Origin of the sequence: Thioflexithrix psekupsensis (assembly GCF_002149925.1) — a bacterium.
Lineage (GTDB): Bacteria > Pseudomonadota > Gammaproteobacteria > Beggiatoales > Beggiatoaceae > Thioflexithrix > Thioflexithrix psekupsensis.
In genome coordinates this window covers 1-57,671 of the sequence record NZ_MSLT01000001.1, presented here as the reverse complement: position 1 = coordinate 57,671, position 57,671 = coordinate 1, and the positions used below count along the sequence as shown (strand labels likewise).

51 protein-coding genes (1 of these 51 running past the window's edge) are annotated in these 57,671 nt (G+C 42.8%); 26 read left to right on the top strand and 25 right to left on the bottom strand.

Going from position 1 to position 57,671, the window contains the following annotated elements; translation table 11 throughout:
* The 4 genes from TPSD3_RS00250 to TPSD3_RS00235 all read left to right on the top strand — a co-directional run.
* On the top strand, window positions 1–2,449 hold the 3' portion of the coding sequence (locus TPSD3_RS00250; protein ID WP_086486595.1) for a hybrid sensor histidine kinase/response regulator. Its footprint begins 1,469 nt before the window's first position; only the last 2,449 of its 3,918 coding nucleotides appear in the window; its start codon lies off the left edge, out of view; it ends in the stop codon at window positions 2,447–2,449.
* A gap of 224 nt (window positions 2,450–2,673) precedes the next feature.
* Window positions 2,674–5,187, top strand: coding sequence for an AAA family ATPase (locus tag TPSD3_RS00245; protein WP_086486594.1), 2,514 nt, complete (start codon window positions 2,674–2,676; stop codon window positions 5,185–5,187).
* Window positions 5,180–5,728 (top strand): hypothetical protein, encoded by a 549-nt coding sequence (locus tag TPSD3_RS00240; RefSeq protein WP_086486593.1) that lies wholly within the window; start codon window positions 5,180–5,182, stop codon window positions 5,726–5,728. Before TPSD3_RS00245 ends, TPSD3_RS00240 begins: the two co-directional genes overlap by 8 nt.
* 182 nt (window positions 5,729–5,910) lie before the next feature.
* Window positions 5,911–6,876: an ABC transporter substrate-binding protein gene (locus tag TPSD3_RS00235; RefSeq protein WP_086486592.1), complete on the top strand. Its 966-nt coding sequence runs from the start codon at window positions 5,911–5,913 to the stop codon at window positions 6,874–6,876.
* A gap of 69 nt (window positions 6,877–6,945) precedes the next feature.
* Here the strand turns inward: TPSD3_RS00235 and tsaE are convergent, their stop codons facing one another.
* A complete protein-coding gene (gene tsaE / locus TPSD3_RS00230; RefSeq protein WP_086486591.1) occupies window positions 6,946–7,437 on the bottom strand; it encodes a tRNA (adenosine(37)-N6)-threonylcarbamoyltransferase complex ATPase subunit type 1 TsaE in 492 nt (163 codons plus the stop codon).
* A gap of 62 nt (window positions 7,438–7,499) precedes the next feature.
* On the opposite strand from tsaE, the gene moaC reads away from it, so the two are divergent.
* Both moaC and hisN read left to right on the top strand, forming a co-directional pair.
* Window positions 7,500–7,976 (top strand): cyclic pyranopterin monophosphate synthase MoaC, encoded by a 477-nt coding sequence (moaC, locus tag TPSD3_RS00225; RefSeq protein ID WP_086486590.1) that lies wholly within the window; start codon window positions 7,500–7,502, stop codon window positions 7,974–7,976.
* A gap of 56 nt (window positions 7,977–8,032) precedes the next feature.
* Complete coding sequence (hisN, locus tag TPSD3_RS00220; RefSeq protein ID WP_086486589.1) at window positions 8,033–8,815, top strand: histidinol-phosphatase; 783 nt, start codon at window positions 8,033–8,035, stop codon at window positions 8,813–8,815.
* Between the two features lie 8 nt (window positions 8,816–8,823).
* Here the strand turns inward: hisN and TPSD3_RS00215 are convergent, their stop codons facing one another.
* Entirely contained in the window at window positions 8,824–9,387 is a 564-nt protein-coding gene (locus TPSD3_RS00215) for a GNAT family N-acetyltransferase (protein ID WP_086486588.1), read from the bottom strand.
* 67 nt (window positions 9,388–9,454) lie between these two features.
* On the bottom strand, window positions 9,455–10,072 hold the full coding sequence (gene cysC, locus TPSD3_RS00210; RefSeq protein ID WP_086486587.1) for an adenylyl-sulfate kinase: 618 nt from the start codon (window positions 10,070–10,072) through the stop codon (window positions 9,455–9,457).
* Window positions 10,073–10,407: 335 nt separating this feature from the next.
* On the opposite strand from cysC, the gene TPSD3_RS00205 reads away from it, so the two are divergent.
* From TPSD3_RS00205 to topA, 5 genes are all read left to right on the top strand, one after another.
* Window positions 10,408–13,098: a response regulator gene (locus TPSD3_RS00205; protein WP_086486586.1), complete on the top strand. Its 2,691-nt coding sequence runs from the start codon at window positions 10,408–10,410 to the stop codon at window positions 13,096–13,098.
* Between the two features lie 272 nt (window positions 13,099–13,370).
* Entirely contained in the window at window positions 13,371–13,751 is a 381-nt protein-coding gene (locus TPSD3_RS00200) for a response regulator (protein WP_086486585.1), read from the top strand.
* A 16-nt stretch (window positions 13,752–13,767) separates the two neighbouring features.
* Window positions 13,768–15,432: an adenylate/guanylate cyclase domain-containing protein gene (locus TPSD3_RS00195; protein ID WP_217884320.1), complete on the top strand. Its 1,665-nt coding sequence runs from the start codon at window positions 13,768–13,770 to the stop codon at window positions 15,430–15,432.
* Between the two features lie 40 nt (window positions 15,433–15,472).
* On the top strand, window positions 15,473–15,949 hold the full coding sequence (locus TPSD3_RS00190; protein ID WP_086486584.1) for a DUF494 family protein: 477 nt from the start codon (window positions 15,473–15,475) through the stop codon (window positions 15,947–15,949).
* A 120-nt stretch (window positions 15,950–16,069) separates the two neighbouring features.
* The gene (topA, locus tag TPSD3_RS00185; protein WP_086486583.1) at window positions 16,070–18,403 is read left to right on the top strand and encodes a type I DNA topoisomerase; all 2,334 of its coding nucleotides are present in this window, start codon (window positions 16,070–16,072) and stop codon (window positions 18,401–18,403) included.
* A gap of 124 nt (window positions 18,404–18,527) precedes the next feature.
* On the opposite strand, the gene rdgB is transcribed toward topA, so the two are convergent.
* From rdgB to TPSD3_RS00160, 5 genes are all read right to left on the bottom strand, one after another.
* Window positions 18,528–19,130 carry an RdgB/HAM1 family non-canonical purine NTP pyrophosphatase gene (gene rdgB, locus TPSD3_RS00180; RefSeq protein ID WP_086486582.1) on the bottom strand — a complete coding sequence of 201 codons (603 nt, stop codon included), beginning with the start codon at window positions 19,128–19,130 and terminating at the stop codon, window positions 18,528–18,530.
* A gap of 32 nt (window positions 19,131–19,162) precedes the next feature.
* Window positions 19,163–19,846: a methyl-accepting chemotaxis protein gene (locus TPSD3_RS00175; RefSeq protein ID WP_086486581.1), complete on the bottom strand. Its 684-nt coding sequence runs from the start codon at window positions 19,844–19,846 to the stop codon at window positions 19,163–19,165.
* A gap of 362 nt (window positions 19,847–20,208) precedes the next feature.
* Complete coding sequence (locus tag TPSD3_RS00170; RefSeq protein WP_086486580.1) at window positions 20,209–21,945, bottom strand: M48 family metalloprotease; 1,737 nt, start codon at window positions 21,943–21,945, stop codon at window positions 20,209–20,211.
* A 1-nt stretch (window position 21,946) separates the two neighbouring features.
* Window positions 21,947–22,954, bottom strand: a complete 1,008-nt coding sequence (locus TPSD3_RS00165; RefSeq protein WP_086486579.1) for a zf-HC2 domain-containing protein — start codon at window positions 22,952–22,954, stop codon at window positions 21,947–21,949.
* Window positions 22,955–22,982: 28 nt separating this feature from the next.
* Window positions 22,983–23,834 (bottom strand): hypothetical protein, encoded by an 852-nt coding sequence (locus TPSD3_RS00160; protein ID WP_086486578.1) that lies wholly within the window; start codon window positions 23,832–23,834, stop codon window positions 22,983–22,985.
* A 223-nt stretch (window positions 23,835–24,057) separates the two neighbouring features.
* Here TPSD3_RS00160 and TPSD3_RS00155 point away from each other — a divergent pair, with 223 nt between their 5' ends.
* The 9 genes from TPSD3_RS00155 (at window position 24,058) to TPSD3_RS00115 (ending at window position 34,768) form a co-directional block, all read left to right on the top strand.
* On the top strand, window positions 24,058–25,311 hold the full coding sequence (locus tag TPSD3_RS00155) for an efflux RND transporter periplasmic adaptor subunit (protein WP_086486577.1): 1,254 nt from the start codon (window positions 24,058–24,060) through the stop codon (window positions 25,309–25,311).
* 28 nt (window positions 25,312–25,339) lie between these two features.
* On the top strand, window positions 25,340–26,569 hold the full coding sequence (locus TPSD3_RS00150; protein WP_086486576.1) for a UbiH/UbiF/VisC/COQ6 family ubiquinone biosynthesis hydroxylase: 1,230 nt from the start codon (window positions 25,340–25,342) through the stop codon (window positions 26,567–26,569).
* Window positions 26,570–26,709: 140 nt separating this feature from the next.
* Window positions 26,710–27,807 (top strand): glycine cleavage system aminomethyltransferase GcvT, encoded by a 1,098-nt coding sequence (gene gcvT / locus TPSD3_RS00145; RefSeq protein WP_086486575.1) that lies wholly within the window; start codon window positions 26,710–26,712, stop codon window positions 27,805–27,807.
* Between the two features lie 67 nt (window positions 27,808–27,874).
* Window positions 27,875–28,267 (top strand): glycine cleavage system protein GcvH, encoded by a 393-nt coding sequence (gene gcvH, locus TPSD3_RS00140; protein ID WP_086486574.1) that lies wholly within the window; start codon window positions 27,875–27,877, stop codon window positions 28,265–28,267.
* A gap of 90 nt (window positions 28,268–28,357) precedes the next feature.
* On the top strand, window positions 28,358–29,755 hold the full coding sequence (gene gcvPA, locus TPSD3_RS00135) for an aminomethyl-transferring glycine dehydrogenase subunit GcvPA (protein WP_086486573.1): 1,398 nt from the start codon (window positions 28,358–28,360) through the stop codon (window positions 29,753–29,755).
* The gene (locus TPSD3_RS00130) at window positions 29,752–30,597 is read left to right on the top strand and encodes a hypothetical protein (protein WP_086486572.1); all 846 of its coding nucleotides are present in this window, start codon (window positions 29,752–29,754) and stop codon (window positions 30,595–30,597) included. Before gcvPA ends, TPSD3_RS00130 begins: the two co-directional genes overlap by 4 nt.
* Before the next feature lie 390 nt (window positions 30,598–30,987).
* Complete coding sequence (locus TPSD3_RS00125) at window positions 30,988–32,886, top strand: FG-GAP repeat protein (protein ID WP_086486571.1); 1,899 nt, start codon at window positions 30,988–30,990, stop codon at window positions 32,884–32,886.
* Window positions 32,887–33,021: 135 nt separating this feature from the next.
* Window positions 33,022–33,765, top strand: coding sequence for a hypothetical protein (locus TPSD3_RS00120; RefSeq protein ID WP_086486570.1), 744 nt, complete (start codon window positions 33,022–33,024; stop codon window positions 33,763–33,765).
* A gap of 70 nt (window positions 33,766–33,835) precedes the next feature.
* On the top strand, window positions 33,836–34,768 hold the full coding sequence (locus TPSD3_RS00115; RefSeq protein ID WP_086486569.1) for a sulfurtransferase: 933 nt from the start codon (window positions 33,836–33,838) through the stop codon (window positions 34,766–34,768).
* A 69-nt stretch (window positions 34,769–34,837) separates the two neighbouring features.
* On the opposite strand, the gene gspG is transcribed toward TPSD3_RS00115, so the two are convergent.
* The 3 genes from gspG to TPSD3_RS00100 are packed head-to-tail and all read right to left on the bottom strand — an operon-like array spanning window position 34,838 to window position 37,899.
* Window positions 34,838–35,248, bottom strand: coding sequence for a type II secretion system major pseudopilin GspG (gspG, locus tag TPSD3_RS00110; protein WP_086486568.1), 411 nt, complete (start codon window positions 35,246–35,248; stop codon window positions 34,838–34,840).
* 46 nt (window positions 35,249–35,294) lie between these two features.
* Window positions 35,295–37,079, bottom strand: a complete 1,785-nt coding sequence (locus TPSD3_RS00105) for a tetratricopeptide repeat protein (protein WP_086486567.1) — start codon at window positions 37,077–37,079, stop codon at window positions 35,295–35,297.
* A 1-nt stretch (window position 37,080) separates the two neighbouring features.
* Entirely contained in the window at window positions 37,081–37,899 is an 819-nt protein-coding gene (locus TPSD3_RS00100) for an ABC transporter permease (RefSeq protein ID WP_086486566.1), read from the bottom strand.
* A 198-nt stretch (window positions 37,900–38,097) separates the two neighbouring features.
* Here TPSD3_RS00100 and TPSD3_RS00095 point away from each other — a divergent pair, with 198 nt between their 5' ends.
* The 4 genes from TPSD3_RS00095 (at window position 38,098) to TPSD3_RS00080 (ending at window position 41,098) form a co-directional block, all read left to right on the top strand.
* Entirely contained in the window at window positions 38,098–39,150 is a 1,053-nt protein-coding gene (locus TPSD3_RS00095; protein WP_086486565.1) for a succinylglutamate desuccinylase/aspartoacylase family protein, read from the top strand.
* A 51-nt stretch (window positions 39,151–39,201) separates the two neighbouring features.
* Window positions 39,202–39,717 carry a type II secretion system protein GspM gene (gene gspM / locus TPSD3_RS00090; RefSeq protein ID WP_086486564.1) on the top strand — a complete coding sequence of 172 codons (516 nt, stop codon included), beginning with the start codon at window positions 39,202–39,204 and terminating at the stop codon, window positions 39,715–39,717.
* Window positions 39,718–39,846: 129 nt separating this feature from the next.
* Window positions 39,847–40,422 carry a TerD family protein gene (locus tag TPSD3_RS00085; RefSeq protein ID WP_086486563.1) on the top strand — a complete coding sequence of 192 codons (576 nt, stop codon included), beginning with the start codon at window positions 39,847–39,849 and terminating at the stop codon, window positions 40,420–40,422.
* A 76-nt stretch (window positions 40,423–40,498) separates the two neighbouring features.
* Entirely contained in the window at window positions 40,499–41,098 is a 600-nt protein-coding gene (locus TPSD3_RS00080; RefSeq protein WP_086486562.1) for a TerD family protein, read from the top strand.
* Between the two features lie 21 nt (window positions 41,099–41,119).
* On the opposite strand, the gene TPSD3_RS00075 is transcribed toward TPSD3_RS00080, so the two are convergent.
* The 3 genes from TPSD3_RS00075 to TPSD3_RS00065 are packed head-to-tail and all read right to left on the bottom strand — an operon-like array spanning window position 41,120 to window position 43,625.
* Complete coding sequence (locus TPSD3_RS00075) at window positions 41,120–41,821, bottom strand: RDD family protein (protein ID WP_086486561.1); 702 nt, start codon at window positions 41,819–41,821, stop codon at window positions 41,120–41,122.
* Entirely contained in the window at window positions 41,818–43,104 is a 1,287-nt protein-coding gene (locus TPSD3_RS00070; RefSeq protein ID WP_086486560.1) for a nucleotide sugar dehydrogenase, read from the bottom strand. The genes TPSD3_RS00075 and TPSD3_RS00070 overlap by 4 nt, the downstream gene beginning before the upstream one ends.
* A 41-nt stretch (window positions 43,105–43,145) precedes the next feature.
* On the bottom strand, window positions 43,146–43,625 hold the full coding sequence (locus tag TPSD3_RS00065; protein ID WP_086486559.1) for a chemotaxis protein CheW: 480 nt from the start codon (window positions 43,623–43,625) through the stop codon (window positions 43,146–43,148).
* 122 nt (window positions 43,626–43,747) lie between these two features.
* Between TPSD3_RS00065 and TPSD3_RS00060 the strand changes: the two genes are divergently transcribed.
* Together TPSD3_RS00060 and TPSD3_RS00055 are read left to right on the top strand one after the other, a co-directional pair.
* The gene (locus TPSD3_RS00060) at window positions 43,748–44,593 is read left to right on the top strand and encodes a DUF3592 domain-containing protein (protein WP_086486558.1); all 846 of its coding nucleotides are present in this window, start codon (window positions 43,748–43,750) and stop codon (window positions 44,591–44,593) included.
* Window positions 44,535–44,981, top strand: a complete 447-nt coding sequence (locus TPSD3_RS00055) for a hypothetical protein (protein ID WP_140048441.1) — start codon at window positions 44,535–44,537, stop codon at window positions 44,979–44,981. Before TPSD3_RS00060 ends, TPSD3_RS00055 begins: the two co-directional genes overlap by 59 nt.
* Window positions 44,982–45,091: 110 nt before the next feature.
* Here TPSD3_RS00055 and TPSD3_RS00050 read toward each other — a convergent pair whose 3' ends face one another.
* The 11 genes from TPSD3_RS00050 to TPSD3_RS00005 all read right to left on the bottom strand — a co-directional run.
* Complete coding sequence (locus TPSD3_RS00050) at window positions 45,092–45,559, bottom strand: rhodanese-like domain-containing protein (RefSeq protein ID WP_245391493.1); 468 nt, start codon at window positions 45,557–45,559, stop codon at window positions 45,092–45,094.
* Window positions 45,560–45,583: 24 nt separating this feature from the next.
* Window positions 45,584–46,540: an AAA family ATPase gene (locus TPSD3_RS00045; RefSeq protein WP_086486556.1), complete on the bottom strand. Its 957-nt coding sequence runs from the start codon at window positions 46,538–46,540 to the stop codon at window positions 45,584–45,586.
* Between the two features lie 125 nt (window positions 46,541–46,665).
* Window positions 46,666–50,781 carry a FimV/HubP family polar landmark protein gene (locus tag TPSD3_RS00040; RefSeq protein ID WP_086486555.1) on the bottom strand — a complete coding sequence of 1,372 codons (4,116 nt, stop codon included), beginning with the start codon at window positions 50,779–50,781 and terminating at the stop codon, window positions 46,666–46,668.
* Between the two features lie 273 nt (window positions 50,782–51,054).
* Window positions 51,055–52,077, bottom strand: a complete 1,023-nt coding sequence (locus TPSD3_RS00035; RefSeq protein WP_086486554.1) for an aspartate-semialdehyde dehydrogenase — start codon at window positions 52,075–52,077, stop codon at window positions 51,055–51,057.
* 177 nt (window positions 52,078–52,254) lie between these two features.
* A complete protein-coding gene (gene leuB / locus TPSD3_RS00030) occupies window positions 52,255–53,346 on the bottom strand; it encodes a 3-isopropylmalate dehydrogenase (protein WP_086486553.1) in 1,092 nt (363 codons plus the stop codon).
* A gap of 30 nt (window positions 53,347–53,376) precedes the next feature.
* Complete coding sequence (gene leuD / locus TPSD3_RS00025) at window positions 53,377–54,015, bottom strand: 3-isopropylmalate dehydratase small subunit (RefSeq protein WP_086486552.1); 639 nt, start codon at window positions 54,013–54,015, stop codon at window positions 53,377–53,379.
* 160 nt (window positions 54,016–54,175) lie between these two features.
* Entirely contained in the window at window positions 54,176–55,186 is a 1,011-nt protein-coding gene (locus TPSD3_RS00020; protein WP_086486551.1) for a rod shape-determining protein, read from the bottom strand.
* A gap of 443 nt (window positions 55,187–55,629) precedes the next feature.
* A complete protein-coding gene (locus TPSD3_RS17190) occupies window positions 55,630–55,791 on the bottom strand; it encodes a heme exporter protein CcmD (protein WP_140048440.1) in 162 nt (53 codons plus the stop codon).
* A 222-nt stretch (window positions 55,792–56,013) separates the two neighbouring features.
* On the bottom strand, window positions 56,014–56,286 hold the full coding sequence (locus TPSD3_RS00015; protein WP_140048439.1) for a hypothetical protein: 273 nt from the start codon (window positions 56,284–56,286) through the stop codon (window positions 56,014–56,016).
* Window positions 56,287–56,309: 23 nt separating this feature from the next.
* Complete coding sequence (locus TPSD3_RS00010; protein WP_140048438.1) at window positions 56,310–56,558, bottom strand: hypothetical protein; 249 nt, start codon at window positions 56,556–56,558, stop codon at window positions 56,310–56,312.
* 102 nt (window positions 56,559–56,660) lie between these two features.
* On the bottom strand, window positions 56,661–57,671 hold a 1,011-nt coding region (locus TPSD3_RS00005; protein ID WP_140048437.1), incomplete at its 5' end, for a DNA cytosine methyltransferase.

Below are 57,671 nucleotides of genomic sequence, written 5' to 3'. Positions count from 1 at the left end.
GCCTGCTGATGTTCCCGATGCCACCGATGAATTTATGTCGATTTTCTTAGATGAAGCCGAAGAAATCTTAGAAAATACGCAATCTTTGTTAGAGCGTTGGCAGTCTTCGCCGCAAAATATGCAGTTGATGAAAGAATTACAACGCGAGCTACACACGCTTAAAGGTGGAGCGCGTATGGTGGGCATCGTGCCAATGGGCGATCTGAGTCATCATCTGGAATCGGTACTCACCAAAATCGTCGAAGGCAACGCACAATCCAATAATCGCTTACAAGAAATTGTTCAAACCAGTGTCGATGAATTAGCGGCAATGTTAGAAGCGGTGCGTTCTGGTGTGCCGCTGGAAATGCCTAATGATTTGATTGCGCAGATTAATACGTCTTTATCGGGGGGGGGAGAGGAAGTGGCCGCGCCAAGCTCCGTTCCTACGCCGCCGCCTGTTGTGGGAACAGCGACTCCGCCGCCGGGTATGTCGCGCCCCGCTCCCGTGAAATCAACCCCCACTAAGCCCACCGCTGAACCAGAACCAGCCTCGCGTACTGAAAAATTGGATGATGATCGAGACAGCGAAGGTTCGGAAGATCGTATTCGTGTGCGCGTTTCTCTCATTGATAAATTAACCAATTTAGCAGGCGAATTGTCCATTTCTCGTGCGCACATGGAACAGCAGCAAGCCGCTGTTAAAAATAACTTGGTAGAAATGGAACAAACGGTGACCCGTTTGCGTGACCAATTACGGCGTTTAGAAATTGAAACCGAAGCGCAAATTATTTCGCATTTCTCCGAAACTTTAGAAGACGGTAATGAGGAATTTGATCCATTAGAATTAGACCGTTTCTCGGTGATGCAACAATTATCACGCAGCTTAATGGAAACGATTAGTGACTTATTAAGCATTCAAGATATTATGAAAACGCTCACTCGTCAAAGTGATGCGTTATTGATTCAACAATCACGAGTGGGGGCTGAATTGCAAGAAGGCATTATGCGCACGCGCATGATTCCTTTTGCTCGAATTTCGCCGCGATTGCAGCGCATTTCTCGCTTAACGGCAAGAGAATTACGCAAACAAGTGGAATTTGTGATTGAAGGTGAAAATATTGAATTTGAGCGGACGGTGTTAAATCGCATTGTTGCGCCATTAGAACATTTATTACGTAACGCCATTGGTCACGGCATTGAAGATGCAGAAACCCGTCAACAAGCGGGAAAACCAACAGTGGCTCAAGTAAAAATTCAATTAGCCAAAGAAGGCTCTGATTTAATTATCAAGTTGAGTGATGATGGCGCGGGATTAAATCTATTGGCCATTCGACGCAAAGCCGAAGAGCGCAATATGATTAAAACCGACACGGTGATTAGCGATCAGGAATTGATGCAATTTATTTTAGAGCCGTCCTTTAGTACCGCACAAAAAATTACTCAAGTCTCAGGGCGCGGTGTGGGTATGGATGTGGTGAACAGTGAAGTGAAACAATTAGGCGGTTCTTTACAAATTCATTCCAAAACCAATGAAGGCACTTTATTCGAGATTCGTTTGCCTTTGTCTTTAACGATCAATCAGGCTTTATTAATTCATATTGGAGAGGAAACATTAGCGATTCCTTTAAACAATGTGGATGCCGTCATGCGTTTACCGCGTACCGATGTGTCTAATACCGCACAAGCTGAAGATGTGCGGTACTATCGTTATATGGATAATGATTATCGTGTGCTGCATTTGGGAGAGTTATTAGGTTTAGGGAAAAGTTCTATTGACATGCCTTTAATTCCCACTTTATTGGTGCGTGCTGGAGATAGACGGATGGCGTTTTTAGTTGACGGGATTGAAGGCAGTAAGGAAGTGGTGGTAAAAACGGTGGGGCCGCAAATTGGGGCGATTCGCTGGATTGCGGGGGCAACGATTTTAGGCGATGGGCGTGTGGTGTTGATTTTGGACGTTCCCACGCTCACTCGTACCGAAGCCACGCTTTCTCACTACGAAATGGCACGCGCCGCCGAAGAAGTGGTGGAAGAAAAAGCTCCCGTTAAAACCATCATGGTGGTGGACGATTCGATTACGGTGCGTAAAGTGACGGCGCGCTTGTTAAAACGTCAAGGCATGGAAGTGTTGACCGCTAAAGACGGTGTGGATGCCGTCGCTCAATTGCAAGAACATATTCCCGATCTCATGTTATTAGACGTAGAAATGCCGCGCATGGATGGTTATGAATTAGCGACGCAAGTAAGAAATACTCCAGAATTGAAACATATTCCCATTATCATGATCACGTCGCGCACCGGTGCAAAACACCGGGATAAAGCGGAGAAAATCGGCATTAATCGTTATTTAGGCAAACCGTTTAATGAAACAGAATTACTAGATAATATTAACGCCCTTTTAGCCGAAAGTGTTAGCAGTAAACGCCCCGCCAGCAACGGTAAACAAAGCGATGTCCGGCCGGGATAGAAAAGGCTAAATATTGCCCCTGCCAATAAATTCGTAACAAAATTAAGTCATTCGTAAAATTTTTCTGTCAGAATCAGAAGTAACGGAATTTCAGAATTTAAAAAATAAAAATTGGCTGAAAATAAGCGATTGGCAAAAATCGCTGTTGAAAATTCTGATTCTGACAAAATAAACACGTTATGAATCACATCATTATGCTGTATCTTAACCTTTAGAGAGAACTCATGGCTTATTTTTTTGAAATTCAAGACCTTTTAGAAAGTCAGCAACCGCTTCCCAAAAATGTGGTGCGGGTTTATGTTCTTGGAAAAACAGGTTCAGGAAAAACCACTTTTATTAGAGAAATCATGGGAACAGAACAAGATAATTTTCCTGTTACTGGTAAAAGCAGAACAACTACTGTTCCTACGGAATATATTCTGCACGAAGGGGCTGAATATAAAGCCACTGTAGTATTTAAAGAAAAAGAGGAAATACTAGATGCCATTCATGATGTTTTAGTAGAAGTCACCACGGAATTGCCTACAACAGAAAATGGTGCGATTTCTGAAATAGAATCTGAAGAAAAAATTAAGAAAATTGTGGAACTAATTTCTGAAACTCCTTGCCAAACAACGCGATTTAGCTATATTTTAAGCCACCAGCAACTACAAGAGATGGCGAAAGAAATTTATGCAGAAATGTTAATTCCTAATTCTGATGTAAAGGTACTTATCAAGTCTAAGAAAGAAAAAATGTATGATTGGATAAATGAATCTGTTAAGCAGATATGTCATTGTGACTTATCTATGGGTTTTTATTCTTATCAAAGGGATAATAAAGCTGATTTTATTGAAATCAGCAAAAAATTATTGTCTAACCAAGAAAATAGTCTCATTCCACTTTTATCATATATCAGAATAGAAGGGAAATTACTGGCTGGTCCATTTCTTCAGAAGAATGAGTCCATTATTTTAATAGATAGTGAAGGTATTGGGCATAATTTGAATGCGCTATCCAATAAACACTTTGATTTTTTGAATGTTGCAGATTATGTTTTTCTTATCGAAGAAGCTGATCAGCCATTTATATCGACAAGTTCAGCATTAAAGGAGATATTCGAGAAAGGTTATCTTGATAAATTTAAATTCATTTTTAATAAAGCCAATGCTGATGCTGAATCAAAAAAACAGGTAGAAAAAGCAATCCGTAATTTTAGTGTCAAAGATAGAAAAAAAATCACAGCAGCCTCCTTTTTTTTATCTGATAAAGCGATTCCAGATGCTAATTTAGCATCTGAAATCGCGGAATTGTTAGAACAAATTCCACTAGAAGTTGGAAAATTTATTAATACTTATTGCGACTGTAGTAATATTGATAAAATATTTTCCGATGCTTCATTTTCTCTCAATCTTTTACAAGAGTTCTTAAATAAAGTTAAGGATAGTCATTGGAAAAAAGTAGATGCGTTAAATCGCCGTATTGTTAATAAACAAGAGCAATATGGAGAATTAAAACCTGTTTACGAATTTTGCAATAGTATATTTAACTTATTTGATTTTGATGCGATTATAAAATTTAATCAACATGTGACTAAAGAAGAAAAAGAAAAGCGCATTAATAAAATGAAACAAGATTTTTTTCAACAGCTCTCAACTTATGGTCGTTGGCTACTCTTAGAACAGCAAAGAGAAAGTTGGCAGGCTGCATTAGAAATTTCAGGATCAGACACTAAGACTAAGCGAGAAGAGGCTATTGGAAAAATAAGCGATGCGATTACTGAACATGTTAAAAGTCGAGAGTTTAAAATGCGCGTTACACATAGTTTTAACGCCATTTGTGCCGCTGATCCAAGAATTAAAATCAGTGCCGCTGGTGCTGTTATAAAGCTAGAAATAAAGCAGTATAAGATAATTAAACAAGCCGAAGTAGAATTAGCGGGTTTAAGCGTTATTGCCGGAGAAAACGATACGGGAAAAAGTACGATTAGTAAAATATTTTATAATGAAATCACCAGTGCAGTTTCAAGAGCAAACGGCTTGACAAGGCTGAGACCAAAAGAACAGGAGTTGTATCAAGACCATTTTTATCCCATTTTCATAGGCAATCCTGATTTATTGGATAAGTTTTCTTATATCAAAAATACCTTTCTTTTAGCCGAACAATATGGGTTTAAATATGATTTACCTAAAACGGTGATAGACTTAATTTTACGCCTTGCTTCTAAAGAGACTAAACAGACTTCTTTCTCATCTGAATTATCAAATGATATTCAGCACATTATTAGAGGAAAACTCTCTTATAAAGAAATAGCAGATAATATTGTCTATGAAAAGGATTTGATCAATGAACCAATTTCCATGTTTGATACGGCCTCTGGGATTAAAATGTTTGGTGTCTTGCAGATTCTAATTCAAAATCAAAGTCTCAAGCAGGGTAGCATTCTTATTTTAGATGAACCAGAAATTCATGTTCATCCTAATTGGCAGTTAAAATATGCCGAGTTGATGATTGCACTGGTAAAGCAAGAGGTTCGAGTTTTATTGACTACACACAGCCATTATATGGTAGAAGCACTCATTCGCTATGCGTGGAAAGAAAAAATTGCGGATAAAATAAGACTTTATCTAACTGAAAAAGAAGAGCAGCAATCTATATTGCGTGATGTGACCAATGATAAGGGTAGAATTTTTGAGCAGCTATCAGAACCGTTTGCAGTATTTGATGCGCTTGACATTGAAGAGGCTTTTCATGGATAAATTATGTTTTGAGTTAAAAAAACAATATAACAGTTGTATTAAAACACTCAAAGAAACCAGTCGTGATACTGAAAATGAGGAGTATCTTTGTGACAGTAGAGTGAATGTTTTTGATTTCGATTGCATCACTAAAATAATGTACCCAATTGATACGCCAAAGTCATTTGACGCATTAATGGTGGTACCTCATGAAAATAAATACTTTTTGCTCATTATAGAATTCAAAAACCAACGTGCTAGTCAAATCAATAATAAAGACATGCAGGATAAATTATTAAAAAGTCAAAAAACTTTAGGAAAAATGTTTGAAATGTTAAGTATTGCTAGGGATGAATACCATTTTATATTTTGCGTCGTCTATTTGAACAGCAACCACTATGAAAAATTTAAATCTCATTTGGGAAAAACACTACATAAATTCGATCTCGAAAATTTTATTGAAGACAAAAAGCGCAGCGAAGTGATAACCCACGAAATTGATGTCTTGTGTAAAGAGTTTTTAAAATTGCAAAGTAACATACAGATTATCTCACCAAAATAGTGTGATTTTTAACGTGTCTATTTTGTCAGGATAAGAATTCACAGAATAAAAAATCTACGGAAAATAAATGATAGGTGTTTTTTATGAATTCATTTTATCATGATCACTTCGCGGGTAAACAAAGCGATGTCCGGCCGGGATAGAAAGTAACCTCATTCCCACCCACCAAAGGAGTTATTTCGATGCCAAAAATTTGGGCAAAAACAATTTTATTCTTAACGTGTTGTTTTCCTATTTTAACCGTGGCTGAATCTCCTTATGCGGGTAAGAAAATTCTTCATATTGCTTCTTATCATGAAGGGTTTCAATGGACAGATGGGATTAATCGCGGCATTGAAAATGGTTTAAAAGACAAAGGCATTGATTATAAAGTGTTTTATATGGACACGAAACGCAATTCCGCCGAAGAATGGAAGCAAACGGAAGCGGCTAATGCTAAAGCCTTTTTAGAAAATTTTAAACCCGATGTGGTGATGACTTCCGACGATGATGCGGCAAAATATTTAATTGTGCCGCATTATAAAAACGCGGATTTACCTTTTGTGTTTTGCGGGATTAACTGGGATGCGTCGCCTTATGGTTTTCCTTATGAAAATGTCACGGGAATGATAGAAGTTGAACTTATTCCTACCATTATTGGACATTTAAAACAACATGCTAAAGGAGAGCGAATTGGTACGCTCACTGTGGAAGGATTGACAGAACGGAAAGTTGTACAGAATTACAGTCGTATTCTTAATATTCCCATTACACAATCTTACTTTGCTAAAACATTTGCAGAATGGCAAGAAAGTTTTTTAAAACTGCAAACCGAAGTGGATATGTTGATCGTGCTTAATTACGTGGGGATTGCCGATTGGGACACCGAAGCGGCGATTAAATTCGTGGAAGAAAACACGCAAATTCCTGCGGGCGCGAGTTTCCCTTGGTTAGTACCGTTTACGCTATTGGGCATCACTAATGTGGCCGAAGAACAAGGTTTATGGGCTGCTCAAGCGGCTTTAAAAATTCTTGATGGCACGAAACCCATTGATATTCCCATTGTGCCGAATAAAGAAGGTAAATTATTTATTAATATGCGCATTGCCGATAAATTAGGCGTACAATTTAACCGTTCTTTATTAAGAACAGCAGAGATTATTCGGTAATTATTTTTTGTTTTGGGAATAGTCGATAGCCTCCCAAGATTTTAGGAATTTTGGGAGGTTATTTTATTGTTAAATCAAATTCACGTTATCATATTCAGACAAGAAACATTGCATTATTTTTTGTCCCTGATCACTGTTGGCCATTAAGGTACAGCGACGTGCTGTCATTTCATGATAAGATAATTGCAGGCAAATATCAGCACGTGGTAAATAAAGCCCTCCCTTTTCTGGCCATTCAATAAGAAAAACAAAAGGCGGATACGCTAAATAATCTCGAATGCCTAAAAAATCTAATTCTTCTGGATCATTCAAACGATATAAATCGAAATGATACACGGAACTTTGAGCCAAAAGATAAGGTTCAACTAAGGTATAAGTGGGACTTTTTACCCGGCCTTGATGTCCCAAAGCCTGAATAAAACCCCGTGCAAAAGTGGTTTTTCCCGCACCAAGCTGACCTTGCAAGTAAAAAATGCCTTGTCCTTGACACGCAAGGGCTACAGCGCGTCCCAGTGATTCGGTGGCTTGATCGTTGGCTAATTGATAAATCCATTCAGTCATGATAATTTTTTCTTTCTCAAAATTTTACCCATTTCATTATTCCAAACCATAGAGAATTAATAATGACACAATTAACCCATTTTAATGCCGCGGGTGATGCACAAATGGTTGACGTTGGTGAGAAAAATAGTAGCCAGCGTGTTGCAGTGGCATGCGGCAAAATAATAATGAATGCCGATACATTGCTTAAAATTCAAGAGGGAACACATAAAAAGGGTGATGTCTTAGCGGTGGCGCGTTTAGCGGGCATTATGGCAGCTAAGAAAACCAGCGATTTTATTCCATTATGCCATCCTTTATTATTAAGCCATGTGGCCGTCGAATTAGAAAGCCGTTTAGAAGAATCGGCCGTCTATTGTCAAGCTACCGTTAAAACCGCGGGACAAACCGGTGTAGAAATGGAGGCTTTAACCGCCGTGCAAATTGCTTTATTAACCGTTTATGATATGTGCAAAGCAGTGGATCGAGGCATGATTATTAGTGATGTAAAATTACTAGAAAAAGCAGGCGGAAAATCAGGACATTGGCAGCGTGATTAAATGATCACCAATTTGCGTTAAATCAGAATTGACAAAATAAAATAAAGGAATCCTCCATGAGACTTGAAACTGTTCCAGAATCATTGTTTCAATTTGCCCATCAATTAGCGGATCAAAGTGGGGATATTGTTCGGCGTTATTTTCGGACAAGCGTAGCCGTGGATGATAAAGCCGATCATTCTCCAGTCACAATCGCTGATCGAGAAATTGAACAGCTTATTCGACAGGAAATAAGCCGCTATTTTCCCACGCATGGTATTTATGGAGAAGAATTTGGCAGTACGCAATTAGAAGCAGAATGGATTTGGGTGATTGATCCTATTGATGGAACGAAATCATTTATTACGGGAAAACCATTATTTGGGACATTAATCGCGCTGTTATATCAACAACGTCCTGTGTTGGGCATTTTAGATCAGGCTTTTTTGCGCGAGCGGTGGTGTGGTGCAGTAGGACAACAAACCACGTTCAACGGCCAAGCCGTGCATACTCGTGTTTGCACCGCATTGGCACACGCCACGTTATATGCCACCAGCCCACTTATCTTTACAGAAACATCTCGCCCTTTATTTGAAAAATTGCAATCACAAGTAAAAATGTCAGTATTTGGTGGAGATTGCTATGCGTATGGTTTATTGGCGAACGGTTTTGTGGATTTGGTGGTGGAAGATACTTTAAAACCTTATGATTATTGCGCATTAATTCCGATTATTGAACAAGCAGGCGGAATCATTTCTGATTGGCAGGGGAATGCGCTTGGTTTACACTCAAAGGGACAAGTGATTGCATCTGGAAATGCCCATTGTTATCAACAGGCATTAACCGTGTTAAATGCTTAAATATGTCGTTATTCCTGCCAATATTTGGGATCACGGATGGCTTCGGCACAGTGGACTTGACCGCGCACCTCTCCAATCACACCCGAACGCAAAGCCTGCACCATCCACGCCCCAGCATTTTTTGGCAAAATCGGATGGGGCGCACTCAATCCTTTTTCGCCCGCCGGAATAAATCCGTATTTTTGATAATAGGCCGGATAACCTAACACGAATACAACATCAACCCCCTGTCGCAACAACAAAGCCAATCCAGTGGTGATGAGTTGTCCTCCGATGCCTTGATTTTGCCGTGCGGGATGCACGGCCAAAGGCGCAAGCAAGGCAGCACGCATCGAAGTCACCGGGACAATGTGAGCCGCAGTAAATAATATATGTCCCACAATATGCTCTTCTTCAACAGCCACTAACGATAACATCGGTTGTGCGGTGATGTCTGGTTGCAATTGGGTGAATAACTGAACTATTTCTTCCCCTTCCGAGGCACCAAAAGCAGATAACATAACCTGACAAATCGCTGCATTATCCAAAGCAGTCGCTTGACGTACGGTGTAGGAAGACCGGTTATCACTCATAAAAGATGACCCCTCAACAGCTAAGGGCAGACCAAGGTGTCTGCCCTAAAAAAATGCACCAATCCCACTAAGCCGCATAAACTCCGCGTGCCACCAAGAAATCTAATACGGTTTGCACCGACTGCTCCAAACTCAACAGGCTGGTATCAATCACCAATTCAGGAGATTCTGGCTCTTCATAAGGCGAAGAAATGCCGGTGAAGGCTTTAATTTCCCCTGCACGGGCGCGTTTATACAACCCTTTGACATCTCGCTCTTCGCACACCGTTAAGGGACATTGACAATAAATTTCGATAAAATCACCCGTATTTAACAAAGCCCGCACCTTATCCCGATCCGCACGGAAAGGCGAAATAAACGCCGTCAACACCAAAACGCCCGCTTCAACAAATAATTTCGACACTTCACCAATACGGCGAATATTCTCCACCCGATCCGCATCGGAAAATCCCAAATCACCACACAAACCATGTCTGACATTATCGCCGTCTAAGACAAAAGTGTGAAAACCTTTTTGGTACAATTCTTCTTCTACCGCATGAGCAATGGTTGACTTGCCCGCGCCCGATAAGCCCGTAAACCATAACACTTTGCTTTGATGGCGATTTAACTCAGCACGACGGGCGCGAGTGACGGTGGCATGATGCCATACAGTATTACTACTTTTATTTGTGGTCTGACTCATTTGACGAGTGACTCCTTAATGTGGTGTGATAAAACGGTTGAATAAAATAACGTGCAACCGAAACATGAAATTCAATAGACTTGCCTTATTCTGCACCAAAATGGGACAATAACAGCCTGATCTGATGGAGACAAATCGCTGGATATTGCGTTGCAGCAATAGGAATATTTTTTGCTGACTGGATGGGCGACTTTCATCGCACCTAAAACAATTAAAAAATGCTCAACGCGTTTATGAGTAAAGTAACGTCAATTTTTTATCGTGCAAGCGATATTTCACGTTGTGCGAAGTAAACGCCACCTCTAAAAATACGTTTAGCTTTGGGGTATTTGCCTGTGTCTTGTTATCCTTGTGCGTTTTACTGGCTCTGTTTTTTTCAAGGGCGGCAACGTGGTGTGCTGTGCCGATTTTTGGCGTTGATGCTGTTGTGTTCGTTCGGTGGGCTAAACAGTGCCAACGCCAATGAAGTACAGGAAATTCGCCTTGTCATTCAACAACATCGCACTTTTATCCCAGAACTCTCTGCCACTTTAGCCTACTTACAAACCCATTTTCCAGATTATCGCTTCACGGTGCAATTCATGACCACCACCGCCTTATTACAAGCAGCAGCGGCCGGACAACTTGAATTGGCACTGACTGATGCCGCGGTTTATCTGCGCTTACAACACAGTTACTACGCCCAACACCTGCTCACTTACCAATCCGCCCATCCCAAAACGCCTTACAGTCAGCAAGCCAGCGTGATTTTTACCCGTGCCGACCAGCATAAGCTAAACAACTTATCCGATTTAAGCAACCGCCGAGTGATGGCAACAACCAATGATGGTTTTAGCAGTTGGTTGCCGGCTTGGGGATTACTGTTGGAAGCTCACGTGTCTACCCGACGCGATTTACGGGCATTGTACTTTGTCAAAGACGACGATGAAGTGATTCCTGCCGTGTTCAATCAAGAAGTAGACGCGGGAGTGATCAGCGCGGGCAGTCTGGAACGCTGGCTTGAACAAGGTAAAATCCAAGCCGATAGCTTTAAAATACTCGCCGCTAAACCTATGGTTGAACACTTCCCTTTTGCGCACAGTACGCCGTTATACCCACACTGGGCTATCTCAGCCATGCCCCATTTACCCAAAACCATCAGCGATGGTTTAACCCAACACCTGCTTGCTTTATCGCCCAATCACCCCGTGGTGCAACAAGATGCTTATGCTGGATGGACAGTCACCGCCAACTATCGCGTGGTACAGCGTTTATTGCAGACTTTACGTCTTCCTCCTTACGAAGAATTTGGTAAAGTCACGCCGACGGCGTTATTAAGCCAATATGGGATTTGGATTTTTCTAACGGGCGTGGGTTTTTTATTGACGATCATTGCCAGTATTCACTTTAAGCACTTATACGACAAACTGCGCACGATGCAGTATGAACTGCACGGCGAACTGAGTGAGCGCAGACGCACCGAATTGGCTTTGCAAGAAGCGATGGCACAAGCCGAAGCCGCTAACGTCTCTAAAAGCCAATTCCTCGCCAATATGAGCCATGAATTGCGCACCCCCATGAATGCCATCATTGGTTACAGCGAAATGTTGCAAGAAGAAATGCAGGAATTGGGACACAGCGAATATTTAACCGATCTCAATAAAATTTATACCGCAGGTAAACATTTACTGGGCTTGATCAATGATATTTTAGATTTATCAAAAATCGAAGCCGGCAAAATGGAATTATTTTTAGAAACATTTCATCTTGAAGAAATGTTACACGATGTCATTACCCTGATTGAACCTTTGGTACAGAAAAAACACAACACGTTAGAGGTGCATTGTATCTACGATTTAGGCACGATGCACGCGGATTTGACCAAAGTCAGACAGAGTTTATTCAACCTGCTCAGTAATGCCAGTAAATTTACCGAAAATGGCGTGATTGCACTCTACGCAACGCGGGAAACCGTCGAAGGTGTGGATTGGGTGATTTTTCGGGTATGCGACAGTGGTATTGGCATGACCGAAGAGCAAATGCAGCGTATTTTTGAACCGTTTACCCAAGCCGACGCATCGACAACGCGACAATACGGCGGCACAGGATTGGGCTTATCGATCACGCGCAAATTTTGCGACATGATGGGCGGCAGCATCACCGTAGAAAGTCGGCCAGGCGATGGCAGTACCTTTATCATTCGCCTGCCAACCACCGTAGCCGCTCGCCATGAAGATGACAGCGAAGAATGGTTAAAACTAACGCCTTTGCTTGCTGTGAATAAAATCTTAGTGATAGACAGCGATACGGCAATCAGAGACCATTTAAAACGCACATTGACGCGAGAAGGGTTTAACGTTTACGTGGCTGATAATGTAGAACATGGTTTACTGTTAGCCCGCGATTTACATCCAACGGCGATTACTTTAGATATACAAATGGCTGAAGCCGATGGGTGGGCGATGTTGGCCACGTTAAAAACCGATACAGAACTGCAACACATACCGGTCATTGTGCTGTCTAATTTACAAAACCCAGAAACCGCTTATGCACAAGGCGCGGCTGAAGTGTTTACCAAACCCGTGGATCAAGGTCTATTAGCTAATACTTTAAAACGCTATCAATTAAACCATCAACCTTGTGCTTTAATCGTGGAAGACGACAAATCAACGCGAGAATTAATGCACAGCTTATTACTCAAATCGGGTTGGCGTGTCGCCCAAGCCGCCGATGGCGAAGTCGCGTTACAACACATGCAACACGATGTGCCTGATCTGATTTTGCTTGATTTATCGATGCCAAAGATGGATGGTTTTACTTTTCTGGATCAACTGCACCGCCACGCATTGTGGCAAGCTATCCCCGTGGTGGTGATTACTGCTCACGATTTGAGCCGCTCAGAACGCTTGCGTTTGGCGGGAAAAATTGAAACTATCTTGTGTAAAGGGGCTTATACCCGCGAAGAACTATTACAAAAAATTAATGGTCTAATTTATGCAGCCGCTAAAATGGAGGCACGAAATAAACCCCAGCCCCTCGAAACGTGATAAATTAGCCCCTCTAACAACCATGAACTCCAAAAACGCGAAAAACGAAGATTGAAAAAATACTTTATAATCAAAAAATTAGTTAAAATATCTCTCCCGCAACAACAAACAGTTGCTTGAATGGGCTGTCGGCTATAATCTTACACCAGTTTTTACCTTTTTTTACGACATAGCCGCCGGTACAATGTAATATAAAAATCCACGTCTTTAAGATGGGTCGTGGTTCTCATCTGTAATCCGACGCACTGTTTTTTCAATAAGGAGATTTTTAAATGCCCAGAATTCTGCTGGTAGAAGACAATGAAATGAATCGTGACATGTTGTCTCGACGCTTAGCGCGTAAGGGCTACGAAGTCGTGATTGCAACGGATGGCGGGCAAGGTGTGGATATGGCACACGAACATTTGCCTGACATTATTTTGATGGACATGAGTTTACCCGTCAAAGATGGCTGGACGGCCACCCGTGAACTCAAAGCCCATGAAAAAACTAAAAAAATTCCAATTATCGCCCTCACTGCCCACGCGATGTCTGGAGATCGAGAACAGGCTTTGGCGGCAGGATGTGATGACTACGATACCAAGCCTATTGAATTACCTCGCCTATTGGGCAAAATAGAAAACCTGCTTAACGCGCCCTCAAGCAACGCCTGATGTGAAGACCGCCGTAATGGACATAGAACACCCGGAATCCGCTGGCGACGGGCAATTAGTGGACATGGGTTATGGCCTGTTAGTACCAGCGACTTCGGTCATTGCCTACACCGACCTTTTGCTGACATACGCCAAAAATGAGCCTGCGGTTGCTTATTTAATCGAAGACCTCGAAAAAATCCTAGAATCCGCCAACAACTTGAAAAAACTCATTGGAGAACTGTTTGCCGATAACGGCAGCGATGTCTCTAATGAATTGATGGCGGGAGTGGTGAGCAGTCGAGTACGTCACGACTTACGCACACCGATCAACGCCATCATTGGCTACAGTGAAATGATCATTGAAGACTTATCCGATGCCGGTGAGGAAGAGGATATGTGCGCTGATCTGGATAAAATCTTAGGATTGGCGCGCCGCTTACTCAATTTAATCAATGATTTAAGCGTTGATAATAAAGAAAGCAACGACAATAAGATCAAAGCCAACGGCAGCAGCCCCCCTTCAGAGGCGGCGCGGCTCACTGCGTTTGCGCCGGCTTCGGCCGATACGTCGCGTAACAGTCAGCAACGTCTGGTAGATGAAGCCGTTAAAACGGTTCGCCGCAGCAATGAACAAATCGAATTGGTGGTGAAAGATGCGCGGCTTTTGGTGGTGGATGATAAGGAAAGTAACCGCGATTTATTGTCTCGTCGTCTGGAAAAACAAGGATTTCGGGTTGAAGTGGCGACTCACGGCGTACAAGCATTGGAGATGATTCGTCATAACAGTTACGATCTGGTTTTATTGGATATAATCATGCCGGAGATGGATGGTTACGAGGTGTTGGCCACGTTAAAATCTGAAGAAGATTTTCGCCATTTACCCGTGATCATGATTTCTGCTTTGGACGAAATCGACAGTGTCGTGCGTTGTATTGAAATGGGTGCGGAAGATTATTTGCAAAAACCATTTAACCAAGTGATTTTACAAGCAAAAATTTTTGCAAGCTTAGAACGGAAACGCCTACGCGACCGAGAACATGCCTTTTTACAAAAATTACAAGAAGAACAAGAAAAATCAGAAAAACTATTACTTAACATTCTCCCCAAACCCATCGCCGACCGTCTAAAAAGCGGAGAACATACGATTGCCGACAGCTTCCCTGAAGTCACTGTGATGTTTTCTGACTTAGTCAAATTTACTGAATTATCCGCCGGCATTTCCCCAACCCAATTGGTAGAAAAATTAAACGAAATTTTTTTAGCCTTCGATCTATTAGCGGATAAACATGGTTTGGAAAAAATTAAAACCATCGGTGATTCTTACATGCTGGTTGGGGGTTTACCGACTCCGCGGGCGGATCATGCGCAAGCGGTGGCGGCAATGGCATTAGATATGTTTACCGCTATTGAAGAGCTAAATCATAAAAACCGCTCGAATTTTAAAATTCGCGTTGGCATTCACACAGGCCCCGTCGTTGCAGGCGTAATTGGTAAAAATAAGTTTAATTATGATTTATGGGGAGATGCGGTGAATATCGCCAGTCGCATGGAGTCGCACGGCATCCCCGGCCAAATCCAAATTTCTGAAAGCACTTATCAGCGCGTTAAAAATCATTTTATCTTAGAAAAACGCGGCATTATCGAAGTGAAAGGAAAAGGAGAAATGGTGACTTATTTGTTGCTGGGTCACAAAAATTAATGCGCTAAACGCATGAGCAGAAAAGTAAACAGGATTTCCCGTGAAAGAAAATATCCTAGATGTCTTAATGTATCTATTTGAAAATTACATGGATGATGATGAACCCGTGAGTTTTGATCAAGAATCCTTGAAACAAGAACTGCTTAATGCCGGGTTTCCTCTTCATGAAATCAGCAAGGCTTTTGATTGGTTAGAGAGTTTAGCCCGCTATCCAAGCCTCGCCGAATCCACCGCAACCAGCCACAGTTCTACCCGTGTCTATCTGAAAGAAGAATGTGAAAAATTGGACATTGAATGTCGCGGTTTTCTGCTGTTTTTAGAACAAACGGGCGTTTTAGAAACCCAGAGCCGAGAGTTGGTCATTGACCGTATTATGGCATTAGACATTGACGAATTCAATCTGGAGCAACTGAAATGGGTGATTTTAATGGTGCTGTTTAATCAACCCGGACAAGAAGCGGCTTTTACTTGGATGGAAGATTTGATCTACGATGAAACAGTCAGTCTCTTGCATTAACTGGCCTGTCGATTAAACTAAGCACAGTGATTAAATTCTACTTGACGACTTCTTGTCGTCTGCGAGGCGTTGTTGGGAAAACAACTGCCGTGTCGTCCACTTTAACGCAAGCTATCTGTCGTGAGTAAAAATCTCGTTGTTGTTGAATCGCCTGCAAAGGCCAAAACCATTAAAAAATATCTGGGCAAAGACTTTGAAGTGTTAGCTTCTTATGGTCACGTGCGCGATTTGCTGCCCAAGGCGGGGGCGGTGGTGCCGGAAGCTGATTTTGCCATGAATTACCAATTGATTGAAAAAAATCAAAAACATGTCGAAACCATCAGCAAAGCCATGTCACACGCCGATGCGTTATATCTGGCCACTGACCCTGATCGGGAAGGAGAAGCCATTTCTTGGCATTTGTACGAATTGCTGCGCGAACGAGGTTTGCTCAACAACAAAGCGATTTATCGCGTCGCTTTCCACGAAATCACGCAGCGCGCCATTCAAGAGGCCATTCAGCATCCCCGTGAATTATCGATGGATTTGGTCAATGCCCAACAAGCGCGACGGGCTTTAGATTATCTGGTGGGGTTTAATCTTTCGCCGTTGCTGTGGCGCAAAATCCGTACAGGACTGTCAGCAGGACGGGTACAAAGTCCGGCCTTGCGCTTGATTGTGGAGCGGGAACAGGAAATTGAGCAGTTTAAGCCTCAAGAATATTGGACGATTGAAGCGGATAATAAAAAACAACGACAAAATTTTGTTTCAAGATTACAATTATTTCAAGGCGAAAAAATCGCCCAATTCAGTTTTACCGAAGAAGCCACTGCCACCGCCGCACGAGAAGCCCTATTGACGCTTGCACAAGGTCAATTGCGGGTGGTCAAAGTAGAGCGAAAACAACGCAAACGCCAGCCTGCGCCTCCCTTCACCACGTCCACCTTGCAGCAGGAAGCCTCGCGTAAACTGGGTTTTCCTACCCGTAAAACGATGCAAGTGGCACAACAACTCTACGAAGGGATTGATATTGGCAATGGTGCAGTGGGTTTAATTACGTATATGCGTACTGATTCGGTGAATTTGGCCGAAGATGCCATTAGTGAAATGCGAGAAGTGATTACGGCGCGTTATGGCGAAGACGCTTTACCCGATAAACCCGCAACTTACAAAACCAAGTCGAAAAACGCCCAAGAAGCCCATGAAGCCATTCGTCCAACAGCCGCAGCGCGTTATCCCGAAGACATCAGCAGCCATTTGACCGCCGATCAAAATAAACTGTATACACTGATTTGGAAGCGAGCGATTGCCTGCCAAATGACCCATGCCACACTGAATACAGTAGCGGTGGATTTAGCCTGTGGAGATGAGAAAAATCTCTTTCGTGCCACGGGTTCTACTTTAGCCAAACCGGGTTTTATGGCGGTTTATCAAGAAGATGTCGATGATCGCGCCACTGAAGATGAGGAGGGTAATAAAATGTTACCCGATATGGAAGTGGGTGAACTGATTGATTTAAAAGGTATTCGTGCTGAACAGCATTTTACCGAGCCGCCCCCACGTTTTACAGAAGCCAGTCTGGTAAAGAGTTTGGAAGAATTTGGGATTGGTCGTCCTTCGACTTATGCCACGATTATTTCTACGCTGCAACAACGCGAATACGTTATTTTAGAGAAAAAACGCTTTAAACCCACCGATATTGGTCGGGTGGTGAATCGTCTATTGACTGAGCATTTTACCCGTTATGTTGATTACGATTTTACGGCGCGATTGGAAGACGATTTAGATGCAGTGTCTCGTGGGGAAGAGCCGTGGATTCCGTTATTGCATCGTTTTTGGGGAGAATTTAAAACCCTGATCGACATCAAAGCCGAAACCGTACAACGTAAAGATTTGGTACAAGAAGCCCTAGACGAATCTTGTCCTAAATGTGGTCATTCTTTGGTGAAGCGATTGGGACGGAATGGTTCATTTGTCGGCTGTTCCAATTATCCCCAATGCGATTACACGCGCAATGTAGACGACGATGGCAGCGAACCTCGTCCCGAAGCCGCGCCTGCGGTGGTGGTGGAAGGGCGGAGTTGTCCGGCGTGTGGTGCGCCGTTGCACGTTAAAAAAGCGCGCTCGGGCAGTCAATTTATCGGTTGCAGTGCCTATCCCAAGTGTAAACACACGGAATCAATGCCGGAAGATAACACAGGAGTCACTTGTCCTTCTTGCCAGCAGGGTGTTTTGACCCGTAAAAAATCGCGTTTTGGGACTTTTTTCTACGCCTGTTCCAACTATCCCACTTGCACCTACGCCGTTTCCAATCCGCCGATTGTCGAAACATGTCCTCAATGCCAGTGGCCGATTTTGACGGTAAAAACCACCAAGCGACGCGGCACAGAAAAAGTTTGTCCCCAAAAAACCTGCACTTACAGCGCACCCGCGCCTGAATTAGCCCCGCCGCCAGAGGAAACAACAGCGGGTTAAAACAGATTCAGCAAACTCCCATCCCAACGATTCACGTTGGGATGCCGCGATGTACGAATTAACAAGGGCTTATTTTTCACTTTCTCGAGGCATTTGGGAGTGAGGTTAAAGCTATTATTTGTGACTATCCCACCCGCCCCCACTGTCCCTGCAATGCCCGCAGGGCTTGAGCGCGGTGGCTTAATTGATTTTTTACGACTGCGGGCAATTCAGCGGCACTGCATTGATGCGTGGGAACGTAAAACACAGGATCGTAACCAAATCCCCCTTGACCCCGTGGTTCAAACAATACGCGCCCTTCCCATGTACCACAACACACCAACGGCATTGGATCATGCGCATGACGCAACAACACAATCGCACACTGAAAACGCGCTGTTCGCTGCGATTCTGGCACTTCTCTTAACGCATTTAACAACTTCTGCACATTTTCCGTATCACTCGCCCCTTGCCCTGCGTAGCGTGCCGAATAAATACCGGGCGCACCTTGTAACGCATCCACCTCTAAACCTGAATCATCCGCTATCGCCGCGAATCCCGTGCATTGTGCGGCATGACGGGCTTTTAAAATCGCATTTTCAATAAAACTGAGTCCCGTTTCTTCGGCATCTTGCACTTGATACTGGCTTTGGGGAACAACGACACAGTTGTATTCGGCTAAGATTTCGGTAAATTCTCTGACTTTTCCCGCATTAGAACTGGCGAGAACAAGGGTATTGATCGACATGGGGGTTGATTCTCAACTATTCAGTAACAAAACTAAAACGGCATAAAACTATTGAACATCGACGCAGGACGCGCAAAATGACCCATACTATGATTCATCTGCATTAAATGCACTTGCATGTGATGCGTCGTGACCGTCATATTTTGCATAGATTCGCTCATGCTGACCACTGTTTTATCGATAGATTGCATCGAACGCCCCATTTCGGTAATAGAACCGTCTAGCGTCAACACCGACTGATCAATACTGTTTACAGAACGTGACAACTCGCTAATGGCATTTTGCATCGTTTCCATATTGACCAACATCGGCTCTAGCGAATCCAATTTCACCGAAATCACTTGCATCGTGCGGGTCATTTCCTGTATTTGTCCCGTCATAACCTGCACATTATCGGCCAAAGTGGCAATACTGTCCGTCATAGAAGCCATATTATTTGCCATACGCGGATCAATACTGATCGCCATCGTAGACATATCACGGCTCAGATTATAAATGAGAAAAAAACCATAAATCGCCAATAACGCAAACGCAGACAAAGCAGGATACACCACCACTTCCCAACGACGCGCACTTTGTCGAAATGACTCAACAAAGGCTTCCATTTGTCCACGACTGATAGCCGCGCCGCATTCCATTGTGGCAACTTGAGGCAGAGGAGATTCTTTTGACGGAGTCGCAATCGAAACGTCAGGATTTTTATTACTTTGAGTCACTACTTATTACCTCCATTGATGTCGCTCGTCACCGTCCTCTGCTTATGCGCCTTGTTTGACATCCCACCGCTGCACAGGTCGGTTGACTTCTCGCCAAAAATTCGATTTGTTGGGTTGTTACATCGATTTTTCTTTAGCGATTAAGGAGATATTAGCACATTCTAATAGATGGTTTTTAATAGTTTTTTTATGAGGTCAAAAGTGATAATCATTGTGCGCCGCAAAAACGACTACATTAATTCATCCAAAAAGCCACAAATTCACCAATTCTTCACGCAATTGACACTCAATTGCAACGGTTTCTGCTTACACTATGAACGTAGAAGTACCCATCAACTTTTTAGACGGAGTTAAATGCTCCGTCATTTTTTTTGTGTTTCATCATTAACTATCCAAATTTGCTGTACTTTTTGCGCTTGTAACAATGCGCTCCACGTGTCACAGTGCCACAACTGACCTTGTACCACATCAGTTTTTTGTAAGGGAAATGGGCAAGCGGCTTGTAATTGTTCTACTGAAATAGCCAAATCGTGCAACACCACCATTTCCACATACCCAGCCAACACCAGTATTTCTTCTGTGGGCGTTTGATACAGCGTGCCATAAACCGCTTTCTGCCAATCAAAATCAAAACGTGTAAACGGTGTTAAATAGGCTTGTGCTTGTGGATCGCGTCGCAGATAACTGCCTAATTTTACAGGTAATTTAATTAATTCTTCCAGCGATGTTGACGGTTTATTTTTTGCGGATGTGGCGCAGGGAGTTTGGGCGCAAACCATTTGTTTTACAGGAAAAGGCAAAGTGTAAGTCGCCAGCCGCTGCCAATATCCATCAGGTACTGTACGACCTCTTTGGCGTAATAACTGAGCAGTATTATACAGCCACAAAGGACTTACTTCTGGGTCGTCTAATAATTCTTCTAATAAAACAATCGCTTGCGACCAAGTATCCGCACCAAAGCCCTCATCCGCAATGATCAATGCTCGCATTCCTGCCACATGGGTATCATTGGGAGACAAGGCGCGGGCTTTTTCTATGGCAGCACGAGCAACAAAAATATCTTGTTGATAAAACAAGGTAATCGCCAAATTTAACCACGCAGGCGCGTAATGGGCATCCATTTGACTGGCTTGTTCAAAGGCTTGACGGGCTTGGGATAAATAATTATCGGCAACTGAATCATATCCGCGCATTGTGCCTGTTAATAACTGTTCCATTCGGTTATCTATTTCCAACTGAATAGGCAACCAATAAAGCCATCCTTTTTCCCCTAATTCTCGCCGTGCCAATTGCAAATAACATACGCCTAAATTATTAAACACTTCACGCGAAGGAAAATGTTGTTGTAAGGCTTTAAAAAAATAAATCGCATCTTCACAGCGATTAAAATGACTTAAACGCACACCGAAATGAAAATAAATACTTTTTTCTAATAAAAGTTGCAAACGTTCTTTTAATAAACTCATTCGCACCTGACTGTCAGGATGTGTGCGAATGGCAGCCTGCCACGGTTGCTGTTCCCACAATTCAAAAAAACTATTTTTTTGCTCCTTTTCTTCAAGTAAAAGAGAAACGGGATAACCCGCTAATGCCGCATATAAAAATCCTGCATCATCTGCGGCTAATTCTTGTCGTTGTAGCGTATCTTTTTCTAACTGCACAGCGGATGTTAATGCTTGATTATCTGCAAATTGTAAAATTTCCCGATGCCAAAAATCATTATTAGCCAAATGGGCTAATTCATGCCCTAAAATAAACGCCAAACGAGTATCCCCATAAATCTCACTCACTGCATCATAATGAGCGCGAATAGTTGCAGCGGAAATAACAATACTGCCATCGGGTAAAGCCAGCGCAAAATGAGATGGCGCAGTTTGCACCACAATAAGCTGTGGCCAACGTTGTTGCTGTTTATCGGCCACGGCGCGCACGCGCTCAAAAATAGCATAAACCTTTTTAATTTCAGCTAATTGTGGATCAGCCCGCCCATATTTTTCAATATAATAAGCCGCTTGTTCTCGAAATTCTCTGGCGAATAAATGCACAGAGAAACTTGAGAAAATAAGAAATAGAACGACCATTAATTTTATCTTGTACATATTAAACATGTCCTGTTAAAGTGTACATTAAAATTTCCAATTCACGCCCTAATTGTTCATACAATTGTGGTGTATCTGGATTAGGCAATTGATGCAATAACAAAGTAATTTGTTCTAACTGTGCAATCACATTTTCTGCCAATGGATTTTCTTTATTTTCCACCGTAAAATGTTGATAAATTTTTTCAAATAAACCCCGTTGTCTATACCAATATTGATCCGACATGTCATAATTAAATTGAGACACCACCCACAACGCCATTGTCCAGCGTCCTAATTCATAATGATAACGCCAAGGTGTATTTAACCAATGGGTGGTTTCTATGGGAGATTGTAAAATAATGGGTAATAAGGTTCTGTCATTATTGTCCAGTAATTGCTGTCCCACCCATAAACCCGCAGAAAATGCCCGCTGTTGCGTCGATAAATCGGGAGAAGCCGTAAAACCATAATGAGAAATAGGGCGAAATAAAGGATGGGTAAATTCAGCTAAAATCTGTTGAGTCGCCACACTGTGTTTATGGCTCAATTCTGAGTACATTTCATCCAGTTGTTGATGAATCGTTGAACCTGTCATTAGGCGCAACAATAACCAACTCATTAGTAATAAACTTAATACCCCCGTGCCTAATACAAAACGAGGGTAATTAAAAGTAAAATAATGCTGCCATTGATTTTTTAACGTTATCAAAAACAAATGAAAGCGATTTTTTAACCCCTGATCCGAATGAGAAATGACAGTAGATTCTGGCTGTAATGTTTCAGTGATTTCAGGCGCAAAAGTCAAGCAATCGCAAACCATTTGCCATTCTCGATAACAATCAGGACAAATTCTTAAATGCAACAAAAAAGAAGCTCTGTCTTGTTCTGTTAATGTGCCTTGTACAAAAGCGATAAATTGTTGTTCATCGGGACAAGGTTCTAATTTCTCTCCAGAAGGAATTGCTTGTGCGGCCAAAGCGCATAAAACTTGCACTTGTTCAGCGGAATGAAAAGGGAGAGGATTCATTTTTTTACTCCATAATTAAAAAGTGAGATTATTGGATTAATAAACGCAATTCTTCCGCTAAACCCACATCAATAAAAGCCTGTTCTAAACGGGTTAATAAACGTCGATGTCGCCCTGCCACTTGATTGGCATTGAGTTGTAAGCGTCGTCCCGCTTCACTGACAGACAATCCTTCTCGATAAATCAGACTTAATAGTAAATAATCTTCGTTGTTTAAAGTAATTTGCTGTTTTAGCTGATTAAGTCCTTGTATTAACTTAGGATAAGCTGAAAATTTCTCGGCTTGAATTTGAGCATTATCAGCGGGATTTTGTAAAAATTCCAACAGTAAAAATATCAATTCCAAGCGGCGATCATTTTCTAATTCACTCAATTCCTCATCGGGAGACAATTGTGTGGCAGCGACATTTTCAATCTGTTCTGTTTCCCAAGAAACCGCAGTGTAACGCGCAGGTAATGTTTCTTGATGTAAAATAGTTTCAATCACATGAATAATTGCCGCTTTTTCATAGCCTAATGATTGAGACATATTCCATAATTGCTCAATGGCTTCTTGGCGCGTTAATCCTTTATGTAATAATAAAAAGCCTTCTTTCCATAATTGCCCTTGTTGTTGAATCCATGTGGGAATGTAAGGAGTATCGCCAATTTTGCGAGAAAAATCGGTAAATAAACGATTCGCTACCACAGTAATAAAAGCGGTAAAACCTTCGCCACGATATTCTCGAATTTTTTGCCAATCATTGCGTTGTAATTTCTCCAAAAGATAATCAATGGCTTGTTCAGCCAATTGCGGATCGTTAAAAAAACGCTTGCGTGCGATTTCATGTAAATAACGCCAATAATTAAAAACGTATTGTTTGGCTTCCTCTGCGGTCATGATGCTTCCTAGTGAGTACAATAATGTACACCGAATATAGGCTTACTGCGTTATTTCTCGGTGTTTTTTTACATTATTTTCAGTGATAGACGATTCAATTGCGTATAATTGTCAAGTTGAGAATATTGCTTTTTCTAGCGTTCTTGCTTTTGCAAGGGGTAGAACATTCAGCATTCACCACAGATATAAATAACTGCTTATTTTATCAGGATTTTTTTGTATCATGCGTTTTAAAGTATGGCTTCCGTTTTTGATTTTAGCAGTGGGTGGTTTGGGTCTGGTGTGGTTGATTAAAACCCGCCCCCCCGCGCAACCCATTGAAGCAAAAGAACAAGTGTGGACAGTTGATGTCGTCACCGTTCAACCCCAAGCACAACATCCCCAAGTAATGTTATACGGAAGAGTGGAGTCACCGCAGGCCACTACCTTGCGTATTCCACCATTTTCTCAAAATAGCGCGCTGACGGTGACTCAAGTGGTTTATTTGGCAGGAGATAGCGTAAAAAAAGGCGATTTATTGCTGAAATTAGATGATAATGAGGCTAGATTACTGTTGGAACAACGTGAAGCAGAAGTGCAGCAATTAACGGCGCAAATTGATAATGAAAAAATTCAACACGACACCAATATAGCCGCTCTAAAGCAAGATGAAATTTTGTTGAATTTAGCAGAAAATCACGTGAAACGAGTGCGGCAATTAGAACAAAAACAAGCCTCTTCTCAATCCGCTGTGGACGATGCCAATAAAGCATTGGCACAGCAACAGTTAAGTTTATTACAGCGTAAACGTGAAATTCGCAGCCATCCTGCGCGTTTAGCCCAATTACAGGCTAATTTAAAAAAAGCCCAAGCCCAAGCCAGTCAAGCCCGCTTGGAAGTGGAACGTACTGTATTGCGTGCGCCCTTTGATGCCCGCTTGGCGCAGGTGTCTGTTTCCTCAGGGGATCGGGTGCGCGTGGGCGATGTGGCTGTGACTTTATATGATCCGAAAACTTTAGAAGTTCGCTCACAGATTCCTGCGCGTTATCAAGGCATTGTGTTAGAACAAATGCAAAAAAATCAGCTTTTAACCGCTAAAGCCGATTGGCAGGGGCATGAAGTCAATTTACAATTGGCACGGGTGGCCGGAGAAATTCAAGCAAAAACGGGCGGCATTGATGCTCTGTTCACCGTCACCAGTCAGGCAGAATTATTGCGTTTAGGACAGTTCTTAACGCCCATTTTACGCCTGCCCGCAGAAGATAATGTGAGTTTATTGCCTTTTTCGGCTATTTATGGCACAAATCGCTTATATAAATGGGTTGATGGTCGAATGCAAAGTGTGGCTGTCAATATTATCGGAGAGCAAAGTATGCCCGATGGACGCAGTGTCGGGGTGTTGGTGCGCAGTGAAGAATTACACGCAGGCGATCAAGTGATCGTGACTCAATTACCCAACGCTATCAATGGCTTGAGAGTGCAAACACGCATTGAATAAAAGTAAATCTTGGCAATAGGAACATGTGATGCAAACTCCAGATTATGAAGTATTAATCGCAGGCAGCGGAGTCGTTGGTAGCACTTTGGCGTGTGCTTTGCTGTCGGCGGGATTGCGTGTGGGCTTGATTGAAACGCGCCCCGCTGAGATAATTCATCCAAAAATTTTAGATTTACGTGTTTTTGCACTGACACGCGCTTCTGAACGTATTTTTCGCAATTTAGGCGTGTGGGATGATATGGAAGAAATACGTGTGAGTCCTTTTCGGGCGATGGAAGTGTGGGACAACACGGGACAAGGACAGATTTTTTTTGACAGTAAATCGATTACAGAACCCACGTTGGGTTATATTGTTGAACAAAATGTGATTTTAGCGGCGTTAAATCAACGTTTAGCCACTTTTGCCGCGACAGAAGATTTAGTGCGTTTTCAACCCGATGCCGTCACTGGTTTTTCTGTGGATGATCAAGTGATTACGGTGAAATTGGTCACGGGAATGCGTTTAACAGCGCGTTTATTAGTGGCCGCGGAAGGGGCTAATTCTCCCATTCGCACTTTAGCAGGTATTCCTTACCATCTGTTTGATTATGCACAACAAGGTTTAGTGGCTAATGTTCATACCACAAAACCACATGATTGCGTCGCCAGACAACGTTTTTTAGAAAAACAAGGGATTTTAGCCTTTTTACCCTTAAAAGAACCGCATCAAACCTCTATTGTCTGGAGCTGCCCAACACCACAAGCCCAAGCCTTGATGAATTTAACATTAACTCAGTTTCAACAAACGCTCACTGAAGCCTTTGATCATCGTTTAGGCCAAGTGGAAATGTACAGCGAGCGTGCCATGTTTCCCTTAGCGCGCCGTCACGCTGAACGTTATGTGCAGGCGCGTTTGGCTTTAGTAGGGGATGCGGCGCATACCATCCATCCCTTAGCGGGACAAGGGGTTAATTTGGGTTTGTTGGATGTGGCGTGTTTGGCTGAAGTGTTATTAACCGCACGTCAAGCGCAGCGAGATGTGGGAGATTATGCTGTATTGCGTCGTTATGAGCGGTGGCGACGAAGTGATAATGCGTTGGTGCAAAGCGCAATGGATGGCTTTAAAATAGTGTTTGCCCAAACGGCTTCTCCAGTGCGTTGGTTGCGTAATGTGGGTTTAAATTTAACTCATCATAGCCCGTTTATTAAAAATTTAATCATGCAACAAGCGATGGGATTAAAAGGAGATTTGCCTGAATTAGCGCGTTATATGGTTTAATTATTTTCTATACCAAAGAAGATATGGTTCATAGAACTCTTATTTTGTCAGAATCAGAATTTTCAGAATTTAAGAATTAACAAAATTGATTCGTTCTGATTTTTAATTAAAAAACAACAGTGACTTCACCGATAAATACCATGTTTAAAAAAACTCCGCTTCACCAACAACATCTGAATGCCCATGCCAAAATGATCGATTTTCACCATTGGTCAATGCCTTTGCATTACGGATCACAGTTGGAAGAACACCGTGTCGTGAGAGCCAATGCCGGTGTGTTCGATGTTTCGCACATGACCATTATTGATTTAACAGGTAAGCAAGTGCCTGCTTTTCTTCGTTATTTGTTAGCGAATAATATTGATAAATTGCAAACGCCCGGTAAAGCCTTATACAGTTGTATGTTGAACGATCAAGGTGGGGTGATTGATGATTTAATCGCCTATTATCAAACGCCAGAACAATATCGCCTTGTGACCAATGCCGCGACGCGACAACGAGATGTGGCATGGATTCGTCAACATGCGGAGAGTTTTAATGTCAATGTTAATGTGCGTTCCGATTTAGCCATGTTGGCGGTGCAAGGGCCAAAAGCGCGGCAATTGGCACAATCGGCTTTGCCAGCGGGATTGCGCCAAGCGGCGATGGCCTTACCTTCTTTTTCGGCGTGTTGGAATGAACACTGGTTTGTTTCGCGTACAGGTTATACGGGAGAAGACGGTTTTGAAATTCTTCTGCCCGCAACGGAAGCCGCAGACTGTTGGCAACATCTGCTGACTGCGGGGGTGTCGCCCGCGGGATTGGGCGCACGGGATACTTTGCGTATTGAGGCTGGCTTGAGTCTCTACGGTGCGGATATGGATGAAACGGTGACTCCTTTGGCTTCAGGTTTGGCGTGGACGGTGGCTTTTGAACCGATGGCGCGGGATTTTATCGGGCGTGATACTTTAATTCAGCAGCAAACACACGGCAATCATCCCATTTTAATCGGCTTAGTGTTACGCGGTAAGGGAGTTTTGCGGGCGCATCAACCGGTGACTTTATTGGATGGGCGCGAAGGTGTTGTCACTAGCGGTACATTTTCACCTATTCTAAATCGTTCGATTGGTTTTGCGCGTTTACCACAGGGTAATTATGAAGGCATTACCGTCACTATTCGCAATCGGCAATTAGCGGCACAAGTGGTTAAATATCCATTTGTGAAACAGGGCAAAATTTGTGTTCAAATAGACAATTAATCGCACGTTTATTGATTCATTCAATTCGTTTTTCTTCAACCCAAGACTTAATAAAGAGGCATCGTTTATGAGCGAAATTCCCAATACATTAAAATATACCCGTTCTCATGAGTGGGTGCGATTAGAAGACGATGGAAGTGTCACTGTCGGCATTACTGATCATGCACAAACGTTATTGGGCGATTTGGTGTTTGTGGATTTGCCTGATGTGGGACAGGAAGTTTTTGCGAATGAAGATTGTGCTGTGGTAGAGTCGGTGAAAGCGGCTTCTGATGTGTACAGTCCTTTGGATGGGGAAGTGATTGCTATTAACAGTGATTTGGTCGATCATCCTGAATTGGTGAATAGCAGTCCTTATGATAAAGGGTGGTTATTTCAAATTAGACCTGAAAATGCCACCGTATTAGATGAATTATTAGACCCAGAAGATTATGAGGCTTTATTGGCTGAAGAAGATTAAGCCATGGCTGCTCCCTTATTCTTTATTTTTATGAAGAATAGGGGAGATTGATTTATTTTTTTAGACTCCATGAGAGCGTGTTTATTTTTCATGTCTTATATTCCACATACTCCAGATGAAATAAAGCAGATGTTATCTACAATTGGTGTGGATAATATTGAAGATTTATTTGCAGAAATTCCTAAAGAATTACGTTGTGATTTGCATTCGGAAGCATTGACTGCGCTAACGCCACGTTTATCAGAAATGGAAATCGCACAGTTAATGCGTCAGCGCGCAGAACAGAATGGTAAAACTTATTGTTTTATTGGTGCGGGAGCTTATGATCATTATATTCCCGCAGCCGTGTGGGAATTAACGACACGCGGCGAATTTTATTCTGCTTACACGCCTTATCAAGCGGAAGCGAGTCAGGGAACTTTGCAATTATTATACGAATTTCAAAGCATGATCAGTGGCTTAACCGGTATGGAAGCGGCTAATGCGTCGTTGTATGATGGTGCGTCGGCTTTGGCCGAAGCGGTATTGATGGCGGTGCGTTTGCGTAAAAATAAGGCGCAAAAAATTTTAATTCCCAAAACCGTTCATCCAATTTATCGCAGCGTATTGTATAGCTTAACGGCGGCACAAGGAATTGAGTATATTGAACTGAATTATGACGCAACATCGGGTGTGACGGATTTAACTCAATTGCCAAGCACGACAGATGGGGTGGCGGCTTTAATTATTCCGCAACCTAATTTTTTTGGTCAATTGGAATGGGTGGATGATTTGGCGCGTTGGGCGCAGCAACGGGATTTGTTGGTGATTGCGCTGGTGAATCCGCTCAGTTTAGCGGTGTTGAAGCCGCCGGGCGAGTGGGGCGAATCGGGTGCGGATATGGTTTGTGGCGAGGGGCAACCGTTGGGTATTCCCATGTCGGGTGGGGGGCCTTGTTTTGGTTTTATGTCGTGTAAAAAGGCACATGTGCGACAAATGCCCGGGCGAATTGTCGGGCGCACGGTCGATTTAGATGGAAATACAGGATATACCTTAACGTTACAAGCCCGTGAACAGCATATTCGCCGCGCTAAAGCCACGTCTAATATTTGCACGAATCAAGGCTTAATGGTGACAGCGGCCAGTATTTATTTATCGCTATTAGGGCCGGCGGGTTTAGCGGAAACGGCACGCGCTTGTCATCGCAACACGTCTTTATTGTTAGAAGAATTAAGCCATATTAGCGGCATTCGTCCTGTATTTAATCATCCTTATTTTCATGAGGTGGTGGTGCGCATTGAGCATTCTCAATCTGTGGCTGATATTTTGACTTCGTTGGCGAATTTGCATATTTTGGGTGGTTATGATTTAAGCCAAACTTATCCTGAATTGGGGCCATGTTTATTAATTTGCGCCACAGAAATGCGTACAGTCGCTGATATTGAACATTATGCGGCTAATTTACGCTCTATATTAACCCAAAGTTCAACCATAGGTTTACCTTTATGAAAAAGAAATTATTGACTTTTCTTATTGCGCTGTCTTGCTATAGCGGCGTGAGTATGGCTGCTGAAGTTAATTTTTCGAGGGCATATATTATACAGTCCACTCCCGAAGAATTACTGTTAGGCAATGTTGAACATTGGCCGAATTTAAATCCATTTCCTTTTACCACTACCTTAAAATTAGGATTTGATCGGGTTTCGGGTCAATTTTTAATTTTAGAATCGCAGCCTCAAGTGCTAACTGGCGATTTATTACAAGCCCAATTACAAAATACTTTGTGGAAAGGCGAATATAAAACAGTGGGTAACTTTTATATAACGAGTTTAAACTTTTTAAGTGTGAATAAAGGTTTTGTCGGTGCAGAAGTGATTCATGACACGGGATCGCCCAATCGAGACAATTATTTGCGAGCGCATTTAGGCGGGACTATTTTCAGTGAGTATTTGATTAAAAACCAAAAAGATGAAGAAGAATGGTTAAGTCAAGTTGCTTATTTGGAAAATGTGGCGCGTATTGAGGAAGCCAATGCAAAAGCCATTGCAGATTTAATTGAGAAAGAAAAAGACCCCAGTGAAGCCAAATTGGAAGTGATTCCGCCGATCATTGCGATTCGTCACCAAGTGCGGTTAAAACGGGTGCGTGGCTTAGAATTTCGTCATTCTTCGGCCAGTTGGGGCAGTGCCACTGAGTACCGTTTCACGATTGAAAACAATGAGATAAAAGGCATCGTCGGCACGCCCCGCGACAGTTACAGCAGCAACGACGGGACGACAGGAAATGGCAATTTATGGCTGATTCCCGCGGCGATTTACGATGAACGTAATGCACCGCCAGTGTTGGAGTGAGGATGAATCGGATATAGCAAAATGATGTGATTTATCAAGCCCTTATTTTGTCAGAATCAGAATTTACAGACACAAGAATTTTCAAAATTGATTCTTGCCAGTTGTTTATTTTCAGCAGATTTTTTTATTCTTTAATTCTGAAAATCCTGAAATTCTGTAAATTCTGATTCTGACAGAAAAGTTTTATCAATGGCTTCATTTATTAATTAGATAATGCTTTTATTTTATTTTGATTTATAAAAGATATTTTATAAATCGGCTAAAAATTTTGATAGAAATAAATCCACTCGACAAGTAACAATAAATATGCTAAAGAATGTCGTTGAGCAGACTTTAAATTAAGTTTGTGTCCTATTTTTATGACCGCTCTAGCTAAAAGGTTTTAAAACTATGCGTCATTATCATGTAGGTATATTACTTGCGGGTTTGTTGGCAACACATCACACGTGGGCTATCACTGAATTAAATGTGCAAGACCAAGGAGTGGTTGATTTGTTTTTGACAGGAAAATCACCCGCCAATACCTTAATCGTTGATTTTTCTAGCGGATTGACCACGGCTGATTTCAACGGGGACAAGATCGCTGATATTGCAGTGGCTTCTCCATCGGAAACTTCGCTTCGTGGTATTTCTCAAACGGGACGTGTGGCCGTGTTCTTTGGGGGGAATTCTCTAAAAGAATTGGTTTCCCCTGTTGACCCAGAGCATGGAAAAGAAAACTTTCTGATTTCAGGCATTATTCAGGGAGAAAAAATAGGGACTCGTTTGGCAGCGGGCGATTTTGACCAAGATGGTTTGAGTGATTTGGTGATGTACGCGCCTAAAAAAGGTAAAAGTGATGAAGGACCTCGCTTGTATGTTGTATACGGAAAAACTAACTTTTCCGCTAAAATGGAAATGCCTACCCATGCCGATGTCGTTATCACTCACACGCACGCGAATAACGTACCCAACGCCCAAGATTCCCTAGATGTGCTTAATCTGGCGACTGGCGATGTCAACGGAGATCGAGTAGATGATTTGTTAATTCTTGATGACATCAATAACCAAGCTCATGTATTATTTGGAAAAGCAGGGCAAAAATGGGATAAAGCGGTGGATTTGAGTGTGGCTGCGGGTGCGACTTTGCGGGTGCCGGGATACGATGATTTTTATCACGTTGGTTTGGTGGGAGCGACGGGGTCTGGTGGAATGACAAGTGGCTTATTGGTTTCCGATCTGAATGGGGATGGCATTGGTGACATCGCCATCGGACTCCCCGAAGCCAGTGTAGGCAGTCTCGAAAAAGCAGGACAAGTTTATGTGGTTTACGGAAAAACTGGCCTGTCAGGGGCTATTGATTTGGATAATGCCGACATCAAAATTTCGGGTGGCTTGAACCGAGACCAAGTAGGAGGCAGTCTTGCGGCTGGGGACTTGGACGGAAACGGGCAAATGGATTTGATAATTGGTGCGCCGCTGTCTGGCTTGGGACAAATGAGTACAACGGGCATTGGGCGGGTATTGGTACTTAAAAACGTGGTGAACCGTGGCCAGTCGCTGGATTTATTCTTAGATGCTGATGTCACACTAAAACTCAGTGGGGAAAAAGGTAAAATCGGTTTTTACACCGGTTACACCTTGTCAGCTCAGGACGTAAACCACGACGGAATATCAGACCTAACGATCAGTTCTCCCAATGCCTTTAACGGCAGTGGTAAAAATGGCTGGGTACATGTTGTCTATGGCAGCAATGCCCTAAAAAATATGTATGACTTAGATATGGATGCCGATTTAGCCATTTACACGCCTGAACCACCTAAATCTCTATGTTGTGGTGAAATGGGGACTGGTTTAGCGATCAGCGATGTGGATGGAGATGGTAAAGCTGACTTGCTTTTGGGTGCGCCTCGCAGTGGTTTTGGGACATCTTCCAGTGGGGTTTTACATGTGTTATTGAACGTCGCGGCTAAACAAGCTGGAGCAACGTCGCCAAATATGGCTCAGTTAGACAGCGAAACTTTTCAATTGCACCTGCCTTTAGTGACTATCAGCGACAGTCCATTTAAAATTTGGGCAACGATGAATTTAGTCGATCCAACCGCGCTCATTTTTGAATTACCACAGGATAGTTTTGGGCTTGTTGAACAAAGCAGCGCATCAAGCAGCACTTTTGATGGGAATACAGGACGTTTAAGCATTCCCAATTTGCATTTTTCTGGGGTACATTATCAACTGGAATTGGTGGCTGTTTCTTCTGACCCCATTCGTTTTCAAATTGACCTAACGAGTTTGAAAACATTACCATAACCGTTAAATGTTCGGTTAAAGATTGATAACTCTGTTGTCACAATGTACTGATAAAAGACCTGCTGGGATTGATTTAGGCAGGTCTTTGCCTTTAAAACACTTGTCCAGCCCGTCTAGTTTTTCAGGATCAAAACAATGCCAATTTTAATTATCTTGTCTACTCTATTACAAGTTTTTTTTATTGTTCATGTGATTAAAACAGGACGAGAACGTTATTGGATTTTTATTATTTTATTATTTCCATTCTTAGGAAGTGCGGCTTATTTCTTTATTGAATTACTGCCCGAAATTCGTCAAGGGCGAGCGGGACGGGAAATATCGAAAAAGATTTTAACGGCGATTGATCCGCAAAGAGATTTAAAAGAGCGGGTTAAGCAACTTCATTTATCTGACAATGTCCACAATAAAATTGAATTGGCTCAAGAGTGTCGTCGTTTTGGATTATTAGACGATGCCATTAAACTCTATCGGGACAGCTTAACAGGAATTTATGCCCACGATCCCGATATTATGCTGAATTTAGCACAAGTCTTATTTTTAAAAGAAGAATATGCCCAAGTAAAAATTGAATTAGACGCATTAATTCAACATAATCCTGATTTTAAATCCCAAGAAGGGTATTTGCTCTATGCCAGAACTTTAGAAGCCCTAAAAGAAGATGAAGCCGCATTAGCCGAATATCGCGTATTAAACGATTATTATTCGGGTTATGAAGCAAGATGTCGCTATGCTTTATTCCTAAAAAAATTAGGACATACCGAACATGCCAGCCAATTATTTAATGACATTTTACAACGCGCTCAATCCCTCCCTAAAGATCGACGCAAAATTCAACAAGATTGGATTGATATAGCCAAACAACAAATTGAAAATAGTTGATTAATTCTGCCTATTATTTTTCTCTGATTTATCCCTCAAAAACTAACAACCACCATAAGGAGAGTTCTTAATGCTTATCATTAAGTATTGGCTGAAAATCAGCCTAATTTTATGCTTATTACCTTTAAAAGTAGCCATTGCCAATCCAGATTTTCTTGTGGATAGCGACTGGTTATCAGAACATAAAAATGATGAGAAATTAATCATTTTAGAAGTGCGGCATCATCCGCATCGCTATTATACCGTTGGTCACGTTGAAGGCGCGCATCAAGTCCAACGAATCAAGGACTTAGGCGACCCTCATGCGTCTGTTTTAACCCGTTTCCCCGATCACCTGACTTTTCAACAACGTTTGCGTGAATGGGGAGTCAATGATGATTCTCTTATTTTAATTTACGACGATTCTCGCACTGTTTTAGCGGCGCGTTTATATTTTATGTTGGAATTGTACGGCTTTAATGTTTCGCAAGTAAAAATATTAAATGGTGGGCTTTTAGAATGGAGCGTATTTGAAGAATTAAGCCAAACAGCACCCCCATCGCCCGCATTAGGCAATGTCACGTTGCGGCCGGCTAATGCTGATTTATTGGTGGAATGGACAGCCGTTTATGATCAGGTATTGTCACGCCGCGATCCTCAAGTGGTTTTATTAGATTTGCGCTCGCCTGAACAATATCGCGGTGAAGTGATTCAAAATGCACCCCGAGGGGGACATATTCCCGGTGCCATTAATATTGTCAATGTGAATGCGGTGCATCCCGATTCACAAAAATGGCTTAATGATGAGGAAATTGCAGCCCTTTATCGAGACATTCCTAAAGACAAAACCATTTATGTGTATTGTGATGATGGATTCCGTATGGCTTTGGCTTATTTGCAATTAAAACGAGTGGGCTATGCTGATGTGAAACTTTACAATGGTGGCTGGAGACATTGGGGAAGTGAATGGAGCTTGCCAGTGGTCAAAGGAAATCAACCTTTTGATGATGAATTTTCCTTATAATTATCCCCGTCCTGAATCAGAAAGAATGACTTTAAAAATTCTGATTCAGAACAAAGAATAAAACGTTAATTACAAACAAACATCCGCATCATCTCCCTCACCGCCTTCCGAGCTATTCGCACCTAAAGAGCAAATTTGATAAGTTTGCCCTGTCAAACGATAGCGATATTCATTACCCCAAGGGTCTTTCGGTAATTCCGAACTTTTAATGTAAGGGCCACGCCAACGGGGATTATTGGTGGTATTGCGCAATAAACCATCCAAACCATTAGGATACTTGCCCGTGTCCAAACGATGCGTATCCAGAGCCGTTTCAAAGGCTTTTAGCTGATTGCGCGCCGCAGACACTTGCGATTCGCCAAAACGATTCAACACAGTAGGGCCAACAATAGCCGCCAACATGCCCAAAATCGCCATGACAATTAACAACTCAATTAAAGTAAAACCACGAGAAACTCGTGCGTTAAAACGCAACATCATGAATCACTCCAGAAAAAATAAATCAAAAATAACACTCGCTATTATCTTAGCGCAAACTTTTCAAATTATCCAAAATCACTTGATTATTCGGATCAATTTGCAAAATTTCTTCATATAATAAAATCGCCTCATCAATGCGGCCACGTGCCGCTAACGCACTGGCTAAATTAGCGCGGGCAGCAATGCCTTGCGGATAAGCCGCAATGGCTTGACGGTAACTATCTTCGGCTTGCAAATAAGATTTCAAATTATACAAAATATTGCCGCGATTCACCAAAAATTTAGCCCGATCAAAATCGCGCAATTCCGCCCCCAATAAAATTTGCTCAATTAAAGCCAAAGCCTCCTGATAACGTTCTAATTTACGCATTGCCACCACAATATTTAACAAGGCTTCAATGGTAAAACTTTTATGCACTGTGCCATCTTCGGCCGGCACTAATTCCGCAGAACGTTCCAAAGCCTGCAAACCCTCTAAAGGACGATTTGCTTGCACCAAATGTTTGCCTAAAATCACCCAAGCTCGTTTTTTCTCAGGAGCTTTTTGCAAATTATCTTGCCATAACGCAATGGGGTCACGCCACAATTGATTGCGCCATAAGGTTAAGCCTGAGAAAACCAACGTGATAACGGTCAGCAAAATCATCGCCGAACGCCAATTAAACCACGATGCCATTGCCGTCATGACAAACCAAACCAACAATAAAGCTAAACCAAAATTAGGCAAATAAGTACGATGCTCAAAAACCACATCTCGAATCGGCAAAACACTCGATTCAACCGCATGCGCTAAATAATAAAATAAAATGCCAAAAGCCAATAAAGGAAATTGTCTTTTTTTCCATAAAGCAAACGCAATGAACGCCAAATGTCCCAATAAACCTAAAATCACATCAACTTGAAAAAAACCATTGGCAATCGGATAATCATAATCAATATGCAAACCCAATGGCATAAAAAATAAACGAATATACCACCACAATACGGTTATTTGCGTTGCAAGATAATCAATACGGGAAATTTGCGTGGTTTCGCGGGTTAAACTCTGCATGGCTTCTAAAGAAAATGGATTTTGCCCCATGACAGAAATTAATATAACCATCAAACTGCCAATAATCGCTAAAGCAAGCACACTGGTTATCGCAATTTTCTTCATTGAGTCATGAAAGAAAATCACGCCAATTAATACCATCGCAATAGGTAATGTTGCTGTGTTTTGTTTGGTAAAAAATGCCAATGCCATTGCTAATAAACACAATATTGACCATGTCCAAAAAGCGCGTTTATTTTCCGCCAAACGCGCCCAAACAAAACTCGCTAATGCCAATAAATAAAATAACCCCGCCATTGAAGCCAAACGCTGCACCACATAAGTCACAGCCTGCGTTTGCAAAGGATGGGTTAAAAATAATAAAGCCACAAAAAAAGGCAACCAATAATAAAGCCGGTTATCTGTTTCGCAGCTTAAAGCAGGCGTTTTTAACAAGCCACGCACCAATAAAAACACGGTCGCAGCCGCTAAAAAATGCACTAAAATATTAACCAAATGATAGCCTGCTAAAGAAAAATGATGCACTTTATAATTTAGCGCAAAACTCCAATAGCCAACAATACGTGCTGCGGAAAATTGCCATAATTCGGCCAATGTTCCCTGCCAATTATAAATCACAGGATTTTCTTCTATCGAAGAGAAATCATCTAAATAAAATGGCACGTCTAAAGTATGCCCGTAAATCAGCAAGGTAAAAACCAATAAAATTAATAATTGAATCGCCCACAAGTGAGTGGTCAACCACGGCGAAGGGGGCGTTGAAAATTTAATATCAGCCATACTATAACGATTCCCGAATATGTGGCTCGGCACGACGGAATAAAACCCAAGCAGGCCCCAGTAATAATAACCAAATCACCACCAAACGCACTATATTTGACCACTGCCAATCTAATCCCTGAATCATCGCATGTAAAAGAGCCATAATGTCGGCCGCTGGATTAACATATAATAACCACTGCATCGAATCAGGTAATGATTGCGGCATATACATGACAGGCGTAACATATAAAGTAACGCTAATGGCAAAAGGAAAAAATTGCGCAATATCTTTTAAGAACAGCCCAATAATTGCCAAAATATAACAAATCGGTATCAACCAAACTGCCAATGAGAAAATAGACACTAATCCCAATGGTAAAAAAGTCCAATCATACATGATAAATAACATGATCATTAAGACCGAAGCATATAATAAACTGGGCAGCAATAAAGACATTAATGGTAAGATAGCAATAGGAAATACTGTCCGTTGATATAAACCGCCGAATTCTCTTAATACATTTAAACTGCGATTGAGTACTTCAGAAATAAATAACCACGCCAAAATTCCCAATAAAAAATAGTCAAGAAACGGGACATTATTAGGAAATTTAATTTGCAACACCACGTCTAATAAAAACCAAAAACCAATCACTTGCAACGCGGGTTGTAATAATAACCACAAATGCCCTAATACCGTTCCTGAAGTTCGTGTGACAATGTCGCGTTTGACCAGCAAATGCAGCAAATCCCGGTGCCGCCACGCCAGTTGTAAGGGCATTTTTAACCCTGTCCACGTCGCATTGCCGTAACGTTGAATAAAATTATGTATCGCCATTATTTCTATCTTATGCGTTGGAAAAATGCGGTAAGGTTAGCATAATTTGTTTAATTTTGGCACAATCTATGACGCTTGAACGCGAGTTTTGACATCTTTTGCGGCGTTTAGACAGGAAGCGTCGATTTTATTTTATCGCTGTTTTTTTACGACTGTGGAACAATAATAATGTCTTCTAAAATAGAAACGGATAACTCCATGTTCACATCGAATCCAATTATTATTAATAAAAAAGTGATTCGACCGGGTAATCAAGCCATTATCGACATTCCGATTGCCCATTTATACACACATACGCCCATCGAATTGCCGGTGCATGTGATTAATGGTAAGCGGGCGGGGCCTCGTTTATTTGTTAGTGCGGCGATTCATGGCGATGAATTAAACGGGGTGGAAATTATTCGCCGTTTATTAAAGCAAACAGCTTTAAACCATTTACGCGGAACATTAATTGCCATTCCTATTGTTAATGTCTTTGGTTTATTAAATCATTCTCGTTATTTACCAGATCGCCGTGATTTAAACCGTTGTTTCCCCGGTTCAGAAACAGGATCATTAGCAGCACGTTTAGCCCATATTTTTATGACCGAAATTGTGGAACATTGTGATTATGGGATTGATTTACATACGGCGGCTTTTCACCGTGATAATTTGCCACAAATTAGAGCCAATTTAGACGATCCAAAAACAGCACGTTTAGCCCATGCTTTTGGTGTGCCTGTGTTGTTAAATTCTAATTTAAGAGATGGATCATTACGCGAAGCGGCCGCAGAAAAAGGTATTTCTATGCTACTTTATGAGGCGGGCGAAGCCTTGCGTTTTGACGAAGTGGCGATTAATGCGGGGGTACAAGGCATTTTATCGGTCATGCGCGAGCTGGATATGCTCCCACCGCGTCGCCGTCGTAAGAATTGTTGTGAGCCTTTTATTGCCCATACCAGCGATTGGGTGCGTGCGCCACACGGGGGCATTTTACGCACTGAAATAGAATTAGGAAAATGGGTAAAAAAAGGTGATTTATTAGGGATTATTTCCGATCCATTTGGACAAGAAGAAATCGATGTGATTGCCAGTCGTAATGGTATTATTATTGGCTTGACTCGTTTGCCTTTAGTGAATGAAGGCGATGCCTTATTTCATATTGCCAGTTTTAAAGATTCAGAACAAGTCGCTGCACAAGTCGAAGCGTTTCAAGTAGAATATGAAAGCGATAAAATTAAAACTGACGATCCACCACAAATTATGCCTTAATAGGCATTTTTTTAACGATTGATGATTGACTGAATTTACTCTGGTTGCATTATGCGTTTTTTTTCTCCCGTATCATTATGGTTTAATCACTTACAATCCCGTGAACAATGGATGTTGTTATTGGGGGGATTAAGTTTATTATTAATTTTTATTTACTTTTTTTTATGGGAGCCATTCGCGCAACATCGTCAGCAATTAATTCAGCATATTCATGCGCAAGAACAGGATTTACAATGGATGCGTCAAGCGGCATTGCAAATACAACAATTGCGGGTTCAACAAATTCCTCATTCTCCAACCATTGGCACTCATTTATTAACCACTATTGAAAATAGCATTCGCACGGGAGATTTAGCGCAGATTAATAAACGTATCGAGCCGCAAAATGAACAAACGGTGCGCATCAGTTTTGAGCAGGTCGAATTTACCCGTTTAATGCAATGGCTGGCTGTGTTGCACATTCAACATCATATTCAAGCACAAAGTATTACTCTTGAACGCGAAAATCAAGCCAATCAAGTGCGCGCCCGTCTGACTTTAACGCCTTTGTCAGCAGTACAACCATGACAAATCATGGCTTGAAATCGATCTGATTCGTACCCACTCTTTAAATAGCCACATGATTATTTTTTTATTTTAATGTGGTTTTAATGGCTTGTTAATTTGATCATTGATGGTGTATTAGGAGTGTTGATAATGTCTGTGAGTTTAAGTAAAGGTGGTAATGTTTCTTTAAGTAAAGAAGAACCAGGATTAGAAAAAGTATTAGTCGGTTTAGGCTGGAATGCACGCTCTACGGATGGGCAACCCTTTGATTTAGATGCCAGTGTTTTTATGCTTAACAGTGCGGGCAAAGTGCGTAATGACAGCGATTTTATTTTCTATAATAACTTAAAATCCAGCGATGGTTCCGTCGAACATACGGGCGACAATCGCACGGGAGATGCCCAAGGAGATGACGAAGTCATTAAGGTTAATTTAAGCGGTGTTCCTGCGGATGTGGATAAGCTGGCATTTACCGTCACGATTCACGAAGCTGAAGAACGTCGCCAAAATTTCGGCATGGTACAAAATGCGATCATTCGTGTCGTGAATGAAGCCACTAATCGAGAAATTACCCGTTTTGATTTATCCGAAGATATGAGCATCGAAACAGCTATGATTTTTGGTGAAATTTACCGTCATAATGGGGAGTGGAAATTCCGCGCTGTGGCACAAGGTTTTAAAGGTGGATTAGGCCCCTTAGCCAAAAATTATGGTGTGAATGTTTAGTCTTTATTCTTTTAAATGCACTTTATTTTAATATCAATAAAGTGCATTTTTTAACGGATTTTAACGGAGAAAAATAATGGCGATTAGTTTGCAAAAAGGGCAAAAAATTGATTTGTCCAAAGAAGCTCCCGGTTTAAGTCGAGTGATTATGGGCTTAGGTTGGGATGTGCGTAAGAAATCAGGCGGTTTATTTGGCTTATTTGGGGGAGGAGGACAAAATTTTGATTTAGATGCCAGCGTATTAATGCTCAATGAAGCGGGCAAAATAACCAGTAATAGTGATGTGATTTATTATGGAAATTTGAAAAGTAAAGAAGGCAGCGTACAACACACGGGCGACAATTTAACCGGTGAAGGCGCGGGCGATGATGAACAAATTATTGTCGATTTAAATGCGATTCCCGCTAATAAACATCGCTTGGTTTTTGTGGTCAATATTTATCAAGCCGTCGAAAGAAAACAAGATTTTGGACAGGTTGAGAATGCTTTTGTACGGATGATGGACGCAAAAAGCAATAAGGAAATTGCACGCTATGATTTAACCGATAATTATTCTGGAATGTATGCCTTAATAATGGCGGAAATCTATCGCCATAACGGCGTGTGGAAAATGGCCGCGATTGGCGAGGGCAGTAAGGCGGGTTCTTTAACGGATTTAATACGGCAATATACTTGAAATAGCAGAGCGTAAAAACGTCTATTTTCCGCCCACCAAACCATTCGCCAATTGATACAACACTTGCACCCCGGACGGTCCACTGCGCCCCGTCAAAGGCTGCACAATCGCGGCCAATTCTTCGCTGCGTTCGGGAGAAAGTGTCGTCGGCGCACGTTCAGCAAAAGCGATAATTGCCCGCTGCTCCGATAAAGACAAGGGAAACGCCAAAGCCTGCGGCTCAACCAAAGGTAAATTTGGCGCAGGCAATAACGCATTTTGATAAACCACAATTGTCCCCGCAGTCATATCCCCCATGCGCTTAAAATCTCGGTTTAATAACAGGGTCATTAAACCAAAACCGTAAAAAAAAGGTAAAAAATCCACAAAACGCAATAAATTACGCTGCATAGAAGACGACCAATCAATCGGCAATCCATTGTCGCATAAAACCTTAATGCCAAATCTCTTTTTACCCGGTGTTGCGCCGTCGTAATAAACTTCAAAAAAAACAGGGTAAAACCATTCTAAAACAAAGATTAAAATCAGCAGTAAACCAACACCAAAATCACCCAATTCCGACAATACCGTTCCCAAGCCAAGATATAAACCCAAGCGAATGAGAAAATCAATTATCCACGCCAATGCACGCACCATCGGCCCTGCCAAACGCAATTCTAATTCTACGCCTTCAGGAGTTTCGATATGACGCACGGTATCGAGTAATTCCACAGTTGGGATCATAATCGCCACAATTCAACTTGTTTAGGACAGGATTCACGCTCTAAAACACCTTTAACATCAATCACTAATGTCCGCCCACTTTCGCGTAACAAAGATTGTAACCATGTCCAACCGCGTTCTAAATAATAACGATGCGGTACGGCAAGTATGACGCAATGGGCTTTTTGTAAGCGTTCTTCAGTGTGTAACAAAATATCATGTTCTTGACGCGCTTGCTGCACATTCACCAGCGGATCATGCACTTGTACATTGACTCCGGCAGCCACTAAATGGCGCACAATATCCACTACTCGTGTATTTCTTAAATCAGACACGTTTTCCTTAAACGCCAAACCCAAAACCGTCACAATACTTTCTTCGGCTAAACACCCCAAACGGGCAAATTGTTGTAAAACTTGCTGTGCAACAAAAATACCCATATTTTCATTCAGCAGGCGAGCCGCCGGAATAATGGCTGGTTGATAACCGACTTGTTGGGCTTTATGCGCTAAATAATACGGATCAACACCAATACAATGCCCACCCACCAATCCCGGTGTAAAAGGTAAAAAATTCCATTTCGTCCGCGCCGCTGCCAGCACATCATGCGTATCCAGGCCTAAACGCGCAAAAATCATCGCTAATTCGTTAATTAACGCAATATTGACATCCCGCTGAATATTTTCAATCACTTTAGCTGCTTCTGCGACGCGAATACTCGGCGCACGATGCACGCCCGCGCTGATGACCGATCCGTATACAGCGGCAACAACGTCTAAGGTCGCGGCATCTTGCCCAGAAACCACTTTGACCACTTGAGTAAAACCGTGTTGGGTATCGCCCGGATTAATGCGTTCTGGAGAATACCCTACGGTGAAATCAACACCACATTGTAAACCTGATTGTCGTTCTAATACAGGCACACAACGCTCTTCTGTCGCGCCCGGATAAACCGTGGATTCATACACCACAATATCACCGGGTTTTAAATAATTTCCTAATGTTTTTGAAGCCTTTAATACGGGCGACAAATCGGGTTGTTTATCGGCATCCACTGGCGTGGGGACAGCAATAATATGGAAATCCGCTTGACGCAAATATTCGGGTTTATCGGTGAGTAATAAATTAGGATTTTTTAATTGACTGGAATCCGTTTCTCGCGTGACATCAATGCCTTCATTTAATTCAGCAATTCGTCGTGAATTCACATCAAAACCAATCACGCGCCCTTGGGCAGCAAATGCCACCGCCGCAGGCAATCCCACATATCCCAATCCAATCACAGAAACAGTACGAGTGTGCATGGTGATTTATTAACCTAAAGTGGATAGCCATTTCGCTACTTTTACGTTTCTATTAAAAAAATATTTTGCGATTTACGTAATAAATTCTCAAAATAAGTCAAATCGGGCAACCATGTGGATTCATTTGCGGTGAGTTTGACTCGAAAAATAACCCCTTGTTTTTGTTCTTCGGTGGGGTTGCTCAGGGTTTCTGGGGCAATATTGACCGTGCGCGGCACATCACTGGCGTGAAACGCATAAAAAGGCATGGTTTGTGGCGATTCTAATCCGTACAACACGACAGTTCGCGCACCTCTGCTGTCCATTTCAGCCGGCAAACCCAACAATTGGGGTAAATCCAACAACGGCACACGTTGACCGCGCCAACTGATCACCCCCGCCAACCATTCTGGCTGTGTTGTACTGACCGCTTGCGCGGCTTGCCATGGCGCGACCTCAGCCACCACCGCCGTTGGCATGAGCAAATTGCCACCGCCAATCGGTACCAGTAAACTTCGGACAAAAACCGCTTGATTTGCCATAAACACGTTTCCCCAGAAAAATTAAATTTATGAACAGTTATGCTATCATCATTGTCAGAGTGAAGCAACTTAGATAAAGTATATTGGTGCTGGACTTTAAAACCCATTAAGGTGACAATTTCATGATCATGGTGAAAAAAACAAATCATCTTTCTCTTCCCCCAAACCTAAAAATGCGGAAGGGTTGGCTTATTTTTGGTTTAATATTGTGCGCGATTGCGGCGTGGTTATCTTGGTTAGTATTAACGGTTGCTATTGAAGCCTTTAAAGTGAAGCGATGGACGCAAACCCCTGTTTTTATAACAGAAGTTGAATTGGAAACTCGACTAAGAAACAAAAACCTTGATCACAATTTAGTGGTGAGCTACCGTTATGTTTTTGATGGAAAACGTTATGAAAACTCCAGAGTCACGCTGCGTAATGCAGGCGCAAATTTAAGCACTTTTTATAAAAGAGTTTTTAATGAGTTAGAAACGCATCAATATGACGAAAAAGCCTTTCTTGCTTACGTCAATCCGCGTCAGCCCGAACAAGCTGTTTTATATTTTTATATTAAGAAATCGCATCTTTCTCTCTTGTTGATGGCGGCGATGACGCTGTGGACATTTGCTTATTGGAGTGTATTAAACGGCTTGCGTGCGCCCCTGCCCAGTGAAGCGAAGCTCATGATAATGTACCCACGTCAGCCCTGGAAGCATCGGCACGAATGGCAAACGCCCCTAATTAAGTCAGAACAAAAAACCACTCATTCTGGTTTTATGGCGATTGTTCTGCTGTGGAATACTTTTTCTGTGCCGTTATTTTTCTGGATTTGGGAAAAAATCGATGGAGACCCTATGCTTTTGTTGACATCACGGCATTTTGGAGATGTGGTGTTGTTGATTTTTCCGGTGATAGGGATTATTTTTTTTGGGGGGATTTTTACGTTCTTCTTTTCGGAATCATCGCTTTGGCGATGTCACTCTTGAGTTACAAACCTTTCCACTGCAACCCGATCAGCAAGCACAAGGTATTATACATGTGTCAAAAATGGCGGATCTCCCGCCGCTTTTGTTGCGTCTGGAATGCGTTGAGACCTACGTAGAAACAGTGAAGGAAGGTAAAAAAACCCATAGCATCACGCATAGAAATAAATTATGGGATCATGCTCAGTTAAGCGATCCACCATTGCACGACATGAAAAAGAAAACAACCCAGTTTTCTTTTACCATAGACCTGCCTGCGGACGTTCCGCCGACCAAAACCGCCTCTGTAGAATCAGGAAGTAGAACAGTTCTCTGGCAATTAACAGTGACATCTGAGGAAAACTCAATTTTTTATGCCCAGTTTGATGTTCCTGTTTTTCCAGTTTCTTAAAATAGAACGCTTAATTTTGTTTGAATCAGAATTGTCAGCATGAAAGAATTGACGAGTTCAAATATTAATTTTGAACATTCTGATTCAGACAAAAAGACATTGCGATGATCTTACACCTTTCCCAACTGCTCCCGTGTCAATGCTTGATTCAGTATACTATCGACAGTATCGGGATCAACGGGGTTATCTTCTTGATCGTAAAGCGGTTGTTCGTAGTCATTCCAACCGCGTAAACCCGTTTTTAAAGAGCAGACGTTTTGATAACCCATGAGTTGCATCACGTAAGCGGCGAGTACGCTGCGATTGCCTGAACGACAGATGACTACAATCTCCTGTTCTCTGGCTTTGACCAGAGACGGCACCGTTTCTTCATAACCATATTCACAAGCCGTTTCCAAAATCCCACGCGGCACATGCAGCGAATGGGCTATATGAAAGGCAGCAAATTCATTGCCTTCCCGCACGTCTAACAATAACGGTGGCGTAGTCGTTTTAAGGGCTTCAGCCAAATCCCACGGCATGATTTCCCGCACGTGAGGCAAACATTCGGCAATAAAATCTTTATAGCGTTTCATCATTCTTTTTTATCTCAACTGTCCAAATTACGGAATTGCCACCACACCCAATAAACGTTGTATAAATGCGTCGGGAGAAATGTTATCGGCTTCGGCTTCAAAAGACAGCAGCAAGCGATGACGTAAAACATCAGGAGCCATGCGTTGAATATGCTCTGGAGTCACGTAAGCGGATTGCTCTAACCATGCTAAAGCTTTAGCCGTGTAAATCAATGCAATACTGGCACGCGGCGACGCACCAAAACGATGCCATCGATCCAAATCCGCATCGTAGGCTTTTGGTTGGCGTGTGGCGCGGACGAGATCAATAATGTACTCTTTTAAGCGCGGATCAATGTAAACTTCTCGCACCGCTGCCCGTGCCTTGAATATATCGGCTTGTGTGAGACGTTCTAGCGAGGAGGACTCGTCAGGTTTGGGAACTTCTAATAAGTCAAGAATCGCTAATTCTTCACTACGACTGGGATAATCGACCAAAACATGCAATAAAAAACGATCCAATTGGGCTTCGGGTAAAGTGTAAGTGCCTTCGTGTTCGACGGGATTTTGTGTGGCCAATACCATGAACAAATTGGGTAAAGGATAAGTGCGTTGTCCGACAGTAATTTGTCGTTCAGCCATAGATTCCAACAAAGCAGATTGCACTTTAGGCGGGGCGCGATTGATTTCATCGGCCAGCAGAATATTGTGAAATAAAGGCCCCGGACAAAACTCAAACGCGCCTGTATTTTGTTGATAAATATCCGTGCCAACCAGATCGGCAGGTAATAAATCAGGTGTGAATTGGATACGATGAAAATTGCCTTCTATGCCACAGGCAAGACTTTTGATGGCGGTGGTTTTAGCCAGTCCGGGCATTCCTTCGACCAAGAGGTGTCCATCACTGAGTAAACACACCAACATGCTATCAATCAAATGTTGTTGTCCGACGATGTGGGTGGCGAGTTGTTGGCGAAGGGTCTCAAAAAGGCGTGCATCGACCATATAGTTTTACATCCTCTGCATGAAAAAATTAAAGCGGGTTAAATCTTTTGGGGAATGGGCATGGTGGAGATGATGAACAAGGCCTCAGTGCGAATACTGAGGCCTTGTTTTAAGGTGAGTGTGTATTAGCTAATGCTGGACAGAAGGGCTTGTGCGCGTTGTTTCTGTTCGGCGTTTCCTTCGGAAAGGATTTGTGACAGGATGTCGGCGGCTGCATCTCGATCATCAGAATCGATGTACATTTGTGCCAATTCAAATTGGCTGTCAATGTCTTGAGCAAAATCCTCTAAACCGTCCAACCCACCCCCTAAGCCATCCAGATCACCGTCTAAATCGGTGCTGTCGTCACTGCTAAATAGGCTATCCAGATCGTCAGAGCCACCTAATGCGGCATCATCGGCATCACCGGAAAGAAGGCTATCCATATCAAGTTCTGAGCTTTCTCCGAGTTCAATAGCGGCATCATCACCAAAATCACCTAAGTCGCTATCAAAACTGGCCATATCAGCCTCATCAGCCTCAAGCCCACCCAAACCGTCATCATCACCTAAATCCAAGCTGTCATCTGATGAACTGTCTGTAGCTGATAAAGGATCATCATCACCCAAATCCAAACCACCCAAACCGTCATCATCGCCTAAATCTAAGCTGTCATCTGATGAACTGTCTGTAGCCGATAAAGGATCATCATCTCCCAAATCCAAACCACCTAAACCGTCATCATCACCTAAATCCAAGCTATCATCTGATGAACTGTCTGTAGCCGATAAAGGATCATCATCTCCCAAATCCAAACCACCTAAACCGTCATCATCACCTAAATCCAAGCTATCATCTGATGAACTGTCCGTAGCCGATAAAGGATCATCATCTCCCAAATCCAAACCACCCAAACCGTCATCATCACCTAAATCCAAGCTGTCATCTGATGAACTGTCTGTAGCTGATAAAGGATCATCATCTCCCAAATCTAAACCACCCAGACCGTCATCATCACCTAAATCCAAGCTGTCATCTGATGAACTATCCGTAGCCGATAAAGGATCATCATCTCCCAAATCTAAACCACCCAAACCGTCATCATCACCTAAATCCAAGCTGTCATCTGATGAACTGTCTGTAGCCGATAAAGGATCATCATCTCCCAAATCTAAACCACCCAAACCGTCATCATCACCTAAATCCAAGCTGTCATCTGATGAACTGTCTGTAGCCGATAAAGGATCATCATCTCCCAAATCCAAACCACCCAAACCGTCATCATCACCTAAATCCAAGCTGTCATCTGATGAACTGTCCGTAGCCGATAAAGGATCATCATCTCCCAAATCTAAACCACCTAAACCATCATCATCACCTAAATCCAAGCTGTCATCTGATGAACTGTCTGTAGCCGATAAAGGATCATCACCGTCTAAATCTAAACCCAAACCATCATCATCACCTAAATCTAAACCGTGATCCGTATCAAGTTCAGTGGTGTCATGATCATCCAAATCCAAACCACCCAAACCATCATCATCGCCTAAATCTAAACCGTGATCCGTATCAAGTTCAGTGGTGTCATGATCATCCAAATCCAAACCACCCAAACCATCATCATCGCCTAAATCTAAACCGTGATCCGTATCAAGTTCAGTGGTGTCATGATCATCCAAATCTAAATCACCCAGATCAGCACCGGTGTCTAAACCTAAATCATCATCAGTGCCGCCAGCCATGACCTCGTCGCCCAAATCTAAGCCTAAATCGTCACCGCCTAAACCCAGATCGGTATCCATTCCCATATCCATACCGCTATCATCAATCGCAGCGGACGACTCATCATCACCGAACATCGAAGCCGCAGCCGCACCGGCTGCAAGGCCACCCGCCGCGGCCGCAGCCGCTGTGCCTAAACCAATTCCGCCACCACTATCTTTAGGTGAAAATAACGCCCGGCCAGTATCCATTTCTTGCCAGTAACTCTGAGCTTTTTCCCATTTTTCGCCCTGTCCAGAGACGGACGTGTGCAAAATACGGGCTTCGTTTTCAAAATCATCTTCCCGTTTCGCTGAAGCCAACACTTCCAACAATTTCAAGCGATAATCTTGATTATCTGGAGCATCGCTCAAGGCTTTGCGCAACAGAGATTCGGCTTCGCCATACTTCTCATAAACCAAATACAAGTCCACTTCGCCGAGCAATTCCTCATCTGTATCACCTGATTCTGCTTCACGCATTAACTGTGACAACTGCTCATCAAAATTATCTGCGGTTGCTGCATCGGAAGTTTGAGGAGAATCACCGCTGGCTTGTTCTTCCTCATCCAAGCGACGCATTGCTTCTTGGATTTCTTCCTCTTCTTGTTCGCGGCGACGTTTTCTCCACGCGGCAAACCCTAAGCCACCCAATAATAACGCCCCCAAACCACCGCCAACACTCATCCAACCACCCGGCACACTTTCTACCGTACTGTTGACCGTGTCAGTCACCCCTGCCAACAGGCTTGGTTCTTCTACAGTCACCGGCGGAGCGGGTGGCGGTAAATCGGCTGCTTCGTCAGGACCAGCAACAGTAGTAGGTTGTATGGCTGGATCAGTTTCAGCCACTGACTCATCCCCCGTTTCAGCAGCATCTGTCACATTGGTAGATTCTGCTGTTGTCTCTGTAGCCGTTTCAGGTGCGGAAGAATCTGGCGTGCTTGCGGCTTGTTCTGTAGTAGCCGTTTCAGGCGCGGAAGAATCTGGCGTGCTTGCGGCTTGTTCTGTAGTAGCCGTTTCGGGCGCGGAAGAATCTGACGTGCTTGCGGCTTGTTCTGTAGTAGCCGTTTCGGGCGCGGAAGAATCTGGCGTGCTTGCGGCTTGGGTTGCGTCTGTGGTTTCCCCTGTTAAAACCGCCAACTCTTCTTCCGTCAATCCCAACTGACTGGCATCAACCGTGTCTTCCGAAGAATCAACAACGGGCGTGGTAACAGGAGTTGTGGAAGTTTCTGGCGTGCTAGGAGTCGCTGCGGCCGTCGTCGTTTCCGTCACTGGAGGAGTCGCAGGCGCAGTTTCAGAAACGCCATTATCCGCAGCCACAACCGTAGGCGTTGGAGGAGTAACGGGCGTAGTGGCTACAGGCGCGCCATCTGATTCAGATAAGCGTTGTTGTAAACCTGCCAACTGATTATTCTGCACTTCGATCATTTTACGCAATTCATCTAATTGCCGTTTCATGCTGACAATTAAATCATCGGTTTTTTGCAATTGCGCTTTTAACGTCTCATTTTCACTGCGTAACGCAACATTTTCCGCTTCGATTTGGTCTAAGCGTTCTTGTACCTCTCCAGTAGTACCAGAACCAGCACCTGTACCGCCCGTACCAACGCGCAAACGGGCATCGTTGGCATCGGTACTGGTGGCCATGAGCATACCCGCACCACTCGTGGGCGCAGTCGGAGCCTGAGCCGCTAATTCATCACGTGACGCATTAGGCGTAGTGCGTACGGTACTGGCCGCGGCTAAACGACTCACCGTTGCCGTTTGGGGAATACGTAAAACTTGTCCCGTTTTCAGCAAATTCATGTTGCCGTTGATGAATGCTTGGGGATTTTGTTCAAAAATACTGACCATGTGCTGTTGCAAGGTGACACCGCTGGGTTTGGTGTCTCTGGCAATTCGGGACAAGGTGTCATTGCGATTGACGCGATACGTGCCATCGGCAGAGACGGCCGGACGAGGAGCTTGGGTTGTTTTACGGGGGGCGCGAGTGGCGGCCGCGGGAACAACCTCACGCAAAGGCGCAGGCGTGGGTTCGCTGCTCAACACCCGCACCGGCGCAGCCGCCACCGGAGGCGCAACCACAGACGGCGTTAAATTTTCCGCATACAAAGGCGGGTCTAACAGCACCGTATATTCCCGCAAAATACGACCACTCGGCCAATTCACTTCGACGAGAAAATTAAGAAAAGGTTCTCGTACGGGTTGAATGGTGTTGATGGTGATAACGGCTTCGTTTTTGCCGCGTTCTTGCACGCTGAATTTGAGATTCTGAAGCAGCGGAGAGCGATCTAAACCGGCGCGACGAAAGGCATCTGTATTGGCAAGGGTCACTCGAAGGTTGTTGACATCTCCAGTGGGAACGGCCAACACGTTGATATTGGCCTGTAAGGGTTCGTTCAGTTTTGATTTGACGTTAATATTGCTGAGTCCCAGCGCATACGCCTCTGCCACGAGGAAGGTACTCGCCAAAGCCCAAGCGGTTGCCAGTTTACGCATATCACTATTCTCCTAATTTTCACCGGGTGAGCGCGACAATTCCCGTCCGGGGCATCGGCAGTTTTTTTAGTAAGCTAAAGGGGTTTATTAAATTCATTGTCTTTTCCAGAGTCTAACTGCTTTTATTGATCGTATTTTCGACCGTCGCCTCGCGCATCTCTTCTGGTCAATAATCCCTTTGGAGATGCGCCACTTGACGGAAATCTGATTGAACGCTAGGTGGTTTACCTGTAGTCTTCAGAATCTACTTTATAAGGCATGACTAACTGCACATTATATATAGTCTTTTACCAAAATTTCTGCAATTTGTACACTATTTAATGCAGCCCCTTTGCGAATATTATCCGAAACCACCCAAAGATTAAGGCCGTTCGGGTGACTGAGGTCTTCTCGAATACGCCCAACAAACACGGGATCCGTGCCTGCAGCTTCTGTCACTGCGGTGGGATAGCCGCCGGGAGCGCGTTCATCCATGACCACCACACCGGGTGCTTTACTGAGTAATGCTCTGGCTTGTTCGGCGGTAATTTTTTCGCGGGTCTCAATATGCACCGCTTCGGAATGACCATAAAACACCGGAACCCGTACCGCAGTTGGATTCACTAAAATACGGTCATCGCCCATAATTTTTTGCGTTTCCCAGATCATTTTCATTTCTTCTTTGGTGTAGCCGTTGTCCATAAAGACATCAATGTGTGGCAACACGTTAAAAGCAATTTGTTTAGGATAAACGGTGGGTTCGATGGGCTTGGCGTTTAATAACGCGGCGGTTTGTCCGGCCAATTCTTCGATGGCTTCTTTACCGGTGCCAGAAACGGATTGATAAGTGGCCACGTTAATGCGCGTGATTCCTACGGCATCATAAATGGGTTTTAAGGCCACTAACATTTGTATAGTAGAACAATTGGGATTGGCGATAATGTGACGATTTTTATATTGCGCAATCGCCTGCGGATTCACTTCAGGAACGACTAAGGGAATATCTGCGTCTTGGCGAAATTGCGACGTATTATCAATCACCACACAACCCGCTTCTCCAGCTTTGGGCGCGTAAATTTTGGATACCGACGCACCGGGCGAAAATAAGCCAATTTGAACTTTACTAAAATCAAACGTGTCCAAATTTTCCACCACAATCGATTGCCCACGGAATTGTACCCGTTTGCCCGCGGAGCGTTCGCTAGCCAACGCATAAAGACGGCCCACAGGAAATTGTCGTTCTTCTAAAATCGACACCATCACTTGACCTACTGCGCCCGTGACTCCAACCACTGCCACATCAAATACTCGGCTCACCTTATTACTCCTGAAAAAAACAAAATCATAGACCCAAATTTTTTGTCAGAATCAGAATTTACAGCATTTCTGAATTTTCAAGTGACTCTTGCAAGTCGTTTATTTTCAGCAGATTTTTTATTCTTTAAATTCTGAAAATCCTAAAATTCTGTAAATTCTGATTCTGACAGCAAAAAACTATAACGCCGCCCGCAAAACAGCCACCACCGCATCGCCCATTTCTTGGGTGGATACTAAGGTTTGATCGCTGCCTTTGCTGAAAATATCCGCGGTGCGCAAACCATCTTTTAACACTTGTTTCACGGCTTGCTCTACTTTATCGGCTAATTCCATTTGTCCCAAACTGTAACGTAACATCATTGCTACAGATAAAAGGGTGGCTAATGGATTGGCGCGATTTTGTCCTGCAATATCGGGTGCAGAACCGTGAATCGGTTCATATAATCCTTTCCCGTGCGCATCTAAAGAAGCCGATGGCAACATGCCAATTGAACCCGTTAATTGTGAGGCTAAATCAGACAAAATATCACCAAACATATTCGTGGTCACCATGACATCGAATTGTTTTGGCCAACGTACCAATTGCATTGCCGCGTTATCCACATACATGTGGGTGAGCGAGACGTGCGGATAGTCTCGTGCCACTCGTGTGACCACTTCGCGCCATAATTCTGTTGATTCTAAAACATTGGCTTTATCCACAGAACACACGCGCCCTTGTCGTTTTTCGGCACTGCGAAAGGCCACGTGTGCAATGCGTTCAATTTCATGTTCGGCATAAACCAGCGTATTAAAACCTTCTCGCTCCCCATTGTCTAAAGTGCGAATGCCACGCGGTTTGCCAAAGTAAATGCCGCCCGTTAATTCCCGCACAATTAACAAATCTAAATCAGACACCACTTCAGGCTTTAATGTCGAGGCATTAGCCAATTCAGGATACAAGATAGCAGGACGTAAATTAGCAAATAATCCCAATTCGGCACGAATGGCTAATAATCCGCGTTCGGGACGAATATCGCGCTCTAAATTATCCCATTTGGGGCCGCCCACCGCACCGAGTAACACGGCATCAGCGCGTCGGGCTAAATTCAAGGTTTCTGCGGGCAACGGTACACCCGTCACATCAATCGCCGCGCCGCCAATTAAGCCGTCTACCAATTGAACATCTAAACCAAAAGACACTTGCAGCGTTTTTAACACATTCACCGCTTGCGCCACAATCTCAGGCCCGATTCCATCACCTGCCAAAATAGCCACTGTTTTTGTCATCGTTATTTTATCCTGTGCCGTGTGTTTTTTTTAAGAAAAGAGCCAAGGGGCTTGTTCGCGTCTTTTTGCCTCGTAAGCGCGAATATCATCGGCATATTGTAACGTTAAACCGATGTCATCTAAGCCGTTTAATAAGCAATGTTTGCGAAACGCATCCACGGCAAAATCAAAACACTGTCCGCTGGGAGTGCGCACCTGTTGCGCGGCTAAATCAATGGTTAATTGATAGCCTTCTTGCGCATAAACTTCATTAAATAATTGACTCACTGCCGTTTCTGCTAAAATAACGGGCAGAATGCCATTTTTAAAGCAGTTATTAAAGAAAATATCGGCATAACTGGGCGCAATAATCGCCCGAAATCCATAATCTAATAACGCCCAAGGCGCATGTTCTCGACTAGAACCACAACCAAAATTGCTGCGACTCAGTAAAATTTGTGCGGCTTGATAGCGGGCTTGATTTAACACAAAATCGGGATTAAGTGGACGTTGACTGCAATCTTGTCCGGGTTCACCGTGATCAAGATAACGCCATTCATCAAATAAATTCACACCAAAACCCGTGCGATGAATCGATTTTAAAAATTGTTTGGGAATAATGGCATCCGTATCGACATTCACGCGGTCAAGCGGTGCGACAAGAGCGGTTAAAGTAGTAAATGCTTGCATGAGATTCCGTTACTTATTACTTTGGGGAAACAACGGCCAATTATCAGTTATCATTGCCTAATGATCAATTTTTTTACTGCAAATGGATTGACCTCGCTTATTCGTCGCTTCTGTAGCGCATGAATTAGCGAGGTCAATAGGCGCGTCATCCGTCACACATTTACAACTGTTGCCAATAATTTTCAGGCATTTCTAAACACATTTTTAACGCCCCAATGCTGCCACAATATTCTGCATCTTGCACACAAGTGGCTTCGCCGCCGCCGTAGGCTTTCAAACTGTTTTCAATCGCAATATCAATGCCTTTGAGACGAGAACCGCCGCCTGCAATGATCACGTTATGGCGCAAACGCGCTTGAAAATCAGGATCAAAACTGCCCACTAAATTCTGCACGGCTTTGCTGATGGGATCGGTCAGTTGAAGACAACATTCACGCAAAATATCCGTAATTTCGTATTCTTTCGGAATCCCTTGTTCGGTCAAACTCACCACAATCGGATCGCTTTTTTCAGACACATAACCGTATTTTTCTTTAATACGGCGAAGAATTTGCGCGCTTAACTGCACATTGGGATATTTGGCCAACAAGGCTTGGCGTAAGGTGTCGTCTAAGAAATTGCCACCGATATTCAACGTTAATTGATCTTCGGCTTCGGGCATTGCGCCGTGCATTCGGCATAAATCCGTTGTCCCCGCGCCAATATCGACGATCAAACATTCGTCAAAACGATCTATGGAATAAGCCACGCTAAACGGTTCACTGACAATCAGCACTTTATTCACAATATTTTTACTGGCTTCAATAATCGCTTTTTTATTGTTAATACTGGCTTGTGCGGGAACACCGATGGCGGCATAGATTAAATCGCCTTTACGGTATTCGGGCAGTACCGTTTCAATCACATGTTTTAACACCAAATGCGTGGCTTCTAAGGCTTTGGGATTGTCAGAAATTACGCCTTGAGATAAAGGCCAAATTAAGTCCAACGCCAAGCGATTTTCTAAAGCTTCATCGCCCAGTAAATAAGGTTTATTAAAGCGTTTTTGCGCGATTACATCTTTGGGATAACCCACACAAGTCCGACTGGTAAAGCGTTTACCGGTCGAAGTGGTAATTGATGTGCGACTCGTTCCCAAATCAATACCCACATGAAAAGTATTAGGCATCATTTTATCCTGTTAATTAAAATGTTTTCTCAAATTAAGATTGTCTTCCACTAAACGTTTCAACATCGCCAATTTAGAAGGACTGGTTGTAGTTTTTGTGTCGGATGAGAAATGGACAGAAGGCTCTGAGTGGGGGGTTGTGGCTGGGGGGACGCTCACAACCGTCACCGCAGGAGGCGTTAATAACGTTTGCACTTGTTCTTTTAATGCTTCAACTTGTTGTGCAAGAGCGTGTTGTTGGGTGGTGAGGCGGGTGTTTTCTTCTTTAGCAAGATGATGTGATTTATAAAACCTTTATTTTGTCAGAATCAGAATTTACAGAATTAAATAATTTTCAAAATTTATTCTTGCAAGTCATTTATTTTAAACAGATTTTTTATTCTTTAATTCTGAAAATCCTAAAATTCTGTAAATTCTGATTCTGACAGAAAAATTTTATGAATGACTTAATTTTGGTATTGTTCTTGCTGTGCCAATTGGCGAATGGCTTTTTTCGATTGCCACAATTGCCACACCAATACACCACCAATCACCACCAACGACGCAGGCATTAACGCGCCACCTAACCACTTTGCCCCAGCGATATGGGTTAAATTGGGTTCAAGCATTTTTTATTCCTCTCTGCTGTGGAAAATAACCGCCGTTTATTCTAAGTAGGCATTCTAAGCAATGAGTGCTTGGGAAACAACCCAACAAGAAGAGAAAAAAAGTAAGTAATAGATTAAAACCGCATCCCAAAACCCGCATAGGCCGCTCGGCCTGATTTGGCTGGTACGGATGAAAATCAAACTGAAAAAGCCCGACTGGGTGGTCGGGCTTTGAGTGATAAGTTAGGGCGAGTGTTTCTTTTCAATTTCGGAACGAAAATAATACCCTAAAATTAAGCCTAGTGGTCCAGAAAATACCCCTGAAATTGTTAGAATTAACTCTTTTGCTTCAGCAGCTTTTCCTTCTAATGTCATAAACAAACTAATGGTTGCTAGAACTACGGAGCCAAACACAAAAACTGAAAACATGAGCATAAAAATTAAAGCAATTAACCCTCTAACATTAGACTCATCCCTAATGACGGTTAATAATCCTACTTGTGATTTTCTAGGCATATGCAATACTAAAAGTTTAGTTCTTATTTTAATGGTATAACAACTCTTTTTGTTCCAACTTGAAGAAAAACATTTTTTGCATTCTCGTCTTCTTTATAAACTGTATAAAGTAGGCTAACTGCTTTTATAACAACATCTTCCCTGGAGTCACCGAAAATTGTAACCATCTCATCAATTACAGCGACTTCATCTGGAGTAAATGTCATTGTCAGTGATCTATTTCCTCCTCCGGTAAGAGGCTGAATTCTACTTTGGTTTTCGTCCTTAGACATGAGTAATTTTTATTTGGTATTTAACGAAATTTTGCCCTAACGACCAAGCTCTCACCAGCGACAGTGGAGCGCAGCGGAATTGCGGTCTGGTGCAGTGCCTTGTTATGTGTTTTTCAACGCATTTGCCACGCTTACTGCAACATGATAGGCAACAGGAGGGGAAACTGAGTTGCCAATTTGACCAAGAACTTGATACACCGCCCCTGCAAATTTCCATGACTCTGGAAATCCTTGAATTAACCCGACATCTTGAACTGACAGTCTAAAGTGCTTATTTTTAGCGGGAAAGGCTGATGCCTTTTCTCTACTCGACTGAATTCCATTAGGCCATATTTGCATATCTCCCCAAGATTTTTGACCCGCTGTGCTATTTAAAATAGATGTTGTATTTCTTTTTCCTGTGAAGGCACTTCTGATAGTCGGGGCTAAATTATCAAACCCGATGCTGTGTAGCCCCAGACAATCCCTAACCCCTTTTGTTTTTTCAAGTCCCGTATCAAATAACAAACAATTAGGGTAAGAATCATTTTTTCCTAAATGATCCCAAGTATGCGTGGGGGAGGGAGGGGTAAATTTATTCAATCGTGGTTTATTTCTAAAGCCAACAAAGAAAACTCTTTCTCTAATCTGTGGAACCCCATAATCAGCGGTGTGCATCTTAAATGTAGTTATTGAATAATCTGTCAACTCGTTCAATATATACTTTTTTACAAAGTCATTAAACTTTGGATTAAGTATTCCCAGTACATTTTCTGCTATGAAAACGCGAGGTTTCATCGCATTAACCGCTCTACTGAACTCTCCCCACATGTTTCTTTCATCATCTGCACCTTTTCGTGATCCTGCTACTGAAAACGGTTGGCACGGTGGCCCACCATGAACAATATCTACTTTGTCTTTGTAAATATTCCAATTCACTTTTCTCACATCACCTTCGTCTGGGCCACAATATATATTTGTAGATTCAAGATTGGTAGTTAATGTATCTTTACATATCAGTATAAGTTCATAAGAGGCTATGTGTTGGTAGCCTGCTCTAAGAAAGCCTAAATCTAAACCACCGCCACCACTAAACAGACTGATTGCCGTTAAACCATTGGATTCTAATTGAGG

Coding starts and splice junctions, on each gene's coding strand:
- TPSD3_RS00245 (WP_086486594.1), top strand. CDS start 2,674: ATGGCTTATTTTTTTGAAATTCAAGACCTTTTAGAAAGTCAGCAACCG.
- TPSD3_RS00240 (WP_086486593.1), top strand. CDS start 5,180: ATGGATAAATTATGTTTTGAGTTAAAAAAACAATATAACAGTTGTATT.
- TPSD3_RS00235 (WP_086486592.1), top strand. CDS start 5,911: ATGCCAAAAATTTGGGCAAAAACAATTTTATTCTTAACGTGTTGTTTT.
- tsaE (WP_086486591.1), bottom strand. CDS start 7,437: ATGACTGAATGGATTTATCAATTAGCCAACGATCAAGCCACCGAATCA.
- moaC (WP_086486590.1), top strand. CDS start 7,500: ATGACACAATTAACCCATTTTAATGCCGCGGGTGATGCACAAATGGTT.
- hisN (WP_086486589.1), top strand. CDS start 8,033: ATGAGACTTGAAACTGTTCCAGAATCATTGTTTCAATTTGCCCATCAA.
- TPSD3_RS00215 (WP_086486588.1), bottom strand. CDS start 9,387: ATGAGTGATAACCGGTCTTCCTACACCGTACGTCAAGCGACTGCTTTG.
- cysC (WP_086486587.1), bottom strand. CDS start 10,072: ATGAGTCAGACCACAAATAAAAGTAGTAATACTGTATGGCATCATGCC.
- TPSD3_RS00200 (WP_086486585.1), top strand. CDS start 13,371: ATGCCCAGAATTCTGCTGGTAGAAGACAATGAAATGAATCGTGACATG.
- TPSD3_RS00195 (WP_217884320.1), top strand. CDS start 13,768: ATGGACATAGAACACCCGGAATCCGCTGGCGACGGGCAATTAGTGGAC.
- rdgB (WP_086486582.1), bottom strand. CDS start 19,130: ATGTCGATCAATACCCTTGTTCTCGCCAGTTCTAATGCGGGAAAAGTC.
- TPSD3_RS00170 (WP_086486580.1), bottom strand. CDS start 21,945: ATGTACAAGATAAAATTAATGGTCGTTCTATTTCTTATTTTCTCAAGT.
- TPSD3_RS00165 (WP_086486579.1), bottom strand. CDS start 22,954: ATGAATCCTCTCCCTTTTCATTCCGCTGAACAAGTGCAAGTTTTATGC.
- TPSD3_RS00160 (WP_086486578.1), bottom strand. CDS start 23,834: ATGACCGCAGAGGAAGCCAAACAATACGTTTTTAATTATTGGCGTTAT.
- TPSD3_RS00155 (WP_086486577.1), top strand. CDS start 24,058: ATGCGTTTTAAAGTATGGCTTCCGTTTTTGATTTTAGCAGTGGGTGGT.
- TPSD3_RS00150 (WP_086486576.1), top strand. CDS start 25,340: ATGCAAACTCCAGATTATGAAGTATTAATCGCAGGCAGCGGAGTCGTT.
- gcvT (WP_086486575.1), top strand. CDS start 26,710: ATGTTTAAAAAAACTCCGCTTCACCAACAACATCTGAATGCCCATGCC.
- gcvH (WP_086486574.1), top strand. CDS start 27,875: ATGAGCGAAATTCCCAATACATTAAAATATACCCGTTCTCATGAGTGG.
- gcvPA (WP_086486573.1), top strand. CDS start 28,358: ATGTCTTATATTCCACATACTCCAGATGAAATAAAGCAGATGTTATCT.
- TPSD3_RS00130 (WP_086486572.1), top strand. CDS start 29,752: ATGAAAAAGAAATTATTGACTTTTCTTATTGCGCTGTCTTGCTATAGC.
- TPSD3_RS00125 (WP_086486571.1), top strand. CDS start 30,988: ATGCGTCATTATCATGTAGGTATATTACTTGCGGGTTTGTTGGCAACA.
- TPSD3_RS00120 (WP_086486570.1), top strand. CDS start 33,022: ATGCCAATTTTAATTATCTTGTCTACTCTATTACAAGTTTTTTTTATT.
- TPSD3_RS00115 (WP_086486569.1), top strand. CDS start 33,836: ATGCTTATCATTAAGTATTGGCTGAAAATCAGCCTAATTTTATGCTTA.
- gspG (WP_086486568.1), bottom strand. CDS start 35,248: ATGATGTTGCGTTTTAACGCACGAGTTTCTCGTGGTTTTACTTTAATT.
- TPSD3_RS00105 (WP_086486567.1), bottom strand. CDS start 37,079: ATGGCTGATATTAAATTTTCAACGCCCCCTTCGCCGTGGTTGACCACT.
- TPSD3_RS00100 (WP_086486566.1), bottom strand. CDS start 37,899: ATGGCGATACATAATTTTATTCAACGTTACGGCAATGCGACGTGGACA.
- TPSD3_RS00095 (WP_086486565.1), top strand. CDS start 38,098: ATGTTCACATCGAATCCAATTATTATTAATAAAAAAGTGATTCGACCG.
- gspM (WP_086486564.1), top strand. CDS start 39,202: ATGCGTTTTTTTTCTCCCGTATCATTATGGTTTAATCACTTACAATCC.
- TPSD3_RS00085 (WP_086486563.1), top strand. CDS start 39,847: ATGTCTGTGAGTTTAAGTAAAGGTGGTAATGTTTCTTTAAGTAAAGAA.
- TPSD3_RS00080 (WP_086486562.1), top strand. CDS start 40,499: ATGGCGATTAGTTTGCAAAAAGGGCAAAAAATTGATTTGTCCAAAGAA.
- TPSD3_RS00075 (WP_086486561.1), bottom strand. CDS start 41,821: ATGATCCCAACTGTGGAATTACTCGATACCGTGCGTCATATCGAAACT.
- TPSD3_RS00070 (WP_086486560.1), bottom strand. CDS start 43,104: ATGCACACTCGTACTGTTTCTGTGATTGGATTGGGATATGTGGGATTG.
- TPSD3_RS00065 (WP_086486559.1), bottom strand. CDS start 43,625: ATGGCAAATCAAGCGGTTTTTGTCCGAAGTTTACTGGTACCGATTGGC.
- TPSD3_RS00060 (WP_086486558.1), top strand. CDS start 43,748: ATGATCATGGTGAAAAAAACAAATCATCTTTCTCTTCCCCCAAACCTA.
- TPSD3_RS00050 (WP_245391493.1), bottom strand. CDS start 45,559: ATGATGAAACGCTATAAAGATTTTATTGCCGAATGTTTGCCTCACGTG.
- TPSD3_RS00045 (WP_086486556.1), bottom strand. CDS start 46,540: ATGGTCGATGCACGCCTTTTTGAGACCCTTCGCCAACAACTCGCCACC.
- TPSD3_RS00040 (WP_086486555.1), bottom strand. CDS start 50,781: ATGCGTAAACTGGCAACCGCTTGGGCTTTGGCGAGTACCTTCCTCGTG.
- leuB (WP_086486553.1), bottom strand. CDS start 53,346: ATGACAAAAACAGTGGCTATTTTGGCAGGTGATGGAATCGGGCCTGAG.
- leuD (WP_086486552.1), bottom strand. CDS start 54,015: ATGCAAGCATTTACTACTTTAACCGCTCTTGTCGCACCGCTTGACCGC.
- TPSD3_RS00020 (WP_086486551.1), bottom strand. CDS start 55,186: ATGATGCCTAATACTTTTCATGTGGGTATTGATTTGGGAACGAGTCGC.
- TPSD3_RS17190 (WP_140048440.1), bottom strand. CDS start 55,791: ATGCTTGAACCCAATTTAACCCATATCGCTGGGGCAAAGTGGTTAGGT.
- TPSD3_RS00015 (WP_140048439.1), bottom strand. CDS start 56,286: ATGCCTAGAAAATCACAAGTAGGATTATTAACCGTCATTAGGGATGAG.
- TPSD3_RS00010 (WP_140048438.1), bottom strand. CDS start 56,558: ATGTCTAAGGACGAAAACCAAAGTAGAATTCAGCCTCTTACCGGAGGA.